The sequence below is a fragment of the Cohnella herbarum genome (assembly GCF_012849095.1).
GTDB lineage: Bacteria > Bacillota > Bacilli > Paenibacillales > Paenibacillaceae > Cohnella > Cohnella herbarum.
The window spans coordinates 2,076,175-2,133,845 of record NZ_CP051680.1 but is presented as its reverse complement, the minus strand read 5'-3'; the positions used below and the strand labels follow the sequence as shown (position 1 = coordinate 2,133,845).

General features: G+C 50.1%; 61 protein-coding genes (1 of these 61 running past the window's edge). 57 read left to right on the top strand and 4 right to left on the bottom strand.

Translation table 11 applies throughout. From position 1 onward, the window contains the following. Positions 1–67 precede the first annotated feature (67 nt). The 6 genes from HH215_RS09560 to HH215_RS09535 all read left to right on the top strand — a co-directional run bounded on the left by HH215_RS09560 (position 68) and on the right by HH215_RS09535 (position 5,576). The gene (locus HH215_RS09560; RefSeq protein WP_169279695.1) at positions 68–1,933 is read left to right on the top strand and encodes a TP0910 N-terminal domain-containing protein; all 1,866 of its coding nucleotides are present in this window, start codon (positions 68–70) and stop codon (positions 1,931–1,933) included. Next, positions 1,930–2,244: an EscU/YscU/HrcU family type III secretion system export apparatus switch protein gene (locus HH215_RS09555; protein WP_169279694.1), complete on the top strand. Its 315-nt coding sequence runs from the start codon at positions 1,930–1,932 to the stop codon at positions 2,242–2,244. Before HH215_RS09560 ends, HH215_RS09555 begins: the two co-directional genes overlap by 4 nt. Positions 2,245–2,268: 24 nt before the next feature. Next, on the top strand, positions 2,269–2,664 hold the full coding sequence (locus HH215_RS09550; RefSeq protein WP_169279693.1) for a YraN family protein: 396 nt from the start codon (positions 2,269–2,271) through the stop codon (positions 2,662–2,664). A 225-nt stretch (positions 2,665–2,889) separates the two neighbouring features. Then, positions 2,890–3,930, top strand: a complete 1,041-nt coding sequence (gene hflK / locus HH215_RS09545) for an FtsH protease activity modulator HflK (RefSeq protein ID WP_169279692.1) — start codon at positions 2,890–2,892, stop codon at positions 3,928–3,930. Continuing rightward, positions 3,927–4,793: a protease modulator HflC gene (hflC, locus tag HH215_RS09540; protein WP_169279691.1), complete on the top strand. Its 867-nt coding sequence runs from the start codon at positions 3,927–3,929 to the stop codon at positions 4,791–4,793. The genes hflK and hflC overlap by 4 nt, the downstream gene beginning before the upstream one ends. 48 nt (positions 4,794–4,841) lie before the next feature. Continuing rightward, positions 4,842–5,576 carry a GTP pyrophosphokinase gene (locus tag HH215_RS09535; protein WP_169279690.1) on the top strand — a complete coding sequence of 245 codons (735 nt, stop codon included), beginning with the start codon at positions 4,842–4,844 and terminating at the stop codon, positions 5,574–5,576. Between the two features lie 79 nt (positions 5,577–5,655). On the opposite strand, the gene HH215_RS09530 is transcribed toward HH215_RS09535, so the two are convergent. From HH215_RS09530 to HH215_RS09515, 4 genes are all read right to left on the bottom strand, one after another. Continuing rightward, a complete protein-coding gene (locus HH215_RS09530; protein WP_174887679.1) occupies positions 5,656–6,486 on the bottom strand; it encodes a carbohydrate ABC transporter permease in 831 nt (276 codons plus the stop codon). A gap of 2 nt (positions 6,487–6,488) precedes the next feature. After that, positions 6,489–7,370 (bottom strand): carbohydrate ABC transporter permease, encoded by an 882-nt coding sequence (locus tag HH215_RS09525; RefSeq protein ID WP_169279689.1) that lies wholly within the window; start codon positions 7,368–7,370, stop codon positions 6,489–6,491. A gap of 208 nt (positions 7,371–7,578) precedes the next feature. Then, complete coding sequence (locus HH215_RS09520; RefSeq protein WP_169279688.1) at positions 7,579–8,895, bottom strand: ABC transporter substrate-binding protein; 1,317 nt, start codon at positions 8,893–8,895, stop codon at positions 7,579–7,581. A 161-nt stretch (positions 8,896–9,056) separates the two neighbouring features. After that, the gene (locus tag HH215_RS09515) at positions 9,057–10,637 is read right to left on the bottom strand and encodes a YifB family Mg chelatase-like AAA ATPase (protein ID WP_169279687.1); all 1,581 of its coding nucleotides are present in this window, start codon (positions 10,635–10,637) and stop codon (positions 9,057–9,059) included. Positions 10,638–11,043: 406 nt separating this feature from the next. Between HH215_RS09515 and sucC the strand changes: the two genes are divergently transcribed. The 51 genes from sucC to HH215_RS09260 form a co-directional block, all read left to right on the top strand. Continuing rightward, the gene (gene sucC, locus HH215_RS09510) at positions 11,044–12,204 is read left to right on the top strand and encodes an ADP-forming succinate--CoA ligase subunit beta (RefSeq protein ID WP_169279686.1); all 1,161 of its coding nucleotides are present in this window, start codon (positions 11,044–11,046) and stop codon (positions 12,202–12,204) included. Positions 12,205–12,235: 31 nt separating this feature from the next. Continuing rightward, a complete protein-coding gene (sucD, locus tag HH215_RS09505; protein ID WP_169279685.1) occupies positions 12,236–13,162 on the top strand; it encodes a succinate--CoA ligase subunit alpha in 927 nt (308 codons plus the stop codon). Positions 13,163–13,297: 135 nt separating this feature from the next. Next, positions 13,298–14,533, top strand: coding sequence for a DNA-processing protein DprA (dprA, locus tag HH215_RS09500; protein WP_254450426.1), 1,236 nt, complete (start codon positions 13,298–13,300; stop codon positions 14,531–14,533). A gap of 58 nt (positions 14,534–14,591) precedes the next feature. Further along, entirely contained in the window at positions 14,592–16,688 is a 2,097-nt protein-coding gene (gene topA / locus HH215_RS09495) for a type I DNA topoisomerase (RefSeq protein WP_169284308.1), read from the top strand. Between the two features lie 28 nt (positions 16,689–16,716). Further along, the gene (trmFO, locus tag HH215_RS09490; protein WP_169279684.1) at positions 16,717–18,048 is read left to right on the top strand and encodes an FADH(2)-oxidizing methylenetetrahydrofolate--tRNA-(uracil(54)-C(5))-methyltransferase TrmFO; all 1,332 of its coding nucleotides are present in this window, start codon (positions 16,717–16,719) and stop codon (positions 18,046–18,048) included. Between the two features lie 142 nt (positions 18,049–18,190). Then, positions 18,191–18,733 (top strand): ATP-dependent protease subunit HslV, encoded by a 543-nt coding sequence (gene hslV / locus HH215_RS09485; protein ID WP_169279683.1) that lies wholly within the window; start codon positions 18,191–18,193, stop codon positions 18,731–18,733. A gap of 35 nt (positions 18,734–18,768) precedes the next feature. After that, positions 18,769–20,157, top strand: a complete 1,389-nt coding sequence (hslU, locus tag HH215_RS09480; RefSeq protein WP_169279682.1) for an ATP-dependent protease ATPase subunit HslU — start codon at positions 18,769–18,771, stop codon at positions 20,155–20,157. A 75-nt stretch (positions 20,158–20,232) separates the two neighbouring features. Then, positions 20,233–21,003: a GTP-sensing pleiotropic transcriptional regulator CodY gene (codY, locus tag HH215_RS09475; protein ID WP_169279681.1), complete on the top strand. Its 771-nt coding sequence runs from the start codon at positions 20,233–20,235 to the stop codon at positions 21,001–21,003. 254 nt (positions 21,004–21,257) lie between these two features. Then, positions 21,258–21,671, top strand: coding sequence for a flagellar basal body rod protein FlgB (flgB, locus tag HH215_RS09470; protein WP_169279680.1), 414 nt, complete (start codon positions 21,258–21,260; stop codon positions 21,669–21,671). A 3-nt stretch (positions 21,672–21,674) separates the two neighbouring features. Next, complete coding sequence (flgC, locus tag HH215_RS09465) at positions 21,675–22,118, top strand: flagellar basal body rod protein FlgC (RefSeq protein WP_169279679.1); 444 nt, start codon at positions 21,675–21,677, stop codon at positions 22,116–22,118. 58 nt (positions 22,119–22,176) lie between these two features. Then, positions 22,177–22,476: a flagellar hook-basal body complex protein FliE gene (gene fliE, locus HH215_RS09460; RefSeq protein ID WP_254450562.1), complete on the top strand. Its 300-nt coding sequence runs from the start codon at positions 22,177–22,179 to the stop codon at positions 22,474–22,476. Positions 22,477–22,571: 95 nt separating this feature from the next. Continuing rightward, entirely contained in the window at positions 22,572–24,137 is a 1,566-nt protein-coding gene (fliF, locus tag HH215_RS09455; protein ID WP_169279677.1) for a flagellar basal-body MS-ring/collar protein FliF, read from the top strand. 11 nt (positions 24,138–24,148) lie between these two features. After that, positions 24,149–25,159: a flagellar motor switch protein FliG gene (fliG, locus tag HH215_RS09450; RefSeq protein WP_169284307.1), complete on the top strand. Its 1,011-nt coding sequence runs from the start codon at positions 24,149–24,151 to the stop codon at positions 25,157–25,159. Further along, positions 25,152–25,994: a FliH/SctL family protein gene (locus tag HH215_RS09445; RefSeq protein ID WP_169279676.1), complete on the top strand. Its 843-nt coding sequence runs from the start codon at positions 25,152–25,154 to the stop codon at positions 25,992–25,994. The genes fliG and HH215_RS09445 overlap by 8 nt, the downstream gene beginning before the upstream one ends. Beyond that, the gene (gene fliI / locus HH215_RS09440) at positions 25,981–27,300 is read left to right on the top strand and encodes a flagellar protein export ATPase FliI (protein ID WP_169279675.1); all 1,320 of its coding nucleotides are present in this window, start codon (positions 25,981–25,983) and stop codon (positions 27,298–27,300) included. The genes HH215_RS09445 and fliI overlap by 14 nt, the downstream gene beginning before the upstream one ends. A 12-nt stretch (positions 27,301–27,312) precedes the next feature. Next, a complete protein-coding gene (fliJ, locus tag HH215_RS09435) occupies positions 27,313–27,759 on the top strand; it encodes a flagellar export protein FliJ (RefSeq protein ID WP_169279674.1) in 447 nt (148 codons plus the stop codon). 44 nt (positions 27,760–27,803) lie between these two features. Then, on the top strand, positions 27,804–28,715 hold the full coding sequence (locus HH215_RS09430) for a MotE family protein (protein WP_169279673.1): 912 nt from the start codon (positions 27,804–27,806) through the stop codon (positions 28,713–28,715). A 39-nt stretch (positions 28,716–28,754) separates the two neighbouring features. Beyond that, positions 28,755–30,188 (top strand): flagellar hook-length control protein FliK, encoded by a 1,434-nt coding sequence (locus HH215_RS09425; RefSeq protein WP_169279672.1) that lies wholly within the window; start codon positions 28,755–28,757, stop codon positions 30,186–30,188. A 24-nt stretch (positions 30,189–30,212) separates the two neighbouring features. Continuing rightward, positions 30,213–30,677 carry a flagellar hook capping FlgD N-terminal domain-containing protein gene (locus tag HH215_RS09420; protein WP_169279671.1) on the top strand — a complete coding sequence of 155 codons (465 nt, stop codon included), beginning with the start codon at positions 30,213–30,215 and terminating at the stop codon, positions 30,675–30,677. Further along, complete coding sequence (locus tag HH215_RS09415) at positions 30,670–31,056, top strand: TIGR02530 family flagellar biosynthesis protein (RefSeq protein ID WP_169279670.1); 387 nt, start codon at positions 30,670–30,672, stop codon at positions 31,054–31,056. The genes HH215_RS09420 and HH215_RS09415 overlap by 8 nt, the downstream gene beginning before the upstream one ends. Before the next feature lie 87 nt (positions 31,057–31,143). Further along, a complete protein-coding gene (flgG, locus tag HH215_RS09410) occupies positions 31,144–31,965 on the top strand; it encodes a flagellar basal body rod protein FlgG (protein WP_169279669.1) in 822 nt (273 codons plus the stop codon). A gap of 65 nt (positions 31,966–32,030) precedes the next feature. Next, the gene (locus HH215_RS09405) at positions 32,031–32,264 is read left to right on the top strand and encodes a flagellar FlbD family protein (protein ID WP_169279668.1); all 234 of its coding nucleotides are present in this window, start codon (positions 32,031–32,033) and stop codon (positions 32,262–32,264) included. Further along, positions 32,261–32,743 (top strand): flagellar basal body-associated FliL family protein, encoded by a 483-nt coding sequence (locus tag HH215_RS09400; RefSeq protein WP_169279667.1) that lies wholly within the window; start codon positions 32,261–32,263, stop codon positions 32,741–32,743. The genes HH215_RS09405 and HH215_RS09400 overlap by 4 nt, the downstream gene beginning before the upstream one ends. 94 nt (positions 32,744–32,837) lie before the next feature. Next, on the top strand, positions 32,838–33,839 hold the full coding sequence (gene fliM / locus HH215_RS09395; protein ID WP_169279666.1) for a flagellar motor switch protein FliM: 1,002 nt from the start codon (positions 32,838–32,840) through the stop codon (positions 33,837–33,839). Next, on the top strand, positions 33,829–35,031 hold the full coding sequence (gene fliY / locus HH215_RS09390) for a flagellar motor switch phosphatase FliY (protein ID WP_169279665.1): 1,203 nt from the start codon (positions 33,829–33,831) through the stop codon (positions 35,029–35,031). The genes fliM and fliY overlap by 11 nt, the downstream gene beginning before the upstream one ends. Positions 35,032–35,053: 22 nt before the next feature. Further along, positions 35,054–35,416 (top strand): response regulator, encoded by a 363-nt coding sequence (locus tag HH215_RS09385; protein ID WP_169279664.1) that lies wholly within the window; start codon positions 35,054–35,056, stop codon positions 35,414–35,416. A gap of 26 nt (positions 35,417–35,442) precedes the next feature. Then, a complete protein-coding gene (locus HH215_RS09380) occupies positions 35,443–35,985 on the top strand; it encodes a flagellar biosynthetic protein FliO (RefSeq protein WP_169279663.1) in 543 nt (180 codons plus the stop codon). Beyond that, positions 35,982–36,728, top strand: coding sequence for a flagellar type III secretion system pore protein FliP (gene fliP / locus HH215_RS09375; protein WP_169279662.1), 747 nt, complete (start codon positions 35,982–35,984; stop codon positions 36,726–36,728). The genes HH215_RS09380 and fliP overlap by 4 nt, the downstream gene beginning before the upstream one ends. A gap of 32 nt (positions 36,729–36,760) precedes the next feature. Continuing rightward, complete coding sequence (gene fliQ / locus HH215_RS09370) at positions 36,761–37,030, top strand: flagellar biosynthesis protein FliQ (RefSeq protein WP_169279661.1); 270 nt, start codon at positions 36,761–36,763, stop codon at positions 37,028–37,030. Between the two features lie 6 nt (positions 37,031–37,036). Continuing rightward, a complete protein-coding gene (fliR, locus tag HH215_RS09365) occupies positions 37,037–37,822 on the top strand; it encodes a flagellar biosynthetic protein FliR (RefSeq protein WP_169279660.1) in 786 nt (261 codons plus the stop codon). Positions 37,823–37,851: 29 nt separating this feature from the next. Then, the gene (gene flhB, locus HH215_RS09360) at positions 37,852–38,940 is read left to right on the top strand and encodes a flagellar biosynthesis protein FlhB (protein ID WP_169279659.1); all 1,089 of its coding nucleotides are present in this window, start codon (positions 37,852–37,854) and stop codon (positions 38,938–38,940) included. Positions 38,941–39,164: 224 nt separating this feature from the next. Then, positions 39,165–41,198, top strand: a complete 2,034-nt coding sequence (gene flhA, locus HH215_RS09355) for a flagellar biosynthesis protein FlhA (RefSeq protein ID WP_169279658.1) — start codon at positions 39,165–39,167, stop codon at positions 41,196–41,198. Continuing rightward, positions 41,195–42,661: a flagellar biosynthesis GTPase FlhF gene (flhF, locus tag HH215_RS09350; protein WP_169279657.1), complete on the top strand. Its 1,467-nt coding sequence runs from the start codon at positions 41,195–41,197 to the stop codon at positions 42,659–42,661. Before flhA ends, flhF begins: the two co-directional genes overlap by 4 nt. Then, a complete protein-coding gene (locus HH215_RS09345) occupies positions 42,654–43,520 on the top strand; it encodes a MinD/ParA family protein (protein ID WP_169279656.1) in 867 nt (288 codons plus the stop codon). Before flhF ends, HH215_RS09345 begins: the two co-directional genes overlap by 8 nt. A gap of 68 nt (positions 43,521–43,588) precedes the next feature. Then, entirely contained in the window at positions 43,589–45,055 is a 1,467-nt protein-coding gene (locus HH215_RS09340; protein ID WP_169279655.1) for a protein-glutamate methylesterase/protein-glutamine glutaminase, read from the top strand. A gap of 43 nt (positions 45,056–45,098) precedes the next feature. Next, a complete protein-coding gene (locus HH215_RS09335; protein ID WP_169279654.1) occupies positions 45,099–47,171 on the top strand; it encodes a chemotaxis protein CheA in 2,073 nt (690 codons plus the stop codon). 30 nt (positions 47,172–47,201) lie between these two features. Further along, positions 47,202–47,663, top strand: a complete 462-nt coding sequence (locus tag HH215_RS09330) for a chemotaxis protein CheW (protein ID WP_169279653.1) — start codon at positions 47,202–47,204, stop codon at positions 47,661–47,663. A gap of 3 nt (positions 47,664–47,666) precedes the next feature. After that, positions 47,667–48,284, top strand: coding sequence for a chemotaxis protein CheC (locus HH215_RS09325; protein ID WP_169279652.1), 618 nt, complete (start codon positions 47,667–47,669; stop codon positions 48,282–48,284). Continuing rightward, a complete protein-coding gene (locus HH215_RS09320) occupies positions 48,285–48,779 on the top strand; it encodes a chemotaxis protein CheD (protein ID WP_169279651.1) in 495 nt (164 codons plus the stop codon). It abuts the gene before it with no gap. Between the two features lies 1 nt (position 48,780). Next, positions 48,781–49,194, top strand: coding sequence for a hypothetical protein (locus HH215_RS09315; protein WP_169279650.1), 414 nt, complete (start codon positions 48,781–48,783; stop codon positions 49,192–49,194). A 16-nt stretch (positions 49,195–49,210) separates the two neighbouring features. Next, positions 49,211–49,999, top strand: coding sequence for a FliA/WhiG family RNA polymerase sigma factor (locus HH215_RS09310; RefSeq protein WP_169279649.1), 789 nt, complete (start codon positions 49,211–49,213; stop codon positions 49,997–49,999). Positions 50,000–50,015: 16 nt separating this feature from the next. Beyond that, positions 50,016–51,431 (top strand): flagellar assembly protein A, encoded by a 1,416-nt coding sequence (locus HH215_RS09305; RefSeq protein ID WP_169279648.1) that lies wholly within the window; start codon positions 50,016–50,018, stop codon positions 51,429–51,431. Between the two features lie 25 nt (positions 51,432–51,456). Continuing rightward, positions 51,457–51,777 (top strand): hypothetical protein, encoded by a 321-nt coding sequence (locus tag HH215_RS09300; RefSeq protein ID WP_169279647.1) that lies wholly within the window; start codon positions 51,457–51,459, stop codon positions 51,775–51,777. Between the two features lie 28 nt (positions 51,778–51,805). Next, complete coding sequence (locus tag HH215_RS09295) at positions 51,806–52,408, top strand: hypothetical protein (protein WP_169279646.1); 603 nt, start codon at positions 51,806–51,808, stop codon at positions 52,406–52,408. Beyond that, positions 52,401–52,988 (top strand): MltG/YceG/YrrL family protein, encoded by a 588-nt coding sequence (locus HH215_RS09290; protein ID WP_169279645.1) that lies wholly within the window; start codon positions 52,401–52,403, stop codon positions 52,986–52,988. Before HH215_RS09295 ends, HH215_RS09290 begins: the two co-directional genes overlap by 8 nt. Before the next feature lie 213 nt (positions 52,989–53,201). Beyond that, positions 53,202–53,900, top strand: a complete 699-nt coding sequence (gene rpsB / locus HH215_RS09285) for a 30S ribosomal protein S2 (protein WP_169279644.1) — start codon at positions 53,202–53,204, stop codon at positions 53,898–53,900. 137 nt (positions 53,901–54,037) lie between these two features. Then, entirely contained in the window at positions 54,038–54,688 is a 651-nt protein-coding gene (gene tsf / locus HH215_RS09280; protein ID WP_169279643.1) for a translation elongation factor Ts, read from the top strand. A gap of 97 nt (positions 54,689–54,785) precedes the next feature. After that, the gene (gene pyrH, locus HH215_RS09275; protein WP_169279642.1) at positions 54,786–55,514 is read left to right on the top strand and encodes a UMP kinase; all 729 of its coding nucleotides are present in this window, start codon (positions 54,786–54,788) and stop codon (positions 55,512–55,514) included. Continuing rightward, positions 55,514–56,068: a ribosome recycling factor gene (gene frr / locus HH215_RS09270; RefSeq protein WP_169279641.1), complete on the top strand. Its 555-nt coding sequence runs from the start codon at positions 55,514–55,516 to the stop codon at positions 56,066–56,068. The genes pyrH and frr overlap by 1 nt, the downstream gene beginning before the upstream one ends. 91 nt (positions 56,069–56,159) lie before the next feature. Then, positions 56,160–56,960, top strand: a complete 801-nt coding sequence (uppS, locus tag HH215_RS09265; RefSeq protein ID WP_169279640.1) for an undecaprenyl pyrophosphate synthase — start codon at positions 56,160–56,162, stop codon at positions 56,958–56,960. A gap of 4 nt (positions 56,961–56,964) precedes the next feature. Beyond that, positions 56,965–57,671 carry the 5' portion of a phosphatidate cytidylyltransferase gene (locus HH215_RS09260; RefSeq protein ID WP_169279639.1) on the top strand. Its footprint extends 85 nt past the window's final position, so only the first 707 of its 792 coding nucleotides appear in the window; it begins with the start codon at positions 56,965–56,967; the stop codon falls past the right edge of the window.

Sequence of the window (57,671 nt, the reverse complement as noted above, 5' to 3'; positions counted from 1 at the left end):
TTAAATGACTCGTATGTAAATGCCGATATATAGGATGATGAGGTTTCGTTAGTTAGGAGGGCATAACATGAGCATGAACATCGGCCCGATGCTTCGGGCGCTGATGGGCGAAGCGCAGCCTGCGGATAGTCGCTCGCTGGAACTGAGAATCGGTCAGATCGTAAGAGGCGTGCTCATGGAGATGCTGGAAAACCAAGAGGCGTTGGTCAATATTAACGGCATTCAAGTGAAAGCCAAGCTCGATGCGGAAATGGCCGTCGGCAAAAGCACGCTTCTGCAAGTGCAGCCGGGAGGCGCCGGAGGGTTGGTAACGCTTAAGCCGCTGACCGACGCTTCGGAGGCGATGCCTGAGGAAGGGCTTAAGGACGTGCTTAAAACTTTCGGTCTGCCGGAGCAAAAATGGGCGATGGAGCTGTTGCGAGGTCTGAAGCGGGATGGCTTTCCGATCGGGAAAGATACGGCGGCTTTCTTTCATGCCGCCGCTGCCTTAAAGCCTGCGGGCGTCGATGCGGCATCCTGGTCGAGCGCGTCGGATGTCGCGTTTCGACGCGGGTTAGCGCCTACGGAAACAACGTTGTCATCGCTGCGGCAAGCTCTGTTCGGCCAACCGATCCAAGATGAGCTGGCGAATTTTCGCGCCGCCGTCGATAGCTGGCTAAGCGGGGCGAATAAGCCTGCGGGCGATACGGCCGCGCTTGGACAAAAGCTGCAAAACTTGCTGTCTCAAGGAGCTGCGCTGCTTGCGGAAGGCGAGTCGCAGCTGCTGGGAGAGGAAGCGCAGAGCAATTCGGGTGCCGCAAAAGGAACGGATGCCGAGAAGGCGCAAGCGGCTAATTCGGTGAGAGATGCCGCGAATTCTAAGCTGGCGGGAGAAGCGGGCAAATTCGCTTCCGATGCTGCGTTAGCTAAGGGAGACGGTACGAAGGCTTCCGCGAATACGGCGACCGCCGCGGGGACGACTGCGCAGGCTACGCAGCAGCAGTCAGGCGCGGCTAGCGCGAAAGCCGGCGGGCCGCCGGAGGCGCCGCGCTCGGCTACGATGCCGCCGGAGCTAACGCGCCCGGCGGCCGAGAGCACTGCGGCACCGAGCGCGGCGAATCGCCCCGCTGCTGCCGCCGCGGTTGACGCGGCTGCGGATAGCCGCCGCGCCTCTTCGGCTGACGGAGCGCAGCCGTCAGCCCCTAAACCGGAAGCGGCATGGATAGGCCGCTTCCTGCAGTGGCTCGGCGTCGGGCATGAGCGTCAGCTCCTGCACGCCGCCGAGGCGCGGTTGCCCGGCGGGGACGCCGGGCTGGCTGCGGGCGCAGCCGCTTCGGGGCCCGTGGGGGCGGATGCCCCCGGGCAAGAGGCGCGGCACGCCGCGGAGACGCTCAAGGGCGCGTTGCTCGCCCTTGCGGCGCATGACGACGTGCCCCCCGCTCTGCGGGAAGCGGCGCAAACGCTGGCCAACCAGGTGACGGGCCAGCAGCTGCTGCTTACCTCCGACCGGAACAACGTAGCGCCATTCAGCCATATGACGCTGTTCGTGCCGATGAAAGGCGCGGAAGGCGATACGACGGCCACCGTTCACGTTCAAACGCGACGGAGCCGTCGCGGGGAATGGGACGTCGACAATTGCCATCTGCTCTTCGACTTGCGGATGCGGAATTTGGGCGACACGCTCGTCGACGTACAGGTCGTGGACAGAATCGTATCGTTGAAGCTGCTTAGCGATTTTTCAGGAATGTCGGCGTTAATCGAGCAAGCCCGGGAGGAATTGGCTTCGGGCATGTCGTCCGCAGGCTTTCAATTGCTCTCGTTAAGCACATCCCCGCTTCCGCAATGGAAGAACGGTTCCGTTGCTTCCACGCTTCCCGCCGCTGTCGGCGAGAAGACTGCGGTCGCAAGCGCCTATTCCGCTAAACCGTACAAGGGAGTCGACTACCGAGCATGAAGCAAGCGGATTCCCACAAACGAAACGTTCCCAAGAAGGCGGTTGCGCTTAAATACGAACCGGAGCACGGATCGGCCCCTACCGTTATCGCGAAAGGCCAGGGAGTCATCGCGGACGAGATCATGCGCCGCGCTCAAGAGAACGGGATTCCTCTTCAAGAAGACTCGTCTCTCGTAGAAGTGCTCTCTAAATTGGATTTGAATCAAGAAATACCGCCTGAACTTTATAAGCTTGTCGCGGAGGTGCTCAGCTTCGTGTACCGGTCGGATCGCCGCGCGGGATTGAATGCCAAGAGCAAACGGAACGACTAAATCTTGCTGAGGTGACGATCGCCCATGGAAGACCTTCCATCTCCCTCCACGATAGCCAAAGATCGCAGAACGGCGGTCGGGAGAGCCGGTGAAGACGTCGCGGCGGAACATTTAAAACAATCCGGATACGTCATATTAGAACGCAATTGGCGTTGCCGCGCCGGCGAACTTGATTTGATCTCGAGTGACGGAGAGACCCTTATATTCGTCGAAGTCCGATCCCGAACGAACCCGATCCGATACGGCTCCGCCGTAGAAGCGGTCACTCCGCGCAAATGCCGGCAGGTTAGGGAACTGGCCTCCGTCTACCTTAAACGGCACCAAGCAGAAACGAAACCGGTTCGATTCGACGTGGTAGCCGTTACTTTTAACGGGGACGGGACAGTCAGAGAAGTCAAACATTTGCAAGGCGCTTTTTGAAATAGAGGTTGTTGTTGTTGTTGTTGTTGTTGTTGTTGTTGTTGTTGTTGTTGTTGTTGTTGTTCGACGTCGAATCTTGAATTCAGCCGGGACTTCCGGTTCTCGCGTAAATAATAAACCTCCTAAACCTAGGGGGTTTTTCATTTATTTATGAAACGTACGGGCGTTCGACACGTATCAATTCAAGAAGCGTTTTGAAAGATACCAAGGGAGGCACATGGCTGAATGGAACTCGTAAAAATTCCGAAAAGACCGAACAATCCGCTGGATCTGCCGCCGGGCATGCTCAAGAAAATCGGCATTGGCGTTGCGGCGCTTTTGGTAGTAATTATTGCTTATTCATCCTTTTACACCGTGCAAGAACAGGAAAGAGCCGCCGTACTGACTTTCGGTAAGTACACGACGGAGACGACGGCAGGTCTGCATTTCAAATGGCCTTATCCGATCCAGCAGGTCGTTATCGTACCCGCGGAGCTTACCCAACGCATTTATATCGGCTATCGCATGCAAGGGGACGTTATTACTCCGGTCGAAGAAGAAGCGTTAATGATCACGGGCGACGAGAACATCGTTTCCGCGGACGCGGTCGTTCAGTGGAAAATAAATAACATTCACGAGTACTTGTACAACATCGATAATCCGGAACAGTTTCTGCGTAACGCCGCAAGCTCTTCCATTCGTTCCATCATCGGGTCCGAGAAGCTGGATTACGCGATAACGGACGGTAAAACCGTCATACAGGATAAAGTACGCGAGAAGCTTCTGGAGCTTCAAGGCAAATACCGTACGGGCATGCAGATCATCGACATCAAGTTCCAGGATATCGAGCCGCCGAGCGGGCAAGTCGAGGAAGCGTTCCAGAAGGTTACGAACGCGCGCGAGGAAAAGAATACGAAAATCAACAACGCGGCCAAATACGAGAACGATAAAATTCCGAAAGCTCGCGGAGAAGCCCAAGCGTTGCTCGAGAACGCGGAAGCGGAGAAAAAGTCGCGTATCCTTAACGCTCAAGGCGACGTGGCTCAATTTAACGCAATCTTTGCGGAATACGCGAAGAACAAAGACGTAACCGAAAGCCGATTAATCGTGGAAACGCTGGAAAAGATATTGCCTAAGGCAAAAATTTTCATCTCGGATTCCAACGGCGATACCGTCAAGTATTTGCCGATCAATGAGCTTCTTCGAAACACCGGCTCCGCATCGGGTGCCGCGACAGGTACTGCTTCCGGTTCTGCAGGCGCTCAGCAAGGAGGGACCGCGAAATGAGTAAAAGACTAATCATATGGCTCGCAAGCGTTATCGTCGTCATTATTCTCGGCGCCGGTTCATTGTTCGTCGTCAAGGAAGGCGAGTACAAGGTTGTTCTTAAGTTCGGCGAAGCGATGAGAGTCGAGGAAAGTCCGGGATTACATTTTAAAATTCCTTTTATCGAAAGCTTATCGAAGCTTCCCAAATACCAAATGACGTACGAGAGCAACCCGACTACGATTTTGACGAAGGATAAGAAACCGATAATCGTCGATAACTATACCGTATGGAGAATCAACAACCCGCAAAGTTTTTTGAAAACGGTCCAAACGTTGGGCGGGGGCATTCAACGGATCGACGAAGCCGTATACAACTCGGTACGTCGCAAGCTTTCCGAGATCAATTATGATAATATTATTAGCGAGAATACCGAACGAGGCAACATCAACGATGACATTACGAACGATGTAGCCGATGCGATCGTAAGGGATAACTACGGTATCGAGATCATAGACGTTCGAATTAAGCGTACCGACCTGCCGGAAGGGAACAAGCAGAGCGTTTATAACCGGATGATCTCGGATCGCGAGTCCATCGCGGCGCGATATTTGTCCGAAGGTGACGAGGAATCCCGCAAAATTACGTCGAAAGCGGACCGTACGGCAACGGAGCTGCTGGCACAAGCGCAAGCTGACGCCAAGAAAATCATCGCGCAAGGCGAGCAGGAAGCCGCTCAAATCTACAACGAAGCTTATGGCAAGGATCCGGAATTTTATAATTTCTACCGCACATTGCAAAGCTACGTCAAGACGTTGGAGAATGAGCCGGTCATTATGTTGCCGATCGATTCGCCTTACACTCGCATTTTACTCGGTAAATAAAATGCTTTAGACAAAGGATGAACCATTCTGACTAATTTACCGCTGCCGATGGAACAATTCAAAAGATTCAAGGAAGAAATTACCCGGTTTTTAATGATGTACAAATTCGCCCTGGATTCCTTGGAAACGAAGATCGAAATCTTAAAAGAAGAGTTTCATTTCCTGCACGATTACAACCCGATCGAACATACGAAATCCCGTTTGAAATCGCCGGAAAGCATTTTAAACAAAATGAACCGGAAAGGCTGCGATATTTCTTTTGTCAGTATTCGGGATAAGATAAAAGATATCGCCGGCTTGCGCATTACTTGTTCGTTCGTCTCCGACATTTATCGAATCAGAGAGATGCTGAGAAGTCAATCCGACCTCACGATCTTGGAGACGAAAGATTATATCGAGCACCCGAAGCCAAATGGATATCAAAGTCTGCATCTGATCGTCGAAGTGCCGGTCTATATGTCCGATAGGCAGGAAAAGGTATGCGTAGAGGTGCAAATCCGAACGATAGCGATGGATTTCTGGGCTAGTTTGGAGCACAAAATTTTCTACAAATACAACGAGGCCGTCCCTCTAAGGCTTCTGCAAGAGTTGAAAGAAGCCGCTGATTCCGCAGCGGCGTTGGATAAGCAAATGGAAAGATTGCATAACGAAATCGCGGAGATCAAGGAAAATCACGAAGCCAGCGAGATCGCCAAAACGAAAAGAATCATCATCAAAGATCAGGAGTATCAAATTCCAGCAGCTCTGCTGGAAATGATCGACATCGGGCAAGGAAACGATTAGTTTCCTTGTTTTTTTTTGTTCGACTAAAGGCGGCGATCGAGTGACGGAGCGGGAGGGGGGACGCTCCGTCACCGAGGAATCAGCCTTTGACGCTACCTGCGGTTAAACCTTCGATTATTTGTTTTTGCAGGACTGCGTAAATAATCATGACCGGAACGATGCTGTATACGATTCCCGCCGACATTTGCGCGTAATTCGTATTATACGTGTCGCGGAAACCGACCATCCCGACAGGCAGAGTACGCAATTCATCCGTGGAGATGAAGAAATTCGCCATTAGGAACTCGTTCCAGTTGCCGATGAAGTTGACGATAAACACGGTTACCAGTGCCGGGATCGTAATGGGCAAAATAATTCGCGCGAATATCCCCTTTGCGCTCAAACCGTCCATAACGGAGGCTTCTTCAAGCTCGCTTGGAATAGAGCGCATAAACGCCGACAAAATAATAACCGTAAACGGAATCGCCCCGGCGGTATAGGGGATGATTAACGCCAAATGCGTGCCCAGAATAGACGTGTCTTTCAACAATATGTAAATAGGAAGCAGTAAGGCATTACCTGGAATGAGCATGCCAATCAGAATAAATTGGAACATCCCCTTGCTTAATTTCGAATAACGCATCCGCGTAATCGCAAAAGCTGCCAGGGAAGAAATTAGAATGGTAGCGATCGAGCACAGCGTTGCGATATACAAGCTATTAAAAAAGTACACGCTAATATTCGCATTTACCCAGGCCTCGTGAAAATTTTCGAAATGAAACGATGACGGGAGACCGAACGGATTGCTCGCAATCGCCTGATTATCCGTCTTCAAGGACGAGAAGAGAACGAACAGGAACGGATAAAGGATCGCGATCAAGTAGACTAGTAAAACAATGTGACTGACACTTTTTTTCATCGATCTTATCATCATTAGTATTCGATCCTTTCGCTTCTTCTAGCAATCAATAACTGATACAACGCCGTAAGAATGAGAGTGAAAACGAAAATCAACACGGCGATCGCGTTGCCGTATCCGTATTTCACGTTCGTTATCCCGTATTTGATCATATAAGTCGCCATAACATCCGTTGCTCCCCCTGGGCCGCCCTTGGTCATGACGATAACAATATCGGCCGCTTTCATCGCTCCTGCGATGGAGAGCATAATAACAACGGAAATAATCGGCATGATGAGAGGCATCGTTATTCGAATCGCGCGTTGAAAACCGTTAGCTCCGTCGATGACGGCGGCTTCATCGATTTCCTTCGGAATCGATAAGATCGCGGCAAGAACCATAACAATGTAGAATCCCATCCACTGCCAAGCGTTCGTAATCAAGATAGACACCATCGCCCATTTGGATTCGGACAACCACATTACCGGATCAAGTCCTATTTTCGTTAGGATAATGTTAAACAAGCCGATATCGGGTTCGTAGATGAAACTCCACAAAATACCGACTACCGCGGTCGACATGACCGAGGGAACGAATACGGCTGTTTTGTACAATCCCTTGAGTTTTTTTACGTTGCTGATCAATAGCGAGAAAAATACGATGATCGGGACTTGCACGAAAACGGAGAATAAAATGAAATAACTATTGTTTTTGACGGAATGCCAAAATTTATCATCCGAAAATGCTTTATCAAAGTTTTTTAAACCATTAAACTCAGGCGTTCCGATGCCGTTCCATTTCGTAAACCCTTTGGCGAAAGCATCGATCATCGGATATATGAAAAATAAGACGTAGAGCACGAGAATGGGCAACATAAAGAACACGTAAGTCATAGGGTTTCTTAAGGCTTTATTCATTGTTACCTCCGTGAAGTCTGACTTGTACTCTTCTGATGGTTCCAAGCGTAAACTGCTGTCGCCGTCCATAGGGATGGCGGGGGAACGTTTATGTTGGAGACGATTCAGAAATGAATAGAGATACTTTATTCACACTGAATCGTTTATTAAAAAGTACCACCCACTCTTAGGCGGGTGGTACTTTTCTGCTCTTCTTGCGTTTCGTTACTTACTCTGCCTCTTCGTTCGCTTCTTCTTGAACTTCTTGAACGTCGTCCAACATTTTCTTCGGCGTGGTTTTCCCGCCGATCAATTTTTGAATTCCTTCGCTAATCGCCGTGTTCACGTCCGGTTGAACGAGAGCGTCGAATGCCGGGAATGCACCGCTTGCTTTGTTGCCTACCGCAATAATTTCTTTCACTAGGTCGGAAACTTTTGCTTTTGCGATTTTCGCGCTATCAACTTTCATGGAAGGCAATACGCCATCCGCTTCTAGTCCGCGAATTTGCATTTCGTCGTTATACATGTTTTTGATAAACGATTTGACTGCCGCTAATTGTTTGGCATTCCCCTTGACTTTGGCCGAGAAACCATAACCGTTAGAGAACCCTCCGTTAACTGCAGTTTGGCTGCCTTTGCCGTTGGACACTTTAGGCATTGGGAAGTATCCCACTTGGTTGGTCATTTTACCGGCTTGTTTAACATCCGCGAATACGCTGGAAGCCCAAGATCCGTCGTACATCATGATCGCTTCGCCGCGAATAAGTTGATTGCGTTGTTCGGCGTACTCTAGACCCAGTTCGCCTTTTTTGAAGTAACCCTTTTTAACCCAATCCGAGTACTTCGTGAAAGCTGCGACCATATCAGGGCTATTCCATTTGGTTTTGCCGGTTGCGAATCCGTAAGTAATATCCGGGCCTGCATAACGGGACCACAATGTATTCGCTGTCATAAGCGCTACCCAAGCTTGTTTGGATGCTTGCGCAAAAGGCGTTTTTCCGTTCTTTTTAATGACTTCGGCCAGCTTTTCGAGCTCCTCTAACGTTTTGGGAACTTGAAGCTTGTTTTGCGCGAAGTATGGTTTATTGTAAAAATATCCTTCTTGGAACCCGCCTATCGGTAAGCCGTACACTTTACCGTCTACCGTAAACTCGCCCAAAGAAATAAATTTATTTTGCAAGCCAAGCTCTTTAAGAATCGGCGTTAAGTCCAGCAACTTTCCTTCCGAAGCATATAATTGCGTATCGGCTCCGCCGAATAGATCGAAAATAGCGGGAGCGGAGTTGGTTGCCATTTCGGAACGTAATTTTTCTTTGCGGTTTACGTCCGAATCAACGCCGTCTAATTTGAACTCGACACCGGAAACGTCTTTTTTAACCGCTTTCAAAACATCGTTGAGTATGTTGAGACGTTGTTGTTTCGCCTCGCCCAATTGCGTATGTCTGACTACTAAAGTAACGCTTTTTTCTGCTGCGCCGACCACACTTGTGACCGTTGTTGCCACTAGGACCGAGCTAAGCATAGTGAGTAGTAGACGTTTCTTCATTAATGATGGGCCTCCTAAAATGGTTTGTTTTGGAATCAACTCCATCATAGAATCAGTAGCAAATTATGGTAAGTGCTAAAATTCAATCATAGAGGGATAAAATCATCTAGTAAAAAAGGGGTCGCATGTCATTTAATGTTTAAATGGAATGCAATATCAATTTATTCCATCATTTGATCCAAGCTCCTATAGCTAATCGCCTCCGCAACATCCTCCAATCGGATGGATTCTTTTCCGGCGAGGTCCGCGATCGTGCGAGACATCTTAAGGATTCGGTCATGCGCGCGAAAACTGAGGCCTAACTGCTCGTACACTTGTTGTAGCAACATTTCGGCATCGGAAGAGAGTCGCGTATATTTTTTTAATAACGGCCCCTGCAATTGGCTGTTCCATTGAATCCCATGTTTGGCGTAACGTGATTTCTGCCTATTGGCGGCTTCCATGACGAGTTCTCTCGCTTGCCCCGAGGTCATTCCGGTTTCCGTAGGCTGTCGTACCGCTTGACGCGGCAGCTCGACTTGCAAGTCGATGCGGTCGGCAAGCGGACCCGACATCCGCGAACGGTATCTCGCGATGGCCGTAGGAGTGCAAGTACAGGGACGATCATCGACCGAACCGCCGTAATAACCGCACGGACAGGGGTTCATCGAAGCGGCTAGCATAAATCGTGCAGGGTATCTACAGACGCCGCGCGCTCTCCCGATCGTGACTTCCCGATCCTCGAGAGGTTGGCGCAACGCCTCTAAGCAAACGCGAGAAAACTCGGGCATCTCGTCCAAGAATAAAATACCGTGATGCGCAAGCGTGACTTCTCCCGGTTTCGGTACGGAACCGCCTCCGATTAAGCCGGCTGCGGAGATGGTATGGTGAGGTGCGCGGAAAGGGCGTTTACGGATTAACCCAGACTGATCGCTGCCGAGCTTTCCGCAAACGCTGAATATTTTCGTTACCGCCAATGCCTCATTATCGTCGAGCGAAGGCATGAGAGTAGGTAGCCGTCTGCAAAGCATGGTTTTTCCCGTTCCGGGCGGTCCAATGAACATGAGGTTATGCATCCCGCTGGCCGCGATTAGAAGGGCGCGTTTGCCTTTCTCCTGCCCGATGACGTCCGCAAGATCAATTTCGTTCTCGCGAATCGCGTCGGCGTCTTGCTTAGCGGATCGCATTAATGCGCGCAATCGTTTGTCGCTGAACCCTGGAATCGGCGATTTCAACGCATCTTCATTCGGGACGTCGTCGATAAAGCCGTTAATCCATTCGGCAAGAGACGAAATTCCGAATACTTCGATTCCCGGAAGGAGCGAAGCTTCCGCAACGGCAGAGCGAGGGACGATGATTCTCTGAATGCCTGCGCCGCGAGCTAATTCGGTCATGGGCAAAACCCCGGGTACATTCCTAACCGTCCCGTTCAGCGCCAATTCGCCTATAAATAACGTATCTTCCAATAAGCTGGAATCGACTTGCCCGCTCGCGCACAAAATTCCAACCGCGATGGCAAGATCGAAGGCGCTGCCTTCCTTGCGGAGGTCGGCAGGGGCAAGGTTTATCGTAATCCGGTCCATCGGAAATTTCATGCCGGCATTCTGAATGGCCGCGCGAACCCGCTCCACCGATTCCCGAACGGCCGAGTCGGGAAGCCCGACCACGCTGACTTGCGGCAAGCCGGAGCAAATGTTGACTTCGACCTCGATAAATCGGCCTTCCACGCCAAGGACGCTTGCGCTCATGATTTTTACGTACACGAAAAAAGCACCTTCCTCCGTCTAAGTTTGCACTGACGGGAAAGGTGCTTCCTCTCCGAAAACTACTATTACAGTTAGCATACAATTGATGCTTTAAGCTGTCAATCCTAGCGAATAATCGTACTAAAAAATGCAAAAGATATATGTGTTTGCCTTGTTTCCATATCATTTTGAGATGAAACCATTGCCAAATCAGACTAATAAATTGATGAAAAAGTGAGGAACCAAATAACGATTAGTGTTACAATAGTGAAGGTTTTGTTACATAAATTCGTTTGTGTGACAGCTGCAAGCGATAATTGAATCGCTAACAAGGAGTCACCTGTGATGGTCTAGCAGGGCGAAAGTCGCCGATACGTTAGGCCGCACTCGATATTAAAGCGCACAACGGGAGGATGCCAGGGTCATGAATATTCATGAGTATCAAGGCAAGGAAGTCTTGAGGCAGTATGGCGTTAACGTGCCGCGCGGCAAAGTGGCGTTTACCGTCGACGAAGCCGTAAGCGCAGCGAAAGAACTCGGAAGCACGGTTACCGTCGTTAAAGCACAGATCCATGCTGGCGGACGCGGTAAAGCAGGCGGCGTCAAGATCGCCAAGAGCGTTGAAGACGTAGCGGGCTACGCGAAAGAATTGCTCGGCAAAGTATTGGTAACGCACCAAACGGGTCCGGAAGGCAAGGAAGTCAAACGTCTTCTGATCGAAGAAGGCTGCGACATCAAGAAGGAATATTATATCGGCGTCGTCGTCGATCGGGGTACGGGACGCGTCGTCATGATGGGTTCGGAAGAAGGCGGCATGGATATCGAAGAAGTAGCTGCTCATTCCCCTGAAAAAATCATTAAAGTCGTTGTCGATCCGGCTGTCGGCCTGCAAATGTTCCAAGCGCGTCAATTGGCTTACGACATCAAGATTCCGGGCGAACTCATCAACAAAGCGGTCAAGTTCATGCTTGCCCTCTATAAAGCATTCGAAGAGAAGGATTGCTCCATCGCGGAGATTAATCCACTTGTCGTTACGGGCTCCGGCGACGTTATGGCACTCGATGCGAAGTTGAATTTCGATTCCAACGCGTTGTTCCGTCATAAAGACATCGTCGAGCTTCGCGACTTGGACGAAGAGGACGCTAAAGAAATTCAAGCTTCCAAATTCGATCTTTCCTATATCGCCCTGGACGGCAACATCGGCTGTATGGTCAATGGCGCCGGACTCGCGATGGCGACGATGGATATCATTAAATATTTCGGCGGATCCCCGGCTAACTTCCTAGACGTCGGCGGCGGCGCGACGAAAGAGAAAGTTACGGAAGCGTTTAAGATCATTCTTTCCGATCCGAACGTGAAAGGGATTTTCGTTAATATTTTCGGCGGAATCATGAAGTGCGACATTATTGCCGAGGGCGTAGTCGCAGCGGCTCGCGAGCTTGGTCTTGACCGTCCGCTCGTCGTCCGTCTCGAAGGCACTAACGTAGCAAAAGGCAAAGAAATTTTGAACGGATCGGGCCTGAACATCGTGGCTGCGGATTCGATGTCCGACGGCGCGCAAAAAATCGTGTCGCTCGTGAAATGACTAGGGAGAACCTACCGGGGAGTGTGTAATCATGAGTATTCTGATCGATAAAAACACCAAGGTGATCACCCAAGGCATCACGGGCGCAACGGGAAATTTCCACGCCAAGGGTGCACTGGATTATGGTACGCAAATGGTCGGCGGCGTTACACCGGGTAAAGGTGGCACAAACGTAGACTTCAACTTGGAAAACGGCACGACGGTTTCTTTGCCGGTATTCAATACGGTTTTGGAAGCCGTAAAAGCAACAGGCGCTACGGCGTCCGTTATCTACGTGGCCCCTCCGTTCGCGGCTGACGCGATTATGGAAGCGGTAGATGCAGAACTTGAACTTGTCATCTGTATTACGGAAGGAATTCCGGTACTCGACATGGTCAAAGTTATGCGCTTCATGGAAGGCAAGAAAACTCGTTTGATCGGACCGAACTGTCCTGGCGTTATTACTCCAGGGGAGATTAAAATCGGCATCATGCCGGGATATATTCACCAAAAGGGTCACGTAGGCGTCGTTTCCCGTTCGGGAACTTTAACTTACGAAGCGGTTCATCAACTGACTTCCAGCGGCATCGGTCAATCGTCTGCCGTCGGTATCGGCGGAGATCCGGTTAAAGGCTCGGAATTTATCGATATCCTTAAGCTGTTCAATGAAGATCCGGACACTTACGCGGTTATCATGATCGGCGAAATCGGCGGTACGGCGGAAGAAGAAGCGGCGGAGTGGGTTAAAGCGAACATGACGAAACCCGTCGTCGGCTTCATCGGCGGCGCAACGGCTCCTGCAGGCAAACGTATGGGACATGCCGGCGCGATCATCTCCGGAGGCAAAGGTACGGCTGCCGAGAAAATCTCCGTACTTGAAGCTTGCGGAATCCGCGTCGCTCCGACGCCTTCCGACATGGGCGCGACTCTTGTCGCCGTGCTCGAGGAAAAAGGTTTGCTGGAAAAGTGCAAAGTTTAATGTTACAGTAATTTCAACATATTGATCGTCGGAACGATGAACGAATCGTTCTGCTGTAATCGGCAAGGCAAGCAGCCTTCCGTCCCCTCATCAGAGGGAGCGGGAGGCTTTTTTGCGTGATTTCAAGGCTATGACTTGCTAATCGACAATAACAAAGAGGAGTGGTTTCAACTGATACGGGAACAAGATCAGGAACAACAGAAGACAAACCAAACGAAGGCCGTTTCTAAGTCGGAAGCCATGATGACGGGGATCCCTAGGGAAGTACTGATCGCTCTGCATGAAACGGACGGAATAGGGAGGATTTCGATCGCGAACATTCTCCAATGCGGTAAAGCAAAAGGGATTGGTTCATTAAGGCATTCGGCCGATTTTCTGGCGGGAGATTGGAGGGATATGGGGCTTAGCGCAAGTCAAGCCGCCGGAATTGTCGCCAATCTGCGATATGATGCTATCGAACGACGGCATGGCGTGCATGAAGAACGAGAGATCGGTCTCGTGACGTATTTGGACGACGTATATCCGGAGTTGCTGCGTCAAATAGCCGATCCACCCTGGGTTATGTATCATAAGGGAAATTGGGAACTTGTCCATAATCCCACGATCGCTATCGTCGGAACAAGACTTGCCACGGGTTATGGCCGCAAGGTGACCGAAGATATCTCAGAAGGCTGTGCGCAGCGCATGACGGTCGTCAGCGGTCTAGCCAGGGGAATTGACGCAGCCGCGCATTACGGCGCCTTACGTGCCCGTTACGGGACGATAGCGGTGTTGGCCGGCGAAGTCGATCGTTGTTATCCTCCCGAGAACAAGGCGCTTTATCGAGAATTGTCGAATAATGGCCTTATCGTTTCCGAGAGTCCGCCGGGCACGATCCTCCGGCCGGGACTTTTTCCGCTGCGCAATCGGATTATCGCGGGTTTATCTTACGGCGTCATCGTCGTAGAGGCCGCGCAGAAGAGCGGAGCGTTAATTACCGCGGATCTGGCGCTAGGTTACGATAGGGATGTGTTTATCGTGCCGGGTCAGATTACGTCTCCTAGAAGTAAAGGGGCTCTGGAGTATTTCAGAAAAGGCGCAAATCCCGTGTTGGACGAGACGGATATCTTTCAAGCCTATTCGCATAGGCTTCCGGCATCGGACATACATTCGTCGTCGGTTCAAACATCGAAACAGCTCGGTTCTCAGCCGGAAAATTGGACCGACGCCGAGCGCCTCGTGTATCGATTATTGCTAGATAATCCCTGCACGATCGACGAACTCGTTACCCGATCCGGGATGACATTTGGACATTTACACTCCGTTCTGCTATCTTTACTAATAAAAAGACGGATTCATCAACAACCCGGTTCTGTATATCATGTCCTTTAATGTAGACATAAGCACATAGGCACGAGGACTTGTCGACCGTAGGAGAGGAGGAATGGACGTGGCGGATTCGCTCGTTATCGTAGAGTCACCGGCTAAAGCCAAAACGATCGGCAAATATTTGGGAAGTAAATTTATCGTTAAAGCGTCCATGGGGCATATTCGAGATTTACCCAAAAGCCAGATCGGGGTAGAGGTAGAAAATGATTTTCAGCCCAAATACATTACGATTCGCGGCAAGGGGAGCGTTCTGAAGGAACTTCGCGACGCCAGCAAAAAAGTCAAAAAAGTATATCTGGCGGCTGACCCCGACAGAGAAGGCGAAGCGATCGCGTGGCATTTGGCGCACTACTTGGAAATCGACGAGAAGGATGCTTGCCGCGTTGTTTTCAATGAAATTACGAAACAAGCGGTAAAGGATGCCTTTAAGAACCCTCGCCCGATCGATATGGATCTTGTGAATGCCCAACAGGCCAGACGGGTACTGGACCGATTGGTCGGGTACAAGATCAGCCCGTTATTATGGAAGAAAGTGAAAAAGGGACTGAGCGCCGGCAGAGTTCAATCGGTTGCGGTCAAACTCATATACGATCGGGAGAACGAGATCAATGCGTTTATCCCTGAAGAATATTGGAGCATCACCGCTCATTTGACAAAAGAAAAGGCCGCATTCGAGGCAAAGTTCCATTCCTTGAATGGAGAAAAAGCGGAGCTTACGAGCGAAGCCGACGTAAAAGCCGTTCTTGCGCAGATGGGGAACGAGGATTTCGTCGTAGGCGAAGTGAAGGAGAAAGAGCGGCAACGCAACCCTTCACCTCCGTTTATTACGAGCTCGCTTCAACAGGAAGCCGCGCGCAAGCTGAATTTCCGCGCTTCGAAGACGATGCAGATCGCCCAGCAGCTTTATGAAGGGGTCGACTTGGGTAAAGAAGGAACTGTCGGGTTAATTACTTATATGCGTACGGATTCCACGCGCATTTCCCCCGTTGCCCAAGAGGAAGCGAAAGAGTACATCGAGGGGAAATACGGGAACGCGTTCGTGCCGGAAACTCCGCGCGTATACACGAAGAAAAACTCGAACGCCCAGGATGCGCACGAAGCGATCCGTCCGACCTCGGTTCTTCGCGATCCGGAATCCGTTAAAGCCTTTACTTCTAAAGATCAGTTGCGTCTGTATAAACTGATATGGGAGAGGTTCGTTGCTAGCCAAATGGCTTCCGCCGTATTGGATACGATGACCGTCGATCTTCATAACGGACCGGTTACTTTTCGCGCGAACGGTTCCAAGCTGAAGTTCGCGGGCTTCATGAAAGTGTACGTGGAAGGCAATGACGACGGAACGACGGACGAAGATCGCTTGTTACCCGCGCTTGGCGCGGGGGATAAAGTGAAATCGAAGGATATCGAACCTAAGCAGCACTTTACGCAGCCTCCTCCGCGTTTTACGGAAGCTAGGCTCGTGAGAACGCTGGAGGAGTTAGGCATCGGGCGTCCGAGCACGTATGCTCCGACTTTGGAGACGATTCAGAAGAGAAATTACGTCGCGATGGAAGAGAAGAAATTCATTCCGACGGAGCTTGGAGAACTCGTTATTCAACTCATGGAGGAGTTTTTCCCGGAAATCCTAGATGCTGAATTCACGGCTAACATGGAAGGGGACCTTGACCATGTTGAGGAAGGAACCCAAGATTGGGTTAACGTCATCGGGGATTTCTACAAATCGTTCGAAGTCAGACTGAACTTCGCGGAAGAAGAAATGAAGGAAATCGAGATTAAAGACGAGCCTTCCGATGAAATTTGCGACAAATGCGGCAGTCCGATGGTCTATAAGATGGGACGTTTCGGCAAGTTCCTGGCCTGTTCGGGATTCCCGAATTGCCGCAATACGAAACCGATCATCAAGGAAACCGGCGTCAAATGTCCGAAATGCGGAGAAGGCCACGTCGTTGAACGCCGCAGCAAAAAAGGACGAATTTTTTACGGCTGCAATCTCTATCCCGGCTGCGATTACGTATCATGGGATAAGCCGGTTGCCAAGCCTTGTCCGAGTTGCGGCGGGTTGATGATTGAAAAGCGCGTGAAAGGCGAGATACAATATCATTGTACCGTCTGCAGCCATTCGGAGAACGTCGACGATTCAGAGGAAGCGGTAGAATAACGGGTTGAAGTTTAGGAGGTTAGACGCTTTGAACGAAGTCCAATCGGTGACGGTAATCGGCGCGGGCCTGGCCGGCAGCGAGGCCGCTTGGCAGATCGCCAAGCAGGGCGTCCCCGTCACATTATATGAAATGCGCCCGGTAAAGCAGACGCCGGCCCACCATACGGAGGGTTTTGCCGAATTAGTGTGCAGCAATAGCTTAAGAGCAAACGGTTTGGCTAACGCGGTCGGCGTATTGAAGGAAGAGATGAGGCGTCTTGATTCCCTGATCCTTTCCTGCGCGGATTTGCACGCCGTTCCCGCCGGAGGGGCGCTCGCGGTAGATCGTGACGGTTTCTCGGCCGAAGTCACGAAGCGGCTTCGCGAGCATCCGTTGATAACGGTCGTTAATGAGGAAGTCACGGAAATCCCGCAAGACGGCATCGTGGTGATCGCAACCGGCCCGCTTACGTCACCCGAACTGTCCGATAGCATCAAGCGGCTTATGGGCGAAGAATATTTTTACTTTTTCGATGCGGCCGCCCCGATCGTCGAGAAAGATTCCATAGATTTAGACAAGGTGTTCTTGGCTTCCCGTTACGATAAGGGCGAGGCGGCATACTTGAATTGTCCGATGACGGAAGCGGAATTCGACGTTTTCTATGAAGCGCTCACGACTGCCGAAACGGCGGCAGTGAAAGACTTCGAGAAGGAAATGTATTTCGAGGGTTGCATGCCTATCGAGGTTATGGCCAAACGCGGGAAGCAGACGGTGTTGTTCGGTCCGATGAAACCGGTCGGATTGATCGATCCGCGCACCGGGGCGAAGTCGCATGCCGTCATTCAGCTTCGTCAAGATAATGCGGCAGGAACGTTATATAACCTCGTCGGATTTCAGACTCATCTGAAATGGGGGGAACAGAAGCGGGTATTTTCTCTGATTCCGGGTCTAGAGAACGCTGAATTCGTCCGATACGGAGTCATGCATCGCAATACATTCATTAATTCGCCTAAGCTTCTTCGTCCGACCTATCAATTCCAAGCTAGAGAGACTTTGTTCTTCGCCGGCCAAATGACCGGAGTGGAAGGTTACGTCGAATCCGCGGCTTCGGGGCTCATCTCGGGGTTAAACGCGGGACGGTTAGCTAACGGCCAACAGCCTTTGACATTACCTGCCCACACCACTTTGGGGAGTATGGCACATTATATTACGACGGCGGATTTCAAACATTTCCAGCCGATGAACGCGAACTTCGGTTTGTTCCCTCCATTGGGGCATCGCGTGAGAAGCAAGAAGGAAAAGAACGAGGCCATAGCGGCTCGGGCATTGGAAAGCATCGACGCGCTAAGCTTGGAGATTAAAGGAAATTCCGGATTGTAACCTATCTAGCAGCGGCGGCGTATATCTCATAAGCCGCTGCTTTTGCGACTTTAAGAGGTTGTAGTACTTCATCGCGAACAACGGCAAGAAACGGATTCTGCATGGAATCCTAACCACGACTCATGATCGGGAGGATCAGCTAATGGATATGAGTTTTCACGCAACGACGATCTGCGCGATTCGGCATAATGGAAAAGGGGCCATCGCCGGAGACGGCCAGGTGACCTTCGGAAATAGCATGATCATGAAAAACACGGCTAAAAAAGTTCGAAGATTATATCGCAATCAAGTTCTCGCGGGTTTCGCGGGTTCCGTTGCCGACGCGATTACGTTGTTCGAGAAGTTCGAAGGGAAGCTGGAGGAGCATCACGGAAACCTGCAGCGCGCGGCCGTAGAACTGGCAAAGGATTGGAGATCCGACCGGGTGTTGCGCCGTCTGGAAGCGATGATGATCGTCGTCGATACGACGGGCATGCTGTTGTTGTCCGGTAACGGGGAAGTCATCGAGCCCGATGACGGTATTCTGGCGATCGGTTCGGGCGGCAGCTTCGCTTTAGCCGCTGCAAGAGCGCTTAAAAAGCACGCTCCGGCGATGGAAGCGAAGGATATCGCCAGGGCGGCTTTGGAAACGGCGTCGGAAATATGCGTGTTCACAAATAACAATCTGATCGTTGAGGAGATATGATGATTACATTCGACAAGGATAAGGGAGAGAATCGCATGAATGACTCGCTGACCCCTCGCCAAATCGTGGCGGAACTGGATAAATACATCGTCGGACAAAAGCCTGCCAAGCGTTCGGTAGCCGTAGCTTTGCGAAATCGGTATCGCAGAAGCAGATTGCCTGAAGAGATTCGCGACGAAATCGTTCCTAAGAACATTCTGATGATCGGGCCGACCGGAGTCGGGAAGACGGAAATCGCGCGCCGGCTTGCGAAGCTTGTTCATGCTCCTTTCATCAAGGTAGAGGCTACGAAATTCACAGAGGTCGGATACGTTGGCAGAGACGTAGAATCCATGGTTCGGGATCTTGTCGAAACGGCCATACGGATGGTCAAAGAAGAGCGCACGGAGAAAGTCAAAGATAAAGCGGAGAAAGCGGCGAACGAACGGTTGGTTTCTTTATTGGTTCCGTCTCCAGCGAAGCCTAAATCGAACAAGAACCCGTTAGAAATGCTTTTCGGCGGTATCAGTACGCCTAGCGACGAGCCCGAACCGGTAGATCCTGGTTTGCACGACAAACGTCGGGATACGAAAGCTAAACTGGATGCCGGACTGTTAGAGAACGAGACGATCGAAATCGAGGTCGAAGATAATTCTCCTAACATGCTCGATATGCTCGGAGGGCCTGGACAAGAGCAGATGGGGAACATGCAGGAAATGCTTGGGCAATTTCTGCCGAAGCGACGCAAGAAACGCCGCTTAACCGTTAAGGAAGCACGGAAAGTATTAATCGTTGAGGAAGCGAATAAACTGATCGACATGGATGACGTGATATCCGAATCGGTACGTCGCGCCGAGCAATCCGGAATCATCTTTATCGACGAGATCGACAAAATCGCCAGCCAAGGACGGGGCCAGGGGCCCGACGTGTCTCGCGAAGGCGTACAGAGGGATATTCTGCCTATCGTCGAAGGGTCGACCGTTATGACCAAATACGGGCCTGTCAAGACGGACTACGTTCTTTTCATGGCTGCCGGAGCATTCCACATCGCGAAGCCGTCGGATTTAATTCCCGAGCTTCAAGGCCGTTTTCCGATCCGGGTCGAGCTTAGCAGTTTGTCGGACGAAGATTTCGTCCGGATATTAACGGAACCGGAGAATGCGTTGACCAAGCAGTATACGGCTCTCTTGCAGACGGAAGGGATCAACGTCACGTTCACGGAGGCGGCGATATCCGAGCTTGCGCGTATGGCGCAGGAAGTTAATCACAATACGGAGAACATCGGAGCTCGCAGATTGCATACCCTTCTGGAAAAATTGCTTGAGGATTTAAGCTTCGAAGCCCCCGAGCTTCAATTGGAAGAAATGAATATTACTCCGGAGTACGTTCGCGAGAAGTTGGCTTCGATTGCAAGCAATCGGGATTTAAGTCAATACATTCTATAGTCTGTTTACGGCTTATGAATCTTGGAATCGAGAGGTCGTTCGGTTTGTTTGTCGTATTAGGAGGAAACGTAAATCATGACGCTGTTGATGAAAACCCGGACGCTGAACAAATTGCTCCAAGAAGCGGCCGGCAAACCGTTAAATTTCCGCGAGATGGCGGAAGGTTTGCGGGAAACGATGCAAGGGAACGTTTTCGTGCTGAGCAGGAAAGGGAAAGTGCTCGGGTGGGCGCACTCGGCGGCCTTCCCCGAAATGTGGCTGAGGGTAGATCATTCGGACGAACTAAGGTTTCACTCCGATACGAATGAACGCCTGTTGCGGATCACGGAAACGGCCGCGAATATTTCGTCAAATGAGGAAATTTTAACCCCGCTCGAAGCCGCGTTCGAAAATGCGATCGTAACGATCGTTCCGATAATCGGAGGCGGAGACAGATTAGGTACTTTAGTCCTATCAAGAGAAAATGAATCTTTTGGGGAAAATGATCTGATATTAGCCGAGTATGGGTCTACGATCATAGGTATGGAGATATTGAGAGAGAGGATGGAGGAAAGGGAAACGGAGGCTCGAAGCAAAGCCATCGTCTCTGTTGCCATTAACTCCCTATCGTTCAGCGAGATGGAAGCCGTTGAGCAAATATTTGAGGAATTGGAAGGGCGGGAAGGGTTGCTAATCGCTTCCAAGATCGCCGACCGGGCAGGAATCACTAGGTCTGTGATCGTTAACGCTCTTCGTAAACTGGAAAGCGCGGGCGTTATCGAAACCCGTTCTCTCGGAATGAAAGGGACGTATATTCGAATCTTGAATTCTCAACTTCTTCAAGAACTTGAGCAGCGGAAAAATTAGAATCGTACTTAAAATTCGTCGAACAGGCCCTAATCTTTGGAAAAAAGATTTAGGGCTTTTTTCTTATTGTCACATGACCGTATGTCGTAGATGATGTTCTTAGAAAATCTTAATTTGTCGCATCGTGCAGTTTTTTTTGTAGAATCAAAGAAAGTTGTGTCATTAAAAGCAGGAATATGATGTAAGCGCGTGGAATAACAGTTGGGATGAAGAATTAGAATGTTCTCATGTACAAGCAAAGAGAGGCGACAGGAATGGAAGTATTAAGCGGCGCTGCGTTTCAACGGCTGGAGAACGCGATTCATGCCGCAACAATGAGACAACGCGTGCTAGTCAACAATATTGCCAACGAAGCTACGCCGTATTTTAAGAGATCCGATGTTGCATTCGAGGAGTTTCTATCACAGGCGATCGGCGGGCAAGGCACGAAGGCGCTTATAGGCAAAATGACAGACCCGAGGCATATTCCTATCAATACTTCCTATCCCTCTCCGACTCCGCGAGTGGTTACGGAAGAATCGACGGCGATTAACAACAATCGAAACAACGTCGATATGGAGAAAGAAATGGCTATGTTATCCGAAAACCAGCTTCGCTATAATCTTTTAACCCAGCAACTTAGGCATGATGCTCAAATGATGAGAATCGGAATTAAAGGGAGTGTCTAACGGATGAGGCTCGAAGGCTTTGATATTAGCGCTTCGGCGTTAACCGCGCAACGTCTTAGAATGGACGTCATTTCGGCGAATATCGCTAACGCGGAAACGACTCGCGCAGCATACGTGAACGGGGAATTCGTTCCTTATCGTCGGAAAATGGTCGTCATGGAAGCGGTGCAACCCAAATTTCAAGACTTTTTAGCCCAACAGATGAACGGTTCGTCTGCTCAAGGGGTACAAGTGACGGCGATCCAAGAAGATTCGACGCCGTTTAAGCAAGTTTATAACCCCGCTCATCCGGATGCGGATGCGAACGGAATGGTTTATATGCCCAATGTAGACATGTTAAAGGAACAAGTTGACTTGTTAGTCGCGTCCCGCTCCTATGAAGCGAACGTGACCGCTCTAAACGCAAGAAAGGCGATGTTCATGAAAGCATTGGAAATGGGGCGTTAAAGCACGCGAATACATAGGGAAGTAACCAAACATAAAATGAACGCGGGGTGCTAACTTGATAACGAACCCAGTAAATGCTCCTGTAGGACTTGTACCCAATATAAGCGGCATTCAAACAAAGGCAACGCCAGCGGAAGCGACGGAGAGTTTCGCGACGTACCTTAAATCAGCCTTAGACAGCGTAGCGGCTCAAGAACAAAACGTACATAAAATGAATGATCAATTTCTGATCGGCGAAGTCGACGAGAATAAAGTCATCATCGCGGCCACGCAAGCCGAACTAAGCCTTACGTTGGTCGGCCAAGTTCGAAATAAAGTGATTGAAGCTTACCAAGAAATCATGCGTATGCAAGTGTAGCCCTGATCCTACTAGACATAGAAGCAAACACACAACAGGAGGAACGGGGCTATTTTCCATTCCCCTGTTGTGCTAACCGCAGGTGAGGTGAAATCGTGAACGAGAAGTGGGCACGGGTTCGAGAAAAGTTACTCGGTTTCTGGAACCAGTACAGCAAAGCGCAAAAGTGGGTTCTCGCCTCAACAGCTGCCTTGTTGCTTTTTGCAATCATATTATTAACGTATTTGTTTACTAGAACCGAGTATGAGCTTGCTTTTCAGAATTTGGACAGCACGGACGCGGCGGCGATAATCGAATACTTGGACGGCAACGGGATCGCTTATCAATTAAACGATTCGGGAACGAGCATTTCCGTACCGAGCGCGTCCGCGTCGAAGGTCAAAGTCGATATTGGCTCGCAAGGCCTTATCCAGAACGGATCTATCGGATTCGCTGAGATGAGTAAGTCGTCTTCGGCGATCGGAACGACGGATCAAGAATTTAACGTGAAATTCCGAAACGCATTAAACGGCGAAGTTCAGCAGCTCTTATTAAGCAAACAGGGGATCTCGAAAGTAAAAGCGATCGTTACGCTTCCCGAAGATTCCGTGTTTCTTAACGAGTCCGATAAAGACAAAGCGACCGCTGCCGTAGTTATGACTTTCAAGCCGGGTTTCCGGCCGAAGCAAGAGGAAATCGATAGCTATTATAATCTCGTTAAATCAGCCGTGCCCAATCTGGATGTCAAAGACATAACGATTAGCAGCAGCACGGGAGACTTAACCCCTTCCTCCCAGCTAGGCGGAGGAGCAATCGGCGGAGCGTTGTACGAAACTCAATTCGCGATTCAGAACGAATTCGAGAATGCGCTCAAGAGAAACATTCAGCAATTTCTAAATCCCATTGTCGGTATGGATAACATGGTCGTTAGCGTAGTGTCCGCGTTGAACTTCGACAAGAAAATCTCTACGGAGCAGTTGGTCGAGCCTCTTAAAGACAACGATAATAAGGGGATTGAGATCAGCAATCAAAGTTCGACGGAAACCTACGAGGGGCAAGACGGCCAGTCCGGAGGCGTCGCCGGTACCGGCGAAACCGATGTCGCTAATTATCCTGGCGGAGCAAGCTCGGGTTCATCATCGTCCGAGAAAGTATCCAGCACGATTAATTACGAAGTAAACCGGATTACTAATAATATCGACTACGGGCCTTATAAAGTGAAGGACTTATCGATAAATGTTGGCGTGGATTCCGCGAACATGACGCCAGAGAAGCTAACCGAGATCCAAGGCGTGCTTCTCCGAAGCGCGAGAGTGTTGCTTGCCGAGTCGGGTTTGGAATTGTCTGACGAGGCTCTTGCGCAGCGCGTATCGGTAATGTCCCAGTCTTTCGCAGGCAACAACGTATCCAGTGGCGGCACATCGGCTTCCACGTTCTGGTTAGCGGGAGCAGGATTGTTGGCGTTGGCATTGCTTGGCGGTGGCGGGTACTATATCTACCGTCGTCGTAAAACTGCTCGGGAAGCGGCCGAACTTGAAGCGCTTCCGCGCGCTGAGCTGCCTACGATCGATATCGACAATGTTGCCAATGAAAGCCAAGTTCGCAAACAGTTGGAAAGCTTGGCCAAACGCAAGCCGGACGAGTTCGTCAATCTTCTCCGGACTTGGTTAGTGGATGAATAGAGGTGGCAGTGGTGGCGAAGGGGATACAGTTGTCGGGTAGACAAAAGGCGGCTATTCTCCTCATTACCCTCGGACCTGAAGTGTCCGCGCAAGTGTTCAAACACTTGCGAGATGATGAGATCGAGCAGCTAACGCTAGAGATCGCAAACGTACGCAAAGTCGACGCGGGCGAGAAAGATATGATTCTAAGCGAGTTTCATCAAATCTGCGTAGCGCAGGAGTATATTACGCAGGGCGGTATTACTTACGCGAAAGAGATTTTGGAAAAAGCTCTCGGTTCGCAGAAAGCGATGGATATTCTCAATCGGTTGACTGCAACGCTGCAAGTTCGCCCGTTTGATTTCGCTAGAAAAGCGGAACCGTCGCAAATCCTCAACTTTATTCAGAACGAGAATGCGCAGACGATCGCGTTGGTCTTGTCTTACTTGCAGCCGGAGCAATCATCCGCCGTGCTTTCCTCCTTGCCTCAAGAGAAGCAAGCGGAAGTGGCTCGTAGAATCGCGTTGATGGATAGCACATCTCCGGAGGTTATCTCACAAGTCGAGAGAGTTCTCGAGCAGAAGCTGTCTTCGACGGTTACGCAAGATTACACGAATGCCGGCGGTATCGAAGCGATCGTTCAAATTTTGAACGGAGTCGACCGCGGTACGGAACGCACGATTTTGGATTCCTTGGAAATTCAGGATCCGGAGCTGGCGGAAGAAATCAAGAAGCGGATGTTCGTTTTCGAGGATATCGTCAACCTGGACAATCGTTCCATTCAGCGTATTGTGCGCGACATCGAGAACTCCGACTTGCAGTTGGCGCTCAAGGTGGCCAGCGAGGAAGTCAGGGAGTCGATCTTCCGGAACATGTCCAAGCGGATGGCGGAGACTTTCAAGGAAGAGATGGAATATATGGGACCCGTGCGGCTTCGCGATGTCGAGGAAGCCCAGACTCGTATCGTAGCGACGATTCGAAGATTGGAAGAGGCCGGGGAAATCATTATCGCTCGCGGCGGAGGAGACGATATCATTGTCTAATCTCATCAAATCCTCTCACGTCGTGTCTCTAGAAGATCTCAAAAGGTTGGAGCTTATTCGACGAAGCGCGCCGATTCCGCAAAATATTTCGGAATTCGGCGTCGATAACGAAGGGAATCAAGCGATTGACGTCGAAACTCAATCTTTAAAGGATCGCATTATCGCGGATGCGGAACAAACTGCCCGACAAATCTTAGAGCAGGCCAAGGCGGATGCGGCAGAAGTTCGCGTTAATGCAGAACAGGAAATTGAGGAATGGTGGCGGCTTCGGCGGGAAGAGGATGCGCAGCATCGCGAGGAGTCTAACCGTCAAGGGCACGATGAGGGGTATTCGGCGGGTTCCGCGCAAGCGGAAGAGGATTTAGGGCGACTATGGGAGTCTCGTCTACAAGAGGCGCAATCCACCGTGGAGCAAGCATACATAGCCAAAGAAGCAATCATAATGGAAGGCGAATCCTTCTTGGTCGAACTAAGTTGTTCGATCGCCGAGAAAATATTGGACCGTAAGCTTGCCAAATCACCGGAAATGGCAATGAAGCTGTTCGAGAAAGCACTCTCGAGAAGGAGAGAGCAAGGAGTTATCGTACTGTGCGTCGCGCCTTCGCAGTTCGCGTATATGCAAGCCGCGAAAGATGAACTTATCGTTTCGCTGGACGCTCAGGCAGAGCTTCAAATCGTGCCGGATTCGAGCGTGAAAGACGGAGGGTGTATTATCCGTTCCGCGTTCGGAAGCATCGATGCGCGTATCGATACCCAGCTTGAAGCTATTCGGGAGCAATTGCTTAAGTTGGCAGCCCATAGAGGCGAGGAGGGCGACAGAAATGCCGCTCCTTGATCTTAATCGCTATATGGAATCCCTTCGTCAAATGGATCCCGTTCGGGTGAACGGGAAGGTCATTCAGATCATCGGGTTAACCGTCGAGTCGGAAGGACCGGACGCAAGCATCGGAGATGTTTGTACTATTCATCCGATGAAGGGCGGCAAGCCGGTCTTGGCGGAAGTAGTCGGGTTTCGCAACAATCGGGTGCTGTTGATGCCGTTAGGGGATTTACACGCGGTTGGCCCAGGATGCGATGTCGTGGCTACAGGAGGGCCGCTTACGGTACAGGTCGGTTCCGAGCTGCTAGGCAAAGTGTTGGACGGCTTGGGTAGACCTCTCGACGGTTCGATCCTGCCTGCAAGAATGCCGCATTACTCTACGCATAACTCTCCCGGGAACCCGTTGAACAGACCGAGGGTGACTAACCCGCTTGGCGTGGGAGTTAGAGCTATCGATGGATTGCTAACCGTCGGGCAAGGGCAAAGGGTAGGGATTTTCGCCGGTTCCGGCGTAGGTAAAAGTACGCTTCTTGGAATGATCGCCCGAAATACGTCGGCGGACGTTAACGTGATCGCCTTGATCGGTGAACGCGGACGCGAGGTTCTGGAGTTCATCGAGAAGGATCTGGGACCGGAAGGCCTAGCAAGGTCGGTAGTTATTGTCGCTACTTCCGATCAACCGGCTCTCATTCGGATGAAAGGCGCTTTGATCGCAACGACGATCGCGGAGTATTTCCGAGATCGGGGATTAAACGTCATGCTGATGATGGACTCGGTTACGCGTTATGCGATGGCTTTACGCGAAGTCGGGTTAGCGATCGGCGAGCCGCCGGCAACGAGAGGGTATACGCCCTCGGTGTTCGCGGCGTTGCCTAAACTGCTCGAACGGGCAGGTACGGGGCCTACGGGTTCGATATCGGCCTTTTACACGGTTCTTGTTGACGGAGATGACATGAACGAACCAATCGCCGACGCCGTTCGAGGCATATTGGACGGGCATATCGTGCTGCATCGTAATTTGGCTAACAAGGGGCATTTTCCGGCAATCGACGTTCTTTCGAGCGTTAGTCGCGTCATGAATGACATCGTTAGCGATGAACAACAAAGCGCCGCTGAACAATTAAAGAAGCTGCTCGCGATTTATCGGGATTCCGAGGACCTCATTAACATCGGTGCCTATCAACGAGGTTCGAATGCCGAAATCGATAAAGCCATCCAATATTACGACTTAATTAAAACCTATACGCAACAGCGCACGAACGAAAAAGTTACGCTTAAGGAAGCCCAAGATCGTTTAATTATCGATTTTTACAGGAGATGAGAGTAAGCGATCATGCGATTCCGATATCACTTGCAGAAGGTCGTCGATCTGAAAGGCAGCGAGAAGTCAATGGCGGAATGGGAATACGCCGCTTCTCTCGGGAAATTACGGGAAGAAGAAGAACGACTGGAAAGTTTGCGCGAAGAGCGTCGGGAACTCGAGCGGAAATTGCAGGACACTTCCGCGAGGCCGACGCCTCTAACCGAATTGCAAATCCTGCAACGTTATATCGAAGTGTTGGATGGACGCATTACTCGGCAACATGAAGGCGTTCGCTCAGCGGAGTTGGTCGTTAGGAAACGCCAAGGACATCTGAAGGACAAGATGGTTGACGAGAAAGTATGGCTTAACGCGAGAGATCGAGCGCTTGAACGGTTCAGGAGCGACAGGCTCGCGAAAGAACAAAACGAGCTGGATGAAATCGCGATCGTTCGTGCAGCGTCAGCCGTTCGCGGGTGACGGAAACGTAAACTAACGAATCGCAGGAGAAGGGGGGGAGAATCGTGGCGAGCGCGGATGTGGAGAAAAGCAGTTACAGCGGCTTCGAACGATTTCTCTTTTTTGTTACCCCGATCTTATTTACCGCGGTATTGCTTGGCGTGCTACTGTTGATGTTCAATACCGAATGGCGGAACGCGGCGCTTGAAATCGGAAATAAAATTCCGGTCGTTAAATCGATCATACCGGATCCTACCAAGCCGAATGAGCCGATTGCGAATTCAGACGAAGAACTCACGGTAAACAATGCCAAAGCGAAGGTAGAGGAGCTGAACGCGCTTCTCACGGATCGGGAGACGGCACTTAAACAAGCAACGGAACAAACCGTTCAGCAGAAGCAGCAGATCGATGAACTGCAGGTTAAGTTAGATCAATTGACAAAAGAAAGCTCCGAGAAGACGATAACAAGCGATGCTTATCATGCGAGAATTTCGTCCTTGGCGCAGATGTACGGCAAGATGACGCCGAGCAAGGCGGCACCGATATTGGAAAGTATGACGTTGGACGAATCCGCTCTCGTACTTGGGGAGATGTCGGCTACCGAGCGCGGCCGGGTACTAGAGAGAATGACCCCGAAGAAAGCGGCAGACGTCACGATGAAGCTCAAAGATTCGGAAACCGTCGATAGCCGCGAAATCGCCGCATTGCAATCACGGATTAAAGAGCTTGAGCTCAAGTCGGGCGAAGATTCTTCCACGCTCGATACGGCGGAGCTTAACAAAACGTTTTCCGCTATGAAGGCGGATAAAGCGGCAGCGCTGCTAATCCAGCTTGCAGGCACGAATCAGAGTAAGGTGTTGCGTATTCTCGGAGTATTGGACGATGCTCCTCGTTCTTCCGTTTTATCGGCGATGTCCGATCTGGATAAGAAAGTTACCGCGAACCTTGTCAGTAAGTTAATGCCGGTAAATCCATAATGACTTTGCCTCTACTAATATGAAAGGAGGTGAAAACAAATGAATATGGCGATCTCGTCAACATCGGTTTCAACAGGTAAAGCAGCGTCATCTGCAGCAGGATCTTCGGCCGGGGCGACGGCGGGGAGCGGTTTCGCCGGGGCGTTGGTTCAGGCAATCGACGGGACTAGCGCTAGCGGAACAGTTAATAATGGTTTGCCTTTGCCGGTCGGCTTAGTCGGTTTGCTTGGTCAATTGGGACTCGAACCTTCCGCCGAACAATCTCAGGATCTGCTTGAAATGCTCGCTAGCTTAGTTGAGCAATTACAGCAATTGGAACAAAACGGCACGGAGGTTCTATCCACTGAAGATGAGGAACAATTAGCCGCTTTGTTAGCAGCGTTCCAAGGCATGCTGCAACAGATCAACAATCATGTTCCGGTTGCGGATGGCGGGCAACTAGTGACGGAGAACTCGGAGCAATCGATTCCCGAAGAACTCGTTCCAGTAAGCTCTAAACCCATCGTTCAAGCCTTGAAGGAAACCTTGCAACAGCTTTCCTCGATGATTGCATCCGGGAACGATGATTTGCAGGTAGCGTCTAAGTTTGCAGATCAGCTTAAGGCTTTGTTGGATTCCATTACGGCTAAATCCACGAACGCGCAGCCTGCCGTTCAAGTCGTAGCTAACGATGAGCCAGCAGTGACCGCTCAGTCAGCATCTAAGACGACGTCAACTACGGACGATTCGCTTACCGCTACGAAAGACGTGGCGACCCAATCTGCCGTAGCCGTTCAAGACACTCGTCGGCCTGCACAAATTCTTCGCGATCCGATTTGGAGAATTAACGTGATCGACGCGAACGAGGCTGAGGCCACGAACGTGCAGCCAGTTGCGGTAACTTCCGCCTCGGGAGCAGGAGAAGCGAGTCAGTCGGGTTCTCAGCCGGCATGGACGTTCATGCAGAACGATGCTTTGGCGAACGCGGAATCGACTGCCGGCAAACCGACGGTGCCGATGCAAGTTCCTGTACAGCAATTCGTAACCCAGATGGAAAAGTTCCTAGTGAAACAATTTCAAATGACGTTAGGAAACGGAACGTCCGAGGCGAAAATTTCGCTGACGCCGGAACATCTTGGACAAGTCGATATTCGTATCGTGATGCAGAACGGACAATTAACCGCTCAGTTTATGACGGAAAATTCGGCCGCTCGCGATTTGCTGGAAAATCAATTGTCGCAGCTTAGAACCGCATTGAGCGGACAAGGCTTGCAAGTGGATCGGTTGGAGGTTGTGCAGCAACCGTCTTCGTCTGCGGGTTCTACGTTTATGAACCAGGATCAACGTCATTCGAACGCGGGTAACGGGAACGGCTCTAACGGCAAACGCAACGGAGAATCGTTCGAGGATCCGGCAGTATTCGCCGCCGAGTTGGAAAGAAACAGTTCATTGAAGGAATTCGGGTACGGAAGCTCTATCAACGTCACAGCTTAATGCCGGTATAAGGAGGTGAATCCTGTGGCTGATAGTATCGGAACCAAGAACATCTGGCCTTACTATTCCTCGCAGAACGTGCAAGCTGCGGCTAGGAAACCAGTAAAAGAGATGGGAAAAGATCAATTTCTGCAAATTCTGGTTACGCAACTGCGAAATCAGGATCCGATGCAACCGATGCAAGACAAAGAATTTATCGCTCAGATGGCTCAGTTCTCGTCTTTGGAACAAATGATGAATATGTCCAAAGAAGTGACCGCTCTCAGACAATCGGCGGGTATGGTTGCCGGTTTGATCGGCAAAGAAATCTCGTGGTTCGAAGAGACGGAAGCCGGAGTCGTACAGCATAGTGGAACGGTTAGCTCGGTGTTGTGGAGCGAAGGCGTGCAGTATGCCAAAGTAGAGAACGTTAACGTTCCTATCGATGAAATCATTTCGATTTCCGAACCGACTGAAGACGGAGGTCCGGAGGTGGCCGAAAATGAGTGACCGGATGCTCGTCGGACATCTATCGACGGGAATTACGGGACCGATTCAAGGCAACCGCAGCGTAAATCGGACTAAGCAAGAAGTAGCGGACACGGCTTCGTTCCGCGAGGTGCTTAGCCGGCAGCAGTTGAAATTCAGTCATCACGCCGAACAACGTTTGCAACAAAGAGGCATTGAATTGTTACCGGATCAATTGACTAGAATTGCGGATGCGGTTGATCAAGCAGCGGCGAAGGGTGCCAAAGATTCCTTAGTGTTATTTCGGGACATCGCGATGATCGTGAACGTGCCGAATCGTACCGTCGTTACCGCGATGGACGGCCAGTCTATGAAAGAACATATTTTTACCCAAATCGATAGTGCAGTAGTCGTTGTTTAAGAACGGGCCGGTCCTCATCGTAGGAAGCCCAACGCCGCCGACCGATTGAAGCGGCTTTAATCCATTATCACTGGAGGTAGGCATAATATGTTGCGTTCAATGTATTCCGGCGTATCCGGTATGCGCGGATTTCAAACGAAGCTCGACGTAATCGGAAATAACATCGCCAACGTTAATACCGTAGGATTCAAAGCTGGGCGCGTAATGTTCAAGGACATCTTGAGCCAATCGATGTCTGGCGTAACTGCTCCGGTAGAAGGAGAAGTCGGGGGCGTTAATGCCAAGCAAATTGGTTTAGGCGTGACTGTAGCGTCTATTGATACGATTCATACCCCCGGTAGCGCAATGACGACTGGCGTTTCTACGGATCTACGTATTGACGGTGACGGATTTTTCGTCGTAAGCCCGGACGGAGCGGATACCCAGTATTTAACCCGTTCAGGCAACTTTACGTTGGACGCCAACCGTCAATTAGTAAATGCGGACGGAATGTTCGTAATGTCGGCTGAAGATGGAGGACCCATCACGTTGGAGGAAGGCGTAACCGCATTCTCTATTTCGCAGACGGGCGAGATTATTTCCATCGACCAGAACGGACTTGCGACTCCTACGGGGATCTTAATCGGCGTAGCTAAAGTTCAGAATCCGGGCGGGTTGGAGAAGGTCGGAGGAAATCTTTATCGGATGACTCCGAACGCCAATTTGGAAGGATTGTTGGAAGTCGGTACTGCGGCTAATGCCGAAACGGGAACAGGAGCGATCATCTCCGGACAGCTTGAAATGTCCAACGTGGATTTGACGAATGAATTCACGGAAATGATCGTAGCTCAACGCGGATTCCAAGCGAACTCCAGAATCATCACGACATCGGATGAGATTTTGCAAGAAGTCGTTAACCTGAAACGGTAATTGATTTGATCTCCTGCCATGGGAGAGCTAACGCTCTCCCCTTGGCAATTTAGGGAGGCACGGCAATGATTTACGTCACGCGATTAAATGGAAGCAAGCTACACATTAATGCTCTGCTGGTCGAATCCGTCGAAGAAACGCCGGATACGATCATTACGCTAACGACAGGTAAGAAAATTATGGTTATCGAAAATTCTTCGGATGTAATCCGGGCGATCCGGCATTACTTACGCAGTATCGGTGTACTAGCGGCAGTTACAAGCCCTACGGACACGCAATCGGAGGGAGCTACGTCATGAGAAAATTGTTGCCATGGCTCGTTTCGCTACTATTGGCGATTACGTTGATTGTCATTGCCACGTTTTACTTCTGGAATAATCTGTTCGGGGATAAGAAAGCAAGCGATCCGGATCAGGTGGCGAAAGAAGTTGCCGGCACTGTGCAAATCGAGCCCATATCTGCGGATGAAATGGTTAAGGTCACATCCGAATTAATTGATATCAGAACAAATCTTGCTGATACGGACTATGTCGTTCAGATCAGCTTCTCGTTCCAGTTCGATAACGAGAAAGCCAAAGAAGAATTCGACAAGATTAAGGAAAACCAAGTTAAACCTATCGTTAACCGTGCGTTATGGGTAATGACCCCAGAAGAAATGAACGGAACGAAAGGTAAAGACCAGCTTACGGCGGGACTCATTAATTCCATTAACGAGGTTCTATCCGACGGCAAGCTGCTAAAGGTTGGAATTAAAGGATTTGTAATGACTCCTATTTGATAGAAGATTGCCCGCAACCGAGACATTGTTTGAACACTTTGACCTTTGACGATAACTTACCGTTTCGTTCGGGTTTAGGAAAGGGGTGAGAGATTTGGTAGATGTACTTTCGCAGAATGAGATCGATGCGTTATTGGCGGCACTCTCGTCGGGGGAAATGGATGCGGAAGAGCTTAAAAAAGAAGATACGCAGAAAAAGGTTCGTGCCTATGATTTCAAACGCGCGACTCGGTTTTCTAAAGATCATATTCGAAGCTTAACCCGAATTCATGAAAATTTCGCTAGATTCCTGACCACATACTTCTCCGCTCAGCTTCGAACGTTCGTGCAAATTAATGTCGTTCAAGTGGAACAGCTGCCTTATGACGAATTCATTCGCTCCATCCCTAAGATGACGGTATTGAATATTTTCGAAGCAGAGCCGCTAGAGGGTCGAATGGTACTAGAGGTTCATCCGAACGTTGCGTTCGCCATGCTGGACAGATTGCTTGGAGGCGGCGGTACCGCGCCAAGTAAGATCGGCAGCCTGACGGAGATCGAAACGATTATTATGGAGAAGATTTTCAGTAGAGCGTTAGAGAGCTTGCAAGAAGCATGGAGAACGATCGTGGATATTCAGCCTCGTCTAGAGGCGTTGGAAACGAATCCGCAGTTTATGCAAATCGTATCTCCCAATGAAACGATTGCCCTTATTTCTCTAAGCACGAAAATCGGCGAAACGACGGGGATGATCAACTTGTGTATCCCACATGTGGTCATCGAGCCGATAATGCCGAGGCTATCCGTGCATCACTGGTTTGTTTCCCAGAAAAAGACGAGAGCGCCGGAAGAACAGATTTTGCTGGAACAGAGGGTCAATAAGGCTAAACTTCCTATCGTTGCGGAATTAGGAACTTCGAAAATCTCCGTACAGGAATTTCTGAACCTGGCCATCGGCGATGTTATTACTTTACATAAGCCTACGGGTGAAGGCCTGGAAGTAAAAGTTGGGGATAAAGTTAAGTTTATTGCCAGCCCAGGCACCGTGCGAGATAAAATGGCGATTCAAATTCATGAGATCGTCAGCGAAGGAGTAGATGAAATCCATGACGAGTAAAGACTATTTATCCCAAGAAGAGATTGATGCTTTATTGAATCAGTCCTCCGGCGGGTCAAGCGAGTCTCCTGCGTCTTCCGCCGGTGAACAGTCCATTAACGAATTTTTGACACCGTTGGAGCAGGATGCGCTCGGAGAGATCGGCAACATCACTTTCGGAAGCGCGGCGACGGCTCTATCTACGCTACTGGGCAAGAAAGTTGATATCACGACTCCGACCGTATCGACGATCGCCAGGGAGCAGTTTGAATCCGAATTTCCGAAACCTCACGTAGCGGTGCATGTGAGTTACGTAGAGGGCTTCGAGGGCATTAATTCGCTTGTCATTAAGTCGCACGATGCGCAAGTGATCGCGGATCTAATGCTCGGGGGGGAAGGAAACGTAACTTCCGAGGAATTAAACGAAATTCATATTAGCGCCGTACAAGAAGCGATGAATCAAATGATGGGTTCATCCGCGACGTCTATGTCTACGATTTTTAACCGAATGGTTAATATCTCGCCTCCAGGCATCGATATTATGGACGTGAAGAACAACTCGGGCATTAGCAACATTCCTCAGGAGAACGTCTTCGTCAAAATTTCGTTCCGACTGAAGATCGGCGATCTGATCGATTCGTCGATTATGCAATTGCTGGCCGTACCGTTCGCTAAAGAATTGGTTCGCTCGCTAATGGGAGAAGTAACGGAAGAACCGGCTCCTCAGGTTCAAGCTCAACCCGTACAGCAAGCGGCTCCGGTAGCGCATGTTGCACCGCCTGCAACGCAACCGCCAGTTCAACAAGCGCCGCCAATGGCTGCAATACCGCCTGGGTATGGGGCGCCGATGCCAACCTATCCTCAGACGCTAGGAGGAGGCGTGAATCGTAACGTGAACGTAAATCCGGTTCAATTCGCGAATTTCCAGGGTGCGGGTTTTGCTCAAGGGGAGGAAACGAATCTTAATCTTCTGCTGGATATCCCTTTGAAAGTTACGGTTGAGCTAGGGCGCACTCAGAAGCAAATTAAGGATATTTTGGAGCTGTCCCAAGGTTCGATCATTGAGCTGGACAAGCTGGCAGGCGAACCTGTAGACATCTTAGTAAACAACAAACTGATCGCTAAAGGCGAGGTCGTCGTTATTGACGAGAACTTCGGTGTTCGCGTAACCGATATCGTTAGTCAATGGGATCGAGTCCAAAAAATCCAATAAGTTCATCGGGAGGAAATAGAAAATGGCAAACCGCATTCTCATCGTAGACGACGCAGCATTCATGCGCATGATGATCAGAGATATTTTAACGAAAAACGGGTACGAGGTAGTTGGGGAAGCCCAAGACGGCGCGCAAGCGATCGAAAAATTCAAGGAGTTTACTCCTGATTTGATTACGATGGACATTACGATGCCTGAGATGGACGGAATTACGGCTTTGAAGGAAATTCGTAAGCTGGATTCGAACGCTAAAGTCATCATGTGCTCCGCGATGGGGCAACAAGCTATGGTGATCGATGCGATTCAAGCGGGTGCCAAAGATTTTATCGTAAAACCTTTCCAAGCGGATCGGGTTATCGAAGCCATCAAGAAAACACTGGGTTAAGTTAAAGTCAGGAGCGTTGAAGGTTCATGCGAAGTTACGGGCTCGTTGAAGAGGTTCCAAAGGTTGGATCCGCGTCGGCTTGGGATTTAATCTGGGTGTTGTTCGTTCTCGGAATCATCATTGGTTTGATCGTTCTGATTTTACGGTTTTTCGCTAAACGCAATCGCGGTTGGGGGATGAATCGATCTCTTCGTCCTCTGGGAGGATTTCCTCTCGGGACGAACAAATCGATGCAAATCGTAGAATGGAACGGTCGAATCTATGTGCTCGGCGTAGGGGATGACGTCACTCTGATAGAGTCGATCACGGAGCCGGAAGTCGTTGCGGCTCTGCTTGCCGAGCACGATTCCAACACGGCCAATACGGGACCTTCGATGCCTGATTGGCTTCGCAAGTGGGCCGGGCGCAACAATCCGCCAAACGATGAAAATTCCTCCAATCAATCGGGAAACGACGTAAGCTTCGAGCAGACGTTGGAAAATCGGTTGCGCCAGCTCTCCGAGAGAAGACAAAAAGTGGAGCAGTTATTGGAGGATAGTCGTTCCGGAGATCGGACAGATAAGAGATGAAGAAAAAGATACTCTACAGTTTCGTGGCGCTGCAAACGCTTTTGATCGGATTCCAGGCATCGGCTTTCGCAGATCCTATTATCGGTGTTACTTTAGGCGATGGATCTGAGCCCGTTGGAGCTTCCGCTCTATCGATGCTGCTTCTCATTACGGTACTCAGCCTTGCTCCTGCCATTCTAGTATTGATGACTAGCTTCACAAGAATCGTTATCGTGCTCGGATTCGTTAGGACTTCGCTGGGCACGCAACAGATGCCGCCCAATCAAGTATTGATCGGCTTGGCCTTATTCATGACGCTGTTTATCATGGCTCCAACGTTCTCCACGTTAAACGAAACGGCTCTTAAACCGTATTTGGCTGGAGAGATTACGCAGACGGAGGCTTTGCAGAAAGCATCCGTACCGATGAAGGAGTTTATGTACAAGCATACGCGCGAAAAAGATTTGCTATTATTCATGAACTACACGAAAACCGAAAAGCCGGCTACATATCAAGACATTCCGATTACGGTTCTGGTTCCTGCCTATGCCATAAGCGAATTAAAAACGGCATTCCAGATGGGTTTCATGATTTTCATTCCGTTTCTGGTCATCGACATGGTGGTTGCCAGTACTTTAATGGCCATGGGGATGATGATGCTTCCGCCGGTAATGATTTCGCTTCCGTTCAAGATATTGCTCTTTGTGCTAGTCGACGGTTGGTATCTTGTCGTTAAGTCTCTGTTGACCAGCTTCAATACTTGAATAACGCGTAATCGTCAGGTAGGAGGGTATACATGACTTCTGAGTTTATTATCGGTCTAGCGGGACAGGCATTGTTTACCGTTCTTAAAGTTAGCGCGCCCATGCTCGGAATTGGATTGATCGTCGGGCTTATCGTCAGTATTTTTCAGGCAACGACCCAGATCCAAGAGCAGACGCTTGCTTTCGTACCCAAGATCATCGCCGTATTCTTGGCTCTATTGATTTTCGGTCCGTGGATTCTTAATATCATGGTCGATTTCACGAGTCGATTGCTAGGAAATTTGGCGAACTACATTGGGTGATAACGAATGGAACTAATCATGCAGGTTTTTCCTGCCTTTCTGCTTGTTTTTTGTCGAATTACATCGTTTTTTGTAGTCGCACCCGTTTTCTCATCGCGAACGTTTCCGGCCACGATTAAGATCGGTCTCGCTTTCTTTGTATCGTTGATCGTTTTCCTAACCGTTGGTTTCGATTCTAAGATCGCGACGGACGCGACTTTTATCCTTGCGATTATTCGCGAAGTCTTTGCAGGACTTATTATTGGTTACGTTTCTTATCTGTTTTTCGCGATCGTTCAAACTTCCGGTGCTTTTATGGATATGCAGATGGGATTCGGAATCGCGAATATCGTCGATCCGATAACCGGAGTCTCGGCACCCATGATGGGCAACTTGAAGTTTATGCTGATGACGCTCGTGTTTCTATCCGTAAACGGCCATCACTATTTGCTTGCCGCGATCATGGATAGTTACAAATGGTTGCCTCTTGACAATCAACTGTTTCAAATCTATTACAGCGGGAATATAACGGAGTTTCTGACTAGAACTTTCGCTGATACCTTTCTGCTGGCTTTACAAATATCGGCTCCGATCGTCGTTGCAATGTTTTTGACGGATTTTGGGTTGGCATTGTTGGCGCGAACCGCTCCGCAATACAACGTATTCGTCATTGGTATTCCAGTAAAAATCATTGTCGGTTTGGCGTTGTTGGTTCTGCTTTTGCCTGGGTTTGGTATTCTGTTTCAAATGATCTTCGATCACATGTTCCAAGCGCTAGAGAAGCTGTTTACCATCATCAAGACATCCTCTTAATTGTAGGTGCCGATAGAGGAGGTTGCATCATGCCCCATAATCGTCTAAGGATGGACTTGCAGTTGTTTTCAGGCGAAAAAACGGAAAAGGCGACGCCTAAGAAACGCAGCGAGAGTCGAAATAAAGGACAAGTTGCGAAAAGTCCCGAGATTCCTAGCTCGTTGATCCTTCTCGCATGTATCTTTTGTTTGATCATGCTTGGTCCCTTTTTGCAAAGGCAGTTGTTGGCCATGTTCGGCGACGCTTTTATGCACCGCTTAAACATGGAAGTAACGGATCAAAACGTTCTTAGTTTGTTTGGGAATTACGCGATTCAAATCTTAATTTTGTTAGCGCCGATTTTCATCGTCGTTCTGGTTGTCGCATTCGCGAGTTACTACGTTCAGATCGGCTGGTTGTTCACGTTCGAGCCTTTGAAGCCGAAGCTCGAGAAATTAAATCCGATTGAGGGCGCCAAAAACCTTTTCGGAGTACGATCTCTCGTTGAATTTCTCAAAAGCTCGTTAAAGCTTATAACCGTCGGATTAATCGTGTATTTGGTGTTATGGTCGAAAAAAGATCGGATGCTGGAGTTAGCTCACCTGCCTATACAAGACATATTTTCGTTTGTCGGCAGTCTAACGATACAGCTTGGGATCTACGTAGCCGCCTTGTTATTCATTCTGGCGATCGGAGATTTTTTCTACCAACGTTACGAATTCGAGAAAAACCAGAGAATGAGCAAGCAAGACATCAAAGACGAGTACAAGAACATAGAAGGCGATCCGCTGATCAAGGCAAAAATTAAGGAACGCCAGCGAAGAATGGCGCTCATGCGGATGATGCAAGAAGTACCGAAAGCGGACGTCGTTATTACGAACCCGACTCACTTTGCCGTTGCGTTGAAATACGATTCCGAGAAAATGGATGCGCCGACGGTCATCGCGAAAGGCCAAGATTACTTGGCTCTGAGAATAAGGGAAATCGCTAAGCAGAACGAAGTCATAACTATGGAAAATAAGCCACTCGCCCGCGCGTTGTTCGAGAGGACGGAAGTAGGACAAAGCGTTCCAGGCGATCTCTTCCAAGCGGTAGCGGAAGTTCTGGCATACGTATATCGGCTCAAAGGCCGGAGGTAAATATAGGAGAGAGCATTTTAATCTCGGTGCGTGTGGCGCGTAGAAGGAGGAAAAAGGTTATCACGGAGAGTTTACGTCCGCCTTTAAAATCGAGTTGCATCCGCAAACATCTCATCAATGGCAACCTCGATTTTAACCAGCGGCGTAGTGATGACCTCTTTTCCGGATTCGCAGCATGCAGCAACACGTACAAGAATTAAACATGCGAACGGGAGGGACGCGTCATGAAAATCCGGGACTTAAGCATACTCATAGGCGTCATCGGCATTGTCCTGATGATGGTCGTTCCAATTCCCAAAGGGCTTTTGGATGTTTTGCTCATTATCAATATTTCCATAGCCATTATGATTTTGCTTATCGCTATGAACACTCGAGATGCGTTGCACTTTTCGATTTTTCCGACTTTGTTGTTGATCACAACGATCTTTCGATTGGCCCTCAACATATCCACGACTAGGCTCATTTTGTCCGAGGCCGATGCCGGTCACGTCGTAGAGACGTTCGGACGGTTCGTTGCCGGCGGTGAAATGGCGGTCGGCTTCGTCGTCTTCCTCATCCTCGTCGTCGTGCAGTTTATCGTTATCACGAAAGGTTCCGAGCGTGTCGCGGAGGTTGGTGCCCGGTTTACGCTCGACGCAATGCCCGGTAAACAAATGAGTATCGACGCCGATTTGAATGCCGGATTGATTAACGAGCAACAAGCGAGAGAACGCCGCGAAAAGATCGAAAAAGAAGCGGATTTTTATGGGGCGATGGACGGAGCGAGTAAATTCGTCAAAGGGGATGCCATTGCTTCCATTATTATCGTTCTAATAAACTTGATCGCCGGATTTGTTATCGGAATGGCCATCCACGGAATGGATGTCATGACATCGCTCGAAACGTATGCCATTCTATCGATCGGTGACGGTCTCGTCAGCCAAATTCCGGCTCTTCTCATCAGTACTGCGGCGGGTATCATCGTCACGAGGGCAGCTTCCGAAGGAAATATGGCAGATGATTTAAGCAAGCAACTGCTTCGTTATCCTAAATTGTTGTACATCGTTGCGGGTACGGTTGCGCTGCTTGGATTGGCGACGCCGATTCCTCTTCTTAGCACGATGCCTTATGCAGCGATTTTGGCTATCGCCGGCTATAGATTGCAAAAAAACCTGAATCGGAAACAGCAAGAAGAAGAGTTGCTCGTCGAAGAAAAACAAATCGAGGAAGTTCGAAGCCCGGAAAGCGTCATCAGCTTGCTTCAAGTTGATCCGATCGAATTCGAGTTCGGGTACGGACTCATTCCGCTCGCGGATACCCAACAAGGCGGAGATTTACTCGACAGAATTATCATGATTCGACGGCAATGCGCGCTTGAAATGGGATTAATCGTCCCCGTTATCCGAATTCGCGACAATATTCAACTAAAACCGAACGAATATGTCATAAAAATGAAAGGAAATACGGTCGCTCGTGGCGAATTATTGATTCATCACTACTTAGCCATGAGTCCGGGGTTCGACGACGATTCCGTCACGGGAATCGAGACCCAGGAACCCGCATTCGGTTTACCTGCATTATGGATCGATGAAGCTACCAAAGAGCGTGCCGAGATGGCCGGTTATACCGTCGTCGATCCTCCATCGGTCGTCGCGACCCATCTCACGGAAGTGATTAAGAAGTACGCGCATGAACTGATCGGCCGACAAGAAACGAAAGCGTTGGTCGAAAGCGTCAAGGAAACGTATCCTGCCCTTGTCGACGAGCTGATTCCTTCGATACTGAGCGTCGGCGATGTACAAAAAGTGTTGTCCAAGCTGCTTAAAGAGAAGATTTCGATCCGGGACTTGGTCACGATTTTCGAAACATTGGCGGATTACGGCAAGTTTACGAAAGATCCCGAAGTATTGACCGAATACGTTCGTCAAAGCTTGTCGAGGCAAATTACGCAGCAATACGCTACGGCATCCGAGCCTCTTAAGGTCATTACCGTGAGTCCGGCAGTGGAGAAGAAGATCGCGGATGCGGTCCAACAATCCGATCAAGGCAGTTACTTGGCAATGGATCCCGCTTCTTCTCAAGCGATCTACCAACGTTTGACGGAACAAGTCAATCGATTGGTGCAATCGGGGCAACAGCCGATCATTCTAACATCTCCGACGATTCGCATGTATTTACGCCAGTTGCTCGAACGCAGCTTACAAGATATTCCGGTTATTTCCTACAGTGAGTTGGAGCCAAGCATTGAAGTGCAGAGCGTTGGGGTGGTGAGTGCATGAAGGTAAAAAGATATATTGTCGATGATGTGCCCGAAGCCGTGCAAATGATACGCAGCGAGCTTGGATCCGATGCCGTCATTCTAAATACGAAAGAAATCCGCGTCGGCGGATTTCTTGGCATGTTCCGCAAGAAACGTATGGAAGTGATAGCGGCGGTTGACGAAGCCGCCAAGAAGCCGCCCGCTCGATCTCCAATGCCTGCAAGGGCTCCGGAGAGAAAAACTTTTGCTCCTCCGATCGAGGAACCGGTTGCGCCTTCGCCGCTATTGCCTTCCAATGCGGTAAGAGAACGCTATTCTCAGCCTCCTTTCGCGGATAGCGGTAGGAAGCCGATTACGCCATCGCCATCCCATTCCGACATCCACACGGATTCCGGTTTATCGGATGCGGCGAAATCGAATGCTTTCCTCGCGAGTTTGGAGCTGGCGAAATCAACCCAAGAGCGAGTCAGTCCGTTGCCGGGGATCAGATCGGAATCGCCTTTGCCGGATGTCCATACGGAATCCCAAAGGACGGACAAGCCGTTTGCTCCGTCTGCAATCGCGGTTCAAACGTTAGAGCCGCGAGAAAACAAAGATACGATTGAAGAAACATCGGCTTTGCTCATGGAATTGCGTTCCATGAAAGAATTGATGACGAAGATGGCGAAACAGCAAACCTACCGAAGCATGCCGGAATCCGTTATGAGATGGAGCAAAAGATTGGCAGAGCAAGGGGTCGAGCCGGTTTACGTCGAGCAGTTCGCGGAGGCGATTACCCATCGACTGAGCGAAATCGGCGATGAGGGTCTTGAAGCTTCATATGAAGCGGCTCGTAACGTACTTCTATCCTGGCTGGTCAACGCGAAAGGGACCGGAATCGAAGAAACAACCCGAATCGTTCATTTCGTTGGGCCGACCGGAGTAGGGAAAACGACGACAATCGCCAAACTTGCTGCCGAACAATCCTTTAATTATCGAAGAAGCGTAGGATTTATTACTGCCGATACATACCGGATCGCTGCCGTTGATCAATTACGAACCTATGCGGATATTTTGAATATCCCGCTGGAAGTCGTATTCTCGCCAAGCGAATTAACCCGCGCGTACAAAAAAATGAGCGATCACGATCTGTTGTTCATGGATACGGCAGGACGCAACTATCGGAACGAGTTATTCGTTTCCGAGGTGAACAGCTTGCTTGCGCCCGGCGAACAAACGGAGACGATACTTGTTCTGAGCATGACGCATAAATACGCGGATATGAAAGCCGTAGCTTCCCAATTCGTCAAATACGGAGTCAATCAACTTCTACTGACGAAATTCGACGAGACGGACTCCTTCGGAGCCGTTATCAACCTAGTGAAAGAGTTCGACTTCCGAATATCCTATCTCACTTGCGGCCAAGCCGTTCCCGACGATATTCAACCTTTCGTTCCGGAGGATCTGGTAAGCCGTATATTGGGAGGGCCGGCAGATGATTGATCAAGCGCAGGCGCTTCGGCACTTGGTTCATTCGAAAGATCTGAGCACGGCAAGAACGACTCGGGTCATTACCGTGACAAGCGGGAAGGGCGGGGTAGGAAAATCTAATTTCAGCCTTAATTTCGCAATGGCACTGCAAAATAGAGGATATAGCGTACTCGTCTTCGATGCAGATATAAGCTTTGCCAATATTGACGTATTGCTGGGGACTCCCGCCAAATACAATTTGATTCACTTGCTTAAAGGCGAGAAAACGATCTGGGAAATTATCCAGATTGGACCGAGCGGGCTGCAGTTTATTGCAGGCGGCTCCGGCTTTCAAGATTTGGTACGGTTAAGCGACCAAGAGCTAGAGTACTTTTCGGAACAAATCGGCAAACTGCACGGACATGTGGATTTTATTTTGTTCGATACGGGAGCCGGATTGTCGAAGGAGACGGTAAGATTCATTACGGCCGCGGAAGAGACGATCGTCGTAACGACTCCCGAGCCGACTTCTATCACGGATGCATATGCCTTGATTAAGATGTTGAAAACGATGGGGCACGATATTTCTTTCCGATTGGTCGTTAACCGAGTAACGGACGACAGGGAAGGCGTTCAAACGGCGGACAACATCCGCCAAGTGGCAAGCAAATACTTGGGGTTGGAAATACCGGTGCTTGGCTTCATTCCGGATGACGCAAACGTCTCCAAGGCGGTCAAGCGCCAGACCCCTTTATCTATAGCGTTCCCGGATAGCCAAGCGACGAAAGGAATCGACAGCATTACCGCTCGTTTCTTGATGGAAGAGCCGAAGTCGTCTTCTGCGCGCGGCCTACCGGGCTTCTTGCAAAGAATGAAAAGACTATGGAGTTAAATTAAGGTTTGGCAATGATTTGAAGTTCCGTCGCAAACACATCTAGATTAACGAAGGAGGCTCGCCTAATGCCGGAATTTAAGGTGTTGATCGTAGATGATTCCCCATTTATGCGCAAGGTGTTCAGTGACGTCATCGATGCTGACGCTGCCTTCGAAGTATTGGCGACGGCCTCGAACGGTAAAGAAGCCGTTGATTTAACGTTGAAGCTTAAGCCCGATATCATAACGATGGATTTGGAAATGCCGCTTTGGAATGGAATCGAAGCATTGAAACGTATTATGGCGCTTCAACCGACACCGGTGATCATGCTCTCCGCTGTGACGGATAACGGGACGAGGGATACGATTAGAGCGCTTCAATACGGAGCGATCGATTTCATCCGCAAGCCGGATGGTGCCGTTAAGCTGGATATTCGCCAGGTTGGAGAGCAACTGCTTGAGAAATTACATATCGCATTAGAAACGGTAAGCAGCGGTGCATTAAGAATGTTGCCCGCAGTTGAGGAACAAGGGGAAGCGGCGGCCGAAATCATCCCCGTTGTGGTTGACTCTCCTAAACCGCCCGTGGAGAAGACCAAAAAACCGGATGTGCCGGCAGAACCTTTGCTCAACAAAACGAGGATCGTAGAGAGCTTCAAGCCGCCGGATCAGCCGGTAAAGACGAGAAACGCGGAGCTTCCGAGAAAACTCGACAGAATTCCGGATAAACCGGATTCAAGTAGACTAAAGCCGAATCACGCAAGCCCGGGAATATCAACTTCCAGATTGCCGGAGAGACCTCTTGTTAAAGACCTTGCCAGTCAAACCGTTAAGAAAGCCGCATCGCTCGAACTTAAAACGGCTATGCCTAAGAAGAGCGTTCGAACGACTGTAACCGAAGCGCAGGCCAACCGGGATCAATCGCAGGCGATTCCGCCAACAACGAATCCCAAGCCCACTTCTTCGTTTACGCACTTGGTCGCTATCGGCACTTCAACGGGAGGACCTAGAGCTTTGCACGAAGTGCTAACCGGTATTCCGGCTGATTTCCCTGCACCTATATTGGTTGTCCAACATATGCCTCCCAAGTTTACCCACTCGTTGGCGCAGCGCTTGGACAATTTCTGCAGTATTAACGTCAGGGAAGCCGTGGACGGCGAACTTATCGAGACCGCGACCGCTTACATAGCTCCGGGCGGAAGACATATGACGCTTCGGAAAGAGGTGACGGGAACCTACCGGATCAAGCTGTCCGATGAAGTCCCGAAAGGCGGGCATAAGCCGTCGGTTGACGTGATGTTCGAATCCTTGGTCGGGCATCCCCAATTGAAACGGCATATCGTGTTGATGACCGGAATGGGAAGCGACGGAGCGAAAGGGATGAAGGCGTTGCAAACGGACGGTGCCCAAACGACGATAGCCGAAGCGGAACAAACTTGCGTCGTATACGGAATGCCTCGTTCGGCGGTAGAGCTCGGCGCCGTTTCTCAAATATTGCCTCTGCAAGGAATAGCACCGGTTCTCGTTCAGGAAGTGAAGTCTCGAAAACCATAATATGATTAGCTGAAAGTTCAGCCAACTAGGAGGTGTCCGGCCAGTGGAAATGAATCAATACATGTCCATGTTTATCGACGAGTCTAACGACCACCTGCAATCGCTGAACGAAAATATGCTTCGGCTGGAGCAACAACCGGAGGATATCGGCATCGTACAAATTATTTTCCGTTCCGCGCACACGTTAAAGGGAATGTCCGCGACGATGGGCTTCGAGGACCTTGCGTCCTTGACGCACGAAATGGAAAACGTGCTGGATCTCGTTCGGAATGACAAGCTTCGCATGAACGGCCATATTTTCGATACGTTGTTTAAGTGTTTGGATGCTCTTGAAAGCATGGTCCAGGATATCATTAACGGCGGAACGGGAAAAAGCGACGTAGGTGAGCTCGTACAGCGCTTGAAGGCGATCGTAAAAGGCGACTTCGCAGGCGGGGCCGCTAAAGCGGCAACTTCGGCGCCTACGGAAGCTGTATCCGCATCTCTCGTGTTGGATCAATTTCAACTTTCCGTGCTTAGTCAATCGATGGAAAGCGGACATAAGGCTTATTTCATAGAAGTGAAAGTTCGAGACGATTGCTTGCTTAAGGCAGCGCGTGCTTATATGGTGTTCGACGTTCTGGAAAGAAACGGGGAAGTCGTCAAGGCTCATCCGTCCGTTCAAGAAATCGAGCAGGAACAATTCGATCGCAGTTTCTCGGTCTACTATATCTCGCAAGTCGATGAAGCTTCGCTTCGCGATCAAATTTCGCGAGTGTCGGAGATCGAATCCGTTAACCTTAACGTTGTCGATAAAGAGTCGCTCGACATGTTGGAAGGTTCTAAAGGCTCATCCGAGAAAGTAACGGAAACGGTTCAGGAAGTAGCGGCTACGCTAGCTCCCGCAAGTTCTGTCGCGACACCGGCCGCGGAGAGTCCCGCTGCTCGATCTGCGCCTGCGGCGCCTTCGACCGGAGGAACGGCACCTAGAACGATTCGCGTTGACATCGAGAGACTCGATTCGCTTATGAATCTGTTCAGCGAGCTATTGATCGATCGCGTTCGATTGGAGCAGCTTGCCTCGGAGGTTAAGCGTAACGATCTTACCGAAACGGTCGAGCATATGGCCAGAGTTAGCGCGGATTTGCAAAACATCGTACTGAAGTTGCGGATGGTACCGGTAGAAAGCGTCTTTAATCGGTTTCCGCGGATGGTTCGCGACTTGGCCAAATCCCTGGATAAGAAAGTCGATCTTGTTATCGTCGGAGCGGAAACGGAACTAGATCGCACGGTTATCGATGAAATCGGCGATCCTCTCGTCCATCTCATCCGAAATGCCGTCGATCATGGAGTAGAGCCTATTACGGAACGCGTGAAGCTGGGCAAACCGGAAGTCGGAACGGTACATCTGCGGGCATTCCACAGCGGAAATCATGTCTTCATCGAGATCGAGGAGGACGGTAAAGGAATTAACCGTCCGAAAGTGTTGGAGACGGCGATTAAACGCGGTGTCGTTAGTCCGGATGAAGCGAAAAAACTTAGCGACGACGAAGTTAATATGTTGATATTCGCAGCGGGATTCAGCACAGCCGACAAAGTATCGGACATTTCCGGCCGAGGCGTCGGACTGGATGTCGTGAAATCCAAAATTACCGCGCTCGGCGGTCATGTTACCGTAACATCGACATTAGGAGCCGGAACCAAGTTTTCTATCCAATTACCGCTTACGCTGTCGATCATCGCGGCCATGTTGATCAAGCTCGGTTCCGAGAAATACGCCTTCCCGTTATCTTCAATCGTGGAAACCGGGTCCGTTAAACGATCCGCGATTCGGACCTTACACGGAAACCGCATCATCGACTATCGTCAGTCGATCATCCCGGTCATTTCATTGGCTGCCTTGGTGGATTCACCGGATTATCGCGATGAAGAGGAAGCGGAAACGGAAATGCTTATCGTACGCAAAGGGGACAAGCAGGCCGCGATTCTCGTAGACGAGTTTATCGGACAAAGCGAAATCGTACTTAAACCTCTCGGCAAATATTTGGCAGGCAATCTTGGAGTCGTTTCCGGAGCAACCATTCTCGGAGACGGGCACGTGGCATTAATCGTAGATCCAAACGCACTGATTAAGTAAAATACCGGACTCTAAGGGAGGATTTCATCCATGGCAGAGGAATTAAAAGTCATTGTTTTTACGCTCGCGCATGAAGAGTACGGAATCGAAGTAGACAAAGTAAGAACGATCGAGCGTATGGTTCCGATTACTCGCGTTCCTAAAACTCCGACCTTCGTCAAAGGCGTCATCAACTTGAGAGGGATCGTGATCCCGATAATCGACCTGCGCGGCCGGTTCGGGCTTGCCGAGACGGAATATACGGAAAATTCCCGGATTATTATCGTTTCCGCGAACGACCTTGAAGTCGGCTTTATCGTTGATTCCGCTAACGACGTCATGGACGTGATGAGCGACAAGATCGAGAATCCACCGGAAGTCGTAGGCGGAATTAAAGCGAAATACATTAGCGGCGTTGCTAAGATCGGCGAAAGCCGGCTATTGATATTGCTTAACTTGACAGAGGTGCTTAGCCGTAACGAAATCATCCAATTAGAACAGTTCGGAGAGTAGGCTGTGAACTTGTTTAGGAATAACGCTGATTTCAAGTTGGACGTACTCAGGGAAGTTGGCAACATCGGTGCTGGCAACGCGGCAACCGCTTTGTCGACTTTGTTGAACAAGCCCGTGGATATGGCGGTGCCAACGGTTAATTTACTGCCATTCGAAGCGATTGCGGAGCGCGTCGGCGGATCCGAAGCCGTCGTTGTTGCCATCTTCCTGCGAGTGGAAGGCGATGCGCCGGGAAATATGTTTTTTATCATCAACCGAGAGCCTGCCCGTCGAATTCTTCAAGGGTTGTTAGGGTTTAATGCCGCCGAGAACGATGATTATAGCGAATTGGAGTTATCGGCTCTAAATGAAATCGGCAACATTCTAGCCGGCTCCTATCTGTCCTCGTTGGCCGATTTCACCGGACTGCGGATGTCCCCTACGGTTCCTTCGCTGGCAGTCGACATGGCGGGGGCGATCTTAAGCTACGGTTTGCTTCAATTCGGCACGATGGGCGACGATGCTTTGCTTATCGATACGACATTTCTCGAAGGTCACCAAGAAGCGGAAGGTCATTTCTTCCTTATTCCCGACCCGGAATCGTTCGAGAAACTCTTTCGTGCGTTAGGAGTGCCATTCTAAATGACGGAAGGCACCCTTATCAAAGTCGGGATGGCGGATTTGAATATCGCGGAAGGCGGAGCGGTGCTCAAAACGACAGGCTTAGGTTCATGCGTGGGCCTTACCTTGTACGACCCTCATTTGAGGCTTGGCGGGATGGCGCATATTATGCTCCCTTCTTCGGAGATCGCCCGCGAGGGTCAATTGAATATCGCTAAATATGCGGATACAGCCGTGCCGGAGTTGCTGACTCGAATGAAGAGCAAAGGGGCCGTCACGGCGAGATTAATCGCCAAGATGGCGGGCGGAGCGCAAATGTTCGCTTTCATGGGAGGTACGGATACGATGCGAATCGGCCCAAGAAACGTGGAAGCGACGAAGCAAGCGTTAGAGCTGTTCTCGATCCCGCTCGTCTCAGAGGATACCGGAGGCAATTACGGTCGAACGGTGGAGCTCGACAGCCACTCCGGAGTATTCAGCATTCGAAGCGTGCAGTTCGGAGTAAAGGAGATCTAAGATGACTGGTTCATGGCGCTATTATGTCGGATTCGGCGCATTCGGCGCAGTGTTGACAATCTTGTTTTCCCTGTCTAATAACCCTCTAGGTACGACGTTCCTACGAAGTCTATACGCTTTTCTAGTATTTACTGCTCTAGCGTTTGCGGTAGGTTTCGTACTTAGACAGTTGTTGAATCCGGGTAAGAAGATAGAGAGTATGAATGCTACGGAGTCGGATCGAGGCGCGGTACTTGATATCGTGACTCCGGATGAAGGCGATTCTTTGTCGGAGATGATGAAGGAGCAGTGGGCGGACGGCAAGGGGGAGCCGATCAAAGGCTTCCAACCGTTGCAGCCCACCAGGCTGGTGTCTCTCGACAAACCTAATCCGGAGGAAGTTGTTCAGGCGATTCGTCGTCTGACGGACGAATAAGGACGGTGAGGCTACAATGGTCGATCAAACACGTTCCCGGTTATCCCATCAGGATTTGTGGCAGCGATGGAAAGAAGACGAGGACCCGGATGCGAGAAAATTTCTGATCGAGCAATATTTGCCGCTCGTGGATTACGTATCCAGTCGAATGGCGGTTGGCTTACCCAAAAACGTAACGAAAGACGACTTGGCAAGCAATGGGGCCATGGGCTTAATTGACGCGATCGAAAAGTTCGATTATCAACGGGGACTGCAGTTCGAAACTTATGCATCTTGGAGAATTCGCGGGGCAATCATCGACGGGCTTAGGCAAGGCGATTGGGTTCCTCGTTCGGTTCGTGACAAAGCGAAAAAAATGGAGGACGCTTATGCGGTGCTGGAACAGAGAAATTTGCGTTCTGCTTCAGATGACGAAATTTGCGCCTATTTGAATATTAGCGATAAGGAATTTCAACAAATGCTTCAAGAAGTCGCGGTTGCGGCGGTTTTTTCCCTTGAGGATCCGATTCGGGAGGAAGAATCCGAAACAAGGCTTTCCCTATTGGTAGACGATAAAGCCGTTAGTCCGGAATCGATGGTTCATGAAACCTATCTTAAAGACTCCTTGAAATACGGGATCGAGAAATTAACGGAAAAAGAACGAACGGTAGTTTCGTTATTCTATTACGAGGATCTTTCTTTAAGCGAGATCGCGGAAGTGATGTGCCTGTCGCCATCGAGGATATCGCAACTGCATTCCAAGGCGATTCTAAGGCTTCGAGGAGCGTTAGCTAAACAAAAGGAACAATTGCTTCAAAACGGGTAAAAAGGAGGCGCTAATAATGTCTGACAATGGAATTGCGCCATTGGCGGAATGTCTGCAGGTCACGATTTCTGAAGATAAAATGCAAGCGTACTTGGTTTTCAAACGTGTTGAAGGCGATCTTAAGTTTACTTCTCGTGAATTAGAGCAATTTTTGATGTCCCAAGGAATTAAGTATGGTTTCCAATCCGATACTCTCTTCTTAATCGCGCAAAGGCCGCAGGACTTTTACTTTACGCAAAATATTGTCGCCGTAGGAACGCCTCCTAAACCGGGCGTGGACGGTTTTGTGAAAGTTCTCTACGGAGAAACGGATGACGAAGAGCGCCGTCCGACGGAGAGAGAGGATGGCAGCGTAGACTATAAGCAGGTTACGCAGCTAGCCAACGTAAAGACGGGACAGCTCATCGCCGAGAGGGTACCGGCCCAGCCAGGCGTGCCGGGCAAGTCCGTGACCGGCGATGAAGTTCTTCCCAAGGAAGGCAAAGACGCTCATTTCAAAATCGGCAAAAACGTTGTCGTGAATCCCGAGAAAGTCGGAATGTACGCGGCGATTGACGGCCTTGTTACGAAAACCGACCGAGATAAAATTAACGTGTTCCCCGTATTCGAAGTCAACGGGGACGTGGATTATAATATCGGGAATATCGATTTTGTCGGAACAGTAGTCGTTAGAGGCAATATACTGACCGGCTTCCGGGTTAAAGCTTCGGGCGATATTCGGGTCACCGGAGGGATAGAAGGAGCCGAGGTGGAGTCCGAAGGATCTATCGAGATCAGCGGCGGCATCATCGGAAGTAACAAAGGTTATGTGAAAGCGGGACGTAATATCCGATGCTCCTTCGTTCAAGAAGGCAATGTGATCGCCGGCGAAGAGATTACGGTCACGCAAAGCATCATGCATTCCAACGTTCGTGCGGGCCGTTCCGTTCGATGCGTCGGAGCTAAGGGACTAATCGTCGGCGGCACCATACAGGCTGGTGATCGCGTTACCGCGAGAATGATCGGCAATTCGATGTCTACGGCGACCGTAATCGAGGTTGGCGTTCGTCCCGAGCTTCGTCAAGAGCTGAACGAATTGAGAGCGACGATGAGACAGCTTTCCGATAACGCGGACAAATCCGAGAAAGCACTTACAATGCTGGACCAGATGGCAGCCATCGGCAATCTCTCGCCGGATAAACTAGCTCTTCGAATCAAGTTGTCGACTACGAAACGCCAAACGTTGGATGATCTGCAAGCCGCTAAGGAACGGGTTCTGGAAATCGAGAAGACGCTTGAGGACGCGACAACGGCGCGAGTGGATGCGGTGCACACCATGTGGGGAGGAACTAAAATCGTAATCGGTCGTTATACCCGGTTCGTTAAAGATGGCTCCCAACGAGTTTCGTTCCGCTTTTCCGAAGGCGATATCGTGATGGTTCCCTTTTTCTAAATCATGATACGAGAGGTGACCGGCTATGAGTTACAAATCGATCGATTTGCAAGCTTCTCTCCCTCGCACTTTAGAGATGTCATCTTTGCAACATCAGCAGCAGCAACGGTCCGCGACGGAGCAAAGTTTGCTGGCGCAACAGGCGATGAAAACGAACGAGCAGCAAGCGAAACGAAGCACGAAGATGGAATCGACATCGAACGGCACAATTTCCGAGCGCCAGCCTCGTAACCGAAACAAACGGCAATCGTCATCTTCCAATCCTCAGTCCGAAGAGCAAACTTCGGATGAAATCAAGGCGTCGGAGCACCCATATAAAGGAAAACATATTGACTTCATGGGTTGATGGTTAAGGCGTAGAAGGGGGAAATAGGGTGAGTCCTTGGTTAAGTATTGTGCTGCTAGGCGTAGCGATAACAGGGTATGCATGGATGATGCCCAAAACGACAAACCGACCGAAGGATTCGGAATTCGTCAGCGAAGCTGCCTATAGCCAGCTGCTGGAGGATCTAGAAACCGAGAATCGGGAGTTAGTCGATGCGGTGGCGAAATTCAAACGCGAACAGGATGAAACCGTAGATCGATTAGGTCGCAGGATCGTCGATATGGAGCATCAGTTAAAGAAGTGGTCGGAGCAATCTCCCCCCGCATTGGCGACAATGAATTCCAATCCTCCGTTGACGGTTACCTCGTCTTTCCCCGCGAACGAGATTTATGCACCCACTATCGCTTCAGAATCGTTGATTCAGGATTCCCGTTTCGCGGCAGTCGTTTCCGAACAAGCAGCCGATTTAGCGGGAGTAGAAACAAGCATAGAGCCCCCGTCAACGACCATTCGCGGTAGATATCCCGAATTGCTGGAAATGCATGATAGAGGCAGATCGGTAGATCAAATCGCCAAAGCAATGGGAATGAACAAAGGCGAGGTGCAATTGATTCTGCAACTCGTTCGTCGGGAGGACCAGCAACATGCGTAAACATCGGAATTGGTTTATGGGGTTGGGGATCGGAATCATTATCGGGGCGACGATGCTTCAATTAATATTGTTCGCTAAAGATCAAGCCGTGATGGTTGCTCAGGAGTCGACTACGCAAGAGCCGATTACGCAGGAGCAATTGAAAGAGGAAGCCAAAAAGGCGGGATACCTGCTTCTGACGGAACAACAGTTAGACGAGCGAGTGAGCGAAGCCGTCACCGCGTTCCAAGAGGGGACCGTGCCGGAAGAGGATCAGGGAGCAGGGGCAAGCGGGACGGAATCCGCGCTAACCCCCCCGGTAAAGACGGGCAAAGAGCAGCCGTCCGCCACTCCTTCCGAGGAATCCGCGCAGCCCGATGAGCAGGACCCGGCGGAATCGAAAGTCATATTGCGCGTTAGTTACGGGATGTCCCTTACGGAAGTAGCGAGCGAACTAGAGGAGCTTGGCGTTATCGATAATGCGGAGGATTTTATCGTTCAGGCCAAACCGATAGCGAAAAAAATGAAGGTAGGTACAAACGAATTTATTGGTAAGCCTACCTACAAGGAAATCATGAACGAGCTTGTGCGGAAAAAATAGAAAATCCCTGTAATCCGTCGCACAAAAAACGAAAAGAGTTGCGGTTCTGCCATTGCGCGACGGTTGTCGATATGGTATATTATTTTTCGGTGTAAAAAACACACGCCTTTCAATTTCGTCAACGGTGCTTATCTTGTGTAAAACAAGAGAGTTTTGGCGGAACAAGCGAAAAGCGGCGGAGATTCACCAAAAACCACTAGGAGGTGCAGGAAGATGGCAGTCATTTCCATGAAACAACTGCTTGAAGCAGGGGTACATTTCGGTCACCAAACACGTCGTTGGAACCCGAAAATGGATAAGTACATCTTTACTGAACGTAACGGCATTTACATTATCGATTTGCAGAAAACGGTTAAAAAAGTTGACGAAGCTTACAATTTCGTGCGTCAACTCGGAGAAAACGGCGGCACTATGCTGTTCGTCGGAACGAAGAAGCAAGCTCAAGATTCCGTTAAAGAAGAAGCTGAGCGCAGCGGTCAATACTACATCAACCAACGTTGGTTGGGCGGTACGCTGACAAACTTCTCCACGATCCAAAAACGTACGGACCGTTTGCACCTGTTGGACAAATGGGAACAAGACGGTACTTTCGAAGTACTGCCTAAAAAAGAAGTTATCATTCTTCGCAAAGAAAAAGAGCGCCTCGAGAAGTTCCTCGGCGGCATCAAAAATATGCGTAAACTGCCTGACGCTTTGTTCATCATCGATCCTCGCAAAGAGCGTATCGCTGTTGCGGAAGCACGCAAACTGGGTATTCCGATCGTAGGTATCGTAGATACCAACTGCGATCCGGACGAGATCGACTACGTGATCCCGGGTAACGATGATGCGATCCGCGCTGTTAAACTTTTGACGGCTAAGATGGCTGACGCGATCGTAGAAGCTCGCCAAGGCGAAGAAACAACGGCTTAATCGCCCTTGCATTCATACGAATCGTCAAACTAAGGGTGGTCAGAAGAGAACCTTCTCACCGCCCTTTTTTTCAAAAAAACTAACGCACCTTACTCAGGCTTCGGCCGAGCGAGGGCCTAAACTTAGGAGGAATCCACGTGGCAGTAAATGCAGCAGACGTTAAAACTCTCCGTGAAAGAACCGGAGCAGGCATGTTGGATTGTAAAAAAGCATTGGATGAAGCAAACGGAGATCTGACAAGAGCTGCCGAGCTTCTTCGCGAAAAAGGTCTTTCCGCAGCGGCTAAAAAAGGCGATCGCGTTGCAACAGAAGGTATCGTCGAATCCTACATCCATGCTGGCGGACGTATCGGCGTACTCGTAGAAGTAAACTGCGAAACGGACTTCGTTGGTAAAACGGATCAGTTCCGCGCATTCGTTAAAGACATCGCCATGCAAATCGCGGCAGCTAATCCTAAGTTCTTGAGCCGTGAAGAAGTTTCCCAAGACGAGCTTGACAAAGAGAAAGAAATTCTCCGCAACCAAGCGCTTAACGAAGGCAAACCGGAAAAAATCGTCGACAAAATGGTCGAAGGCCGCATGAACAAATACTATGAGGAAAACTGTCTCATGGAGCAAGTGTTCGTGAAGGATCAAGACAAAACGATCACGACGTTGCTGAACGAAAAAATCGCCGCGATCGGCGAAAAAATCTCCATCCGCAGATTCGTTCGTTACGAGCTGGGCGAAGGCTTGGAGAAAAAAGTGGATAACTTCGTAGAAGAAGTTATGGCTCAAGTTAAACAATAAGCGAAAAGCAACACCCTTTCGGGAACACGGCGTGTTCCCTCTTTTTTAACTATCAGTCATTTTGCTTGACCATCTGACAGGTTGGAGGTACAAAACGTTGGAACGTCCCGTTTATAAACGTGTGGTATTAAAGGTGAGCGGCGAGTCGTTATCCGGTCCTAACGGTTACGGCATCGACGCAACGACCATCTTGTCGATTGCGGAGCAGATCAAGGAAGTTATCGCACTTGGAGTAGAGGTTGCAATCGTATGCGGCGGAGGCAATATCTGGCGGGGAATCGCCGGCAGCCAGAAGGGCATCGATCGCGCGACCGCGGATTACATGGGCATGCTGGCAACCGTAATGAACTCGCTCGCGTTGCAGGATGCTTTAGAGCAAATGGATGTACCTACCCGGGTTCAAACATCGATCGCGATGCAACAAATTGCGGAGCCGTATATCCGTCGACGCGCGATACGCCATTTAGAGAAAGGCCGCGTCGTTATTTTCGCAGCCGGAACGGGCAATCCGTTCTTCTCGACGGACACGACCGCGGCGTTAAGAGCGGCCGAGATCGAAGCTGAAGTGATCTTAATGGCGAAGAACAAAGTAGACGGCGTCTATAGCGCGGATCCGTTCAAGGACGCAACGGCAGAGAAATACGAACAACTGACGTATATGGATGTGCTCAACAAAAACTTAGGCGTTATGGATTCAACCGCTTCCTCGCTTTGTATGGACAATAATATACCGCTTCTCGTATTTGCGATTACCGAGGAAGGGAATATTAAACGTGCCGTCATGGGCGAGAAAATCGGTACCATAGTGAAGGGGAGTATCGACTAATGCCGCAGGGAATCAAGAAAGACGCGGAAGAACGTATGGAGAAAGCATTGGGCGCGTTGAAGCGCGACCTCTTAACTTTAAGAGCGGGCCGGGCTTCGGCCGCTATGTTGGACCGGGTGCAAGCCGATTATTACGGTACGCCAACGCCCGTTAATCAAATGGGCTCCATCAATACGCCCGATTCCCGTACGCTCATTATTACTCCTTGGGACAAAACGGCATTGTCGGCAATCGAGAAAGCGATTCAGAAGTCCGATCTTGGGTTGACGCCTGCGAATGACGGATCGATTATCCGATTGAATATACCGCCGCTAACGGAAGAGAGACGCGCGGATTTGGCCAAATCGACGAAGAAATTCGGCGAAGAAGCTAAAGTGGCGATTCGCAACATTCGCCGCGACGCGAACGACGAGATCAAGAAAAAAGAAAAAGGCGAAATTTCGGAAGACGAATCCCGCCGACACCAAGATGACGTGCAGAAGATGACGGACCGTTTCGTAGCGGAAGTGGACAAAATCTTGGTCGCTAAAGAGAAAGAGATCATGGAAGTTTGATTCGAACTCGCAAGGCCCCTCCGAAAGGTGGGGTTTATTCTCTTTTGGTAAGCTAGCAGGGTAGTGTTGCCTGCTATTAGGGGGAAGAACCATGGGTTTGTTCAGCAAATGGCTTGGCAAGCTGCGCATCGGCGTTTTCACGGAAAAAGATATCCAGCAGCATCAAGTGAAGACGGAAGAATTCCCGACTGGAGACAATATTCCGGAGCACATCGCTATTATTATGGATGGCAACGGCCGCTGGGCTAAAGCGAGGGGACTTCCCCGCATTGCCGGGCATCATAACGGAATGAAGGCCGTAAAGAGAATAACGAAGGCAGCGGACCGCATTGGCGTTAAAGTGCTAACGTTATACGCTTTCTCGACGGAAAATTGGAAACGCCCTAAAGCGGAAGTGGAGTTCCTGATGAAATTACCGCAGGAATTTTTGTCGTTGGAATTGGGCGAGCTGATGGAAAATAACGTTCAGGTTAAAATGATGGGCAATCGGGATCTTCTTCCCGATCATACGATAGCGGCAGTGGAAGAAGCCGTTCGACAGACGCAGCACAATACCGGACTTATATTGAATTTTGCATTGAATTACGGCAGCCGGCTAGAGATGTTGGATGCAGCTAAGCAATTGGCGCGCCAAGCCGTGGCCGGTCAAATAGATCTAGACGCGATAGAGGAACCTGATTTCGAGAAATACCTTTTATCGAACGGACTTCCGGACCCGGATTTGCTCATCCGAACGAGCGGAGAGCTGCGGTTAAGCAATTTCATGTTGTGGCAGTTAGCTTACAGCGAATTTTGGTTTACCGACGTCTATTGGCCGGAATTCAGCGAACAACATCTATATGACGCCGTCCGCGAGTATCAAAGACGCGCGCGCCGATACGGGGGGCTTTGACACCATGGGTCAGCGGATTGTTACGGGCGTGGTTGCCGGAACCGCGTTCATCGGCCTTCTAATCGCGGGAGGCTGGTTCTACGCCGGTTTGCTCCTACTCCTGGCGCTTATCGGTTATTGGGAGTACGTTAGGTTAAACGGACAAAATTGGTTGCGACCGGATGTGTTAATCGGATTCGTGGCGGTATTCCTGATCGCCATTCCAAGTTTGCCGGCGGATTGGGAATTGCCTTCCGATATGACTATCGTTTGGGTTCTTATGTTCATCCTTCTTTGCGGAACCGTAATCAGCAAAAACCGTATACAACTAGAGCATGTTAGCGTGCTCTTCCTCGGGGCCGTATATGTGGGCACGGGTTTCCACTACATGGCGCTGACCAGGGAGCTTGAACATGGAATCTTCTGGTCCGCCCTAACGTTCGCTTGCATTTGGGCATCGGATGCGGGGGCTTATTTTGTCGGTAAAGCCATCGGCAGAACGAAGCTCTGGCCGGCGATTAGTCCGAATAAAACGATTGAAGGGGCACTCGGTGGATTAGTCATGGCCGTGGCGGTAGGCGTTATTTTCGCCGCATTCCAGCCGGAATGGCTAGCTTACGGACAAGCTGCTTTGATCGGATTAACGGCGGCGGTGGCCGGACAGATGGGCGATCTCGTTCAGTCCGCTTACAAACGATTCCGCGGCGTCAAGGATTCCGGACAATTATTGCC

What these genes read in the sequence shown, in the direction of transcription:
- fliY (WP_169279665.1), top strand. Translation starts at nt 33,829, where the DNA reads ATGACGAGTAAAGACTATTTATCCCAAGAAGAGATTGATGCTTTATTG.
- sucD (WP_169279685.1), top strand. Translation starts at nt 12,236, where the DNA reads ATGAGTATTCTGATCGATAAAAACACCAAGGTGATCACCCAAGGCATC.
- HH215_RS09415 (WP_169279670.1), top strand. Translation starts at nt 30,670, where the DNA reads ATGAGTGACCGGATGCTCGTCGGACATCTATCGACGGGAATTACGGGA.
- HH215_RS09530 (WP_174887679.1), bottom strand. Translation starts at nt 6,486, where the DNA reads ATGATAAGATCGATGAAAAAAAGTGTCAGTCACATTGTTTTACTAGTC.
- HH215_RS09550 (WP_169279693.1), top strand. Translation starts at nt 2,269, where the DNA reads ATGGAAGACCTTCCATCTCCCTCCACGATAGCCAAAGATCGCAGAACG.
- HH215_RS09385 (WP_169279664.1), top strand. Translation starts at nt 35,054, where the DNA reads ATGGCAAACCGCATTCTCATCGTAGACGACGCAGCATTCATGCGCATG.
- fliI (WP_169279675.1), top strand. Translation starts at nt 25,981, where the DNA reads ATGCCGCTCCTTGATCTTAATCGCTATATGGAATCCCTTCGTCAAATG.
- HH215_RS09305 (WP_169279648.1), top strand. Translation starts at nt 50,016, where the DNA reads ATGTCTGACAATGGAATTGCGCCATTGGCGGAATGTCTGCAGGTCACG.
- HH215_RS09525 (WP_169279689.1), bottom strand. Translation starts at nt 7,370, where the DNA reads ATGAATAAAGCCTTAAGAAACCCTATGACTTACGTGTTCTTTATGTTG.
- fliJ (WP_169279674.1), top strand. Translation starts at nt 27,313, where the DNA reads ATGCGATTCCGATATCACTTGCAGAAGGTCGTCGATCTGAAAGGCAGC.
- rpsB (WP_169279644.1), top strand. Translation starts at nt 53,202, where the DNA reads ATGGCAGTCATTTCCATGAAACAACTGCTTGAAGCAGGGGTACATTTC.
- uppS (WP_169279640.1), top strand. Translation starts at nt 56,160, where the DNA reads ATGGGTTTGTTCAGCAAATGGCTTGGCAAGCTGCGCATCGGCGTTTTC.
- HH215_RS09535 (WP_169279690.1), top strand. Translation starts at nt 4,842, where the DNA reads ATGGAACAATTCAAAAGATTCAAGGAAGAAATTACCCGGTTTTTAATG.
- HH215_RS09405 (WP_169279668.1), top strand. Translation starts at nt 32,031, where the DNA reads ATGATTTACGTCACGCGATTAAATGGAAGCAAGCTACACATTAATGCT.
- flhF (WP_169279657.1), top strand. Translation starts at nt 41,195, where the DNA reads ATGAAGGTAAAAAGATATATTGTCGATGATGTGCCCGAAGCCGTGCAA.
- HH215_RS09380 (WP_169279663.1), top strand. Translation starts at nt 35,443, where the DNA reads ATGCGAAGTTACGGGCTCGTTGAAGAGGTTCCAAAGGTTGGATCCGCG.
- hslV (WP_169279683.1), top strand. Translation starts at nt 18,191, where the DNA reads ATGGATATGAGTTTTCACGCAACGACGATCTGCGCGATTCGGCATAAT.
- HH215_RS09425 (WP_169279672.1), top strand. Translation starts at nt 28,755, where the DNA reads ATGAATATGGCGATCTCGTCAACATCGGTTTCAACAGGTAAAGCAGCG.
- flhB (WP_169279659.1), top strand. Translation starts at nt 37,852, where the DNA reads ATGCCCCATAATCGTCTAAGGATGGACTTGCAGTTGTTTTCAGGCGAA.
- HH215_RS09300 (WP_169279647.1), top strand. Translation starts at nt 51,457, where the DNA reads ATGAGTTACAAATCGATCGATTTGCAAGCTTCTCTCCCTCGCACTTTA.
- HH215_RS09340 (WP_169279655.1), top strand. Translation starts at nt 43,589, where the DNA reads ATGCCGGAATTTAAGGTGTTGATCGTAGATGATTCCCCATTTATGCGC.
- HH215_RS09345 (WP_169279656.1), top strand. Translation starts at nt 42,654, where the DNA reads ATGATTGATCAAGCGCAGGCGCTTCGGCACTTGGTTCATTCGAAAGAT.
- flhA (WP_169279658.1), top strand. Translation starts at nt 39,165, where the DNA reads ATGAAAATCCGGGACTTAAGCATACTCATAGGCGTCATCGGCATTGTC.
- HH215_RS09290 (WP_169279645.1), top strand. Translation starts at nt 52,401, where the DNA reads ATGCGTAAACATCGGAATTGGTTTATGGGGTTGGGGATCGGAATCATT.
- HH215_RS09315 (WP_169279650.1), top strand. Translation starts at nt 48,781, where the DNA reads ATGACTGGTTCATGGCGCTATTATGTCGGATTCGGCGCATTCGGCGCA.
- sucC (WP_169279686.1), top strand. Translation starts at nt 11,044, where the DNA reads ATGAATATTCATGAGTATCAAGGCAAGGAAGTCTTGAGGCAGTATGGC.
- fliQ (WP_169279661.1), top strand. Translation starts at nt 36,761, where the DNA reads ATGACTTCTGAGTTTATTATCGGTCTAGCGGGACAGGCATTGTTTACC.
- HH215_RS09310 (WP_169279649.1), top strand. Translation starts at nt 49,211, where the DNA reads ATGGTCGATCAAACACGTTCCCGGTTATCCCATCAGGATTTGTGGCAG.
- HH215_RS09555 (WP_169279694.1), top strand. Translation starts at nt 1,930, where the DNA reads ATGAAGCAAGCGGATTCCCACAAACGAAACGTTCCCAAGAAGGCGGTT.
- hslU (WP_169279682.1), top strand. Translation starts at nt 18,769, where the DNA reads ATGAATGACTCGCTGACCCCTCGCCAAATCGTGGCGGAACTGGATAAA.
- fliR (WP_169279660.1), top strand. Translation starts at nt 37,037, where the DNA reads ATGGAACTAATCATGCAGGTTTTTCCTGCCTTTCTGCTTGTTTTTTGT.
- codY (WP_169279681.1), top strand. Translation starts at nt 20,233, where the DNA reads ATGACGCTGTTGATGAAAACCCGGACGCTGAACAAATTGCTCCAAGAA.
- HH215_RS09520 (WP_169279688.1), bottom strand. Translation starts at nt 8,895, where the DNA reads ATGAAGAAACGTCTACTACTCACTATGCTTAGCTCGGTCCTAGTGGCA.
- flgG (WP_169279669.1), top strand. Translation starts at nt 31,144, where the DNA reads ATGTTGCGTTCAATGTATTCCGGCGTATCCGGTATGCGCGGATTTCAA.
- flgC (WP_169279679.1), top strand. Translation starts at nt 21,675, where the DNA reads ATGAGGCTCGAAGGCTTTGATATTAGCGCTTCGGCGTTAACCGCGCAA.
- HH215_RS09400 (WP_169279667.1), top strand. Translation starts at nt 32,261, where the DNA reads ATGAGAAAATTGTTGCCATGGCTCGTTTCGCTACTATTGGCGATTACG.
- HH215_RS09320 (WP_169279651.1), top strand. Translation starts at nt 48,285, where the DNA reads ATGACGGAAGGCACCCTTATCAAAGTCGGGATGGCGGATTTGAATATC.
- fliP (WP_169279662.1), top strand. Translation starts at nt 35,982, where the DNA reads ATGAAGAAAAAGATACTCTACAGTTTCGTGGCGCTGCAAACGCTTTTG.
- HH215_RS09560 (WP_169279695.1), top strand. Translation starts at nt 68, where the DNA reads ATGAGCATGAACATCGGCCCGATGCTTCGGGCGCTGATGGGCGAAGCG.
- frr (WP_169279641.1), top strand. Translation starts at nt 55,514, where the DNA reads ATGCCGCAGGGAATCAAGAAAGACGCGGAAGAACGTATGGAGAAAGCA.
- hflC (WP_169279691.1), top strand. Translation starts at nt 3,927, where the DNA reads ATGAGTAAAAGACTAATCATATGGCTCGCAAGCGTTATCGTCGTCATT.
- HH215_RS09330 (WP_169279653.1), top strand. Translation starts at nt 47,202, where the DNA reads ATGGCAGAGGAATTAAAAGTCATTGTTTTTACGCTCGCGCATGAAGAG.
- flgB (WP_169279680.1), top strand. Translation starts at nt 21,258, where the DNA reads ATGGAAGTATTAAGCGGCGCTGCGTTTCAACGGCTGGAGAACGCGATT.
- hflK (WP_169279692.1), top strand. Translation starts at nt 2,890, where the DNA reads ATGGAACTCGTAAAAATTCCGAAAAGACCGAACAATCCGCTGGATCTG.